This window comes from Oscillibacter sp. (assembly GCF_032018205.1).
In the GTDB taxonomy this organism is placed as follows: domain Bacteria; phylum Bacillota; class Clostridia; order Oscillospirales; family Oscillospiraceae; genus Oscillibacter.
This window is the reverse complement of record NZ_DALZOY010000005.1, coordinates 83,206-140,876: the sequence shown is the minus strand read 5'-3', so window position 1 is coordinate 140,876 and position 57,671 is coordinate 83,206. Positions and strand designations below refer to the sequence as shown.

Genomic DNA, 57,671 nt, shown 5'->3' with positions numbered 1-57,671 from the left:
ATTTACAACTTGAAGCGCACGGTCTTTCTTATACTTCACATCCACAGAACTGCTTTCATCATCCTCATCCGCGGATACCGTGACAGTAATCGTTTTTTCGGCACTTAACGTAGACGCACCAAGTACACTCTCGCTGATAAGCGTAATCTTCTTGTTGGCAGTATCTACGGTGTAATTGGTATCCTTGGTCAGTGCCCTTGCTCCGTCGTCATCTTCAATGGAAACGGCAAGCGCGTCCATCTCCGTCTGGTCGAAGCTGAAATTTTCCAGTGTAATGACCGGATTCTGAGCGGCATAATACCCCTTGGAGCTGTCCAGGGACAGCGCGGGCGCAGCCATGTAGGTAAGTGTAACGGTTACTGGCGCAACACCCTGGATGTTCATGGTCAGGGCAAGTTTGTCACTGCCGTACTGGGCTGCGATTTTTTCCGCAACCTTAGCGTAAGGAACGGTCAAAGTATATACATTTTCCGCCGCTGTTGCCGTGAGCGCTACGCCCTGCGCCGCCGTTTTGTCGCTGAATGTAATTGTGGCCGCTTCAATTTCCGCTTGCGGCACATTGGTAAAGGCTGCGGTTGTTGTAAAGTCCTTTTTTCGGGAAACTTCGGTATAGCTGGCGTTTCCAGCGCTGGACATACCGTTAAATTTCACGGAGCGGTCAGTGGTATAGGTGATATACACGCTGAAGGACTTTGTTCCAAAGTATAGATATCCTGAGATCGGCGTTTTAAAGCCGTTTGCCATTATCTTGGCGGAATCAATTGTGACGGTTTTATCACTGGCGTTGTATGTAAGTCCATCGCCATCTGTAAGGTTTAGATAATCCGGCCAACTTGTGGTCAGCTTTATATCGCTGCCGTCGCCTGTATAATTGGCAACCGTCACAATGGGATTTTCGTTAAAGACATATTTTTTGTCCGTCTTATTCCATGTAATCGTGATGTCCGGTGTCGGTACGGCCTCCTTGAGTTTGAGCTGCATGGTCACCGTGATGGCTTCCAAGGAATCTTTATCAATTGTTTGATCGTATTTCGCAGCGCTGGGAAGGTCGTCCAAGGTGGCTTTTAGCGTCACGGTTTTCCCTGCCGCCATCACCTCATCAGACTGCCAAGTGATAATTGCAACCTCAACAGTTCTTCCGTCGGAGAGCGTCAGCGTGACCTTCTTCGGAAGCCCATAGCCATTGAGATTATTGTTCGTGTAGGCCGCCTCGACCGGGTTGATTGGTGCATGTCCGGTAAACGTAGCGGGAGCTTCCGGCTCCTTATCCTTCCAAACTGCGATGACAGCTGTATCGGCAGTAATAGTCACCTGTTCTCCGGGAGCTTTGGAAACTGGCTGGCTGTCGCCGACCTGAACACGCCATTCCTGAAATTCCTTGCCCTCGGGGGCGGTGAAGGCGTCTGCCGCCGGCAAAGTCAGAGACTGACCGTCTGCTACCGTTGCAGCCTCTTTCGCGCCGCTGCCGCCGTTGGCATCATAAGTGACGGCATAAGAGACGGTGGGGATGTCTTCCCAGATAGCGTAGACAGTGGCGTTATCCGTAAAGGTATAGGCACTGTTTGCGCCAGCCTGCGTGCCCGAAACACTCCCGATTGCCCAAGCCTTAAACTGCTGTCCGGCGGGCGGGGTGAAGCCATTTTCAGGCAAGGTAAACGCCGTGCCTGCGGACGCCGTGCCTGCGGACATTGCGCCGCTGCCGCCGTTGGCATCATAAGTGACGGCATAGGAGACGGTGGGGATATCTTCCCAGATAGCATAGACAGTGGCGTTATCCGTAAAGGTATAGGCACTGTTTGCGCCAGCCTGCGTGCCCGAAACACTCCCGATTGCCCAAGCCTTAAACTGCTGTCCGGCGGGCGGGGTGAAGCCATTTTCAGGCAAGGTAAACGCCGTGCCTGCGGATGCCGTTCCGGCGGACATTGCGCCGCTGCCGCCGTTGGCGTTAAAGGTTACGGTATAATAGGTCTTTTGAGGACCACCACCATCGCCACCGCCGCCGCTGCTGCCGCCGCTGCTGCCGCTGCTGCCGCCGCCGCTAACGGCGGGCACCCCTACGACCGTGCTTTCTTTGGGCAGAACGTCTTTATTTCCGGCTTTTACCCCAGTCACACCATCAGCAGCCGTGACCTTTGCGCCGACTACGCCGATAATGGCGTTGCCTGCATTGGCAGCGATGTCCTTAACAGAGCCTTTGCCTTCAACCGTCACATTCTTAGCATTGATCGCGACATCAGTAACCTTTGCACCAGAATTGACCTGCACATCAGTGCCTGCGGCGTCCGGCAGGATGGTCATTTGTCCGATGGTACCTCCGACAATGGTCACCTTGGTATCGGCTGCGGTAACAATAAGCTCGGATGCATTGCCGTTGAGTACAAGATCACTGCTAACAGTGAGTTTGCCCAGCCCCGTGTTCTCCGCAGTAAGCTTGACGGCCTCATTCACATCGTTAATTACAGTCCCATTTGAAATGGTGCTGTTCTTGAGCGCTACGCTTTGAGACCCACCGCGAATAATCAAGCGGCCCTCGATGATCACACCGGACAACGCAATGCTGGCGGCGTCCATACCGTCAGCCAAAATCAGATCGCCCTTAATTGTCAATCCATTTAAAGACAGTCCGGGTTCACGCACAATGGCGTTGCCGTTAATCACGCCGTTGTCTGCGTTTTCCTTCGTAACATACATCCCCGCCATATTGCGGACGGTCTGCGCAAATTCCTGACGGAGAATTGGCGCTTTCGCATTCAGCTCGCCGCTGCCCTGGATATAGCCGGCCTTTACCATGGCGGCTACATATGGCTTTGCCCAGTTTGAAACAGGGACTATGCCAGAGATCGCATTCAACTCCGCTCCAATTACAGGTTCCAGACAATAGGCGCGAGCCATGACGACAAAAGCCGCCTCCCTCGAAATCGGGGACTGAGGGTTTAGCATCCCCGCGCTATCTCCTTGAAATATGCCCATCTGTACGCATTTTGCCATACTGGCATAGTACCATGCATCCGTGCTTACATCTGAAAACGCAGAGAGCGAGGTTGTTTTCTCAGCGCCATACATGCGACTGATGATTGCCGCCATCTGCGCTCTCGACAGCATGGCATTGGGGTTCATATTCCCATTCTTATCTCCCTGCAATAGGTCGTTTTCCACCATCCAGGATACGGCGGAGGCCGACGGACTGCTGTCTGGCAAATTGCCCGAAGAATTCGTTGTTGCCGCCATCGTGTGGGTCTGCATAAGCATAGCGCACACTAGCGCGACAGCCAAAATTTTTTTCACCCTTGTAACACACTCCTTTGTTATATTGCGCAAGTTAGTATAAGCTAACCATTTGTCATAAAAAATGCACGCTCCCACGTTATCACTGTCGGCGTACCCAAATGCGGCTTTGTGCTAAATGCAACAGTTAGCTCAGACTATCCTCCGTAATATATTATATTTTATTGGTAATGTCAAGAGTTACTCGTAAATTAGTTTGTAGTTTCTGAGGGAATGAAGTTACCCGGTAATGGAGGCATCGTTGATGCTTGTCTCCAGATGCTTCGTGTTTAGCCTTCGGCATACCACTGCCGGATTCCAGCCTTCATACCTGCCTTTCCTCCGACAGTGTACTGTTGGCTGCGGTGGGTGGTCCCAAGTGGGACGCCGTCCCGTCGGAGAAGCGGCCGGAGCGCGGTCTTTTGAAGCCGCGAAGCGCCATGGAGCTCTATACCAATATCCGGCCCGCCCGCATGTTTGCCGATCTCTCCGCCGCCTGTCCGCTTCGCGCGGATATTGCGGCGGCGGGCATAGACTTTGTGGTGGTGCGGGAACTGATTGGCGGAGTTTATTTTGGAAAGCACACCACCGAGGAACGAAACGGTGAGCAGGTAGCGACGGACATCATGGCTTACAGCGAGCATGAGATCCGGCGCATCGCCCATGTGGCGTTTCAGATGGCGCAAAAACGCCGGAAGCGAGTGACCTCTGTTGACAAAGCCAACGTACTGGATACCTCCCGGCTCTGGCGCAAGACGGTCTGCGCAGTGGCGGAGGAGTATCCAAACGTAGAGCCGCGGCATATGTACGTGGATAACGCCGCCATGCAGATTGTCCGCGATCCCAGCCAGTTTGATGTCATTGTTACCGAAAACCTCTTTGGTGATATTCTCTCCGATGAAGCCGGCCAGATTAACGGTTCCATCGGAATGATCCCATCCTCCAGTATGGGAGACGGCAGCCGTGGTTTGTATGAGCCTATTCATGGCTCGGCCCCGGATATTGCCGGTCAGGACAAAGCAAATCCCATCGGTACGATCTTGTCCGCCGCCATGATGCTGCGGTACAACTTTGGCATGGCGGAAGAGGCAGACGCCGTGGAGGCGGCGGTAGAGACGGTACTGCACACTGGTTATCGCTGCGGCGACATTATGGATCAGGGTGGAACTTTAGTGGGTTGCCGGGAAATGGGCCAACGGATTCGTGAGCTTATTTAGGACTTACTAGATGATCTTAATTTTAAGACCACGTGGAAAAATGTTGACAACTGTAACGCTTATTGCTCAGCTTGCCGACTCCTTCTTTTTCGTCCTCTACCTGTTTTGCATCTGCATATTGACAATTATAAATGCGCCCCCTATAATTAGACTGACGTTCAGTCAAATTATAGGGGGCCATAGTATGCGAACCATTAAAAACGCAGATGTACGTAGAAATGAAATCTTAGATGCCGCCGAAGAACTTTTCAATCTCAATGGCTTTGACGCAACAACAATAAGCGCCATTATAGAAAAAGCCGGAATCGCACGGGGAACGGTATATTACCATTTTAAATCAAAAGAGGATGTTTTAGACGCTCTGATAGAGCGGCACTGCGAAAGGCTGTTAAAAGAGGCCGAACAGATAGCCGCAGACACCAGTCTTCCGGTTATGGAGCGGCTGTTACAAACCCTCATGGCAATGAATGGCGATAGGGGGGGCGCGCCCAGTGTAATTACCCAGCAAATGCACCGGCCGCAAAACGCCTTGATGCACCAGAAAACGCATCAGACAATGCTGGAGGCCATCCCGCCTATCCTGATGAGAATTATTGAGGACGGCATAAAAGAAGGCTTATTTCATACACCATATCCCTATGAGAGCCTGGAAATGATCGTCGCTCATGTTAACACAGTTTTTGATGATTACTCCGAAAAGCTCACAGGAAAAGAACTGTTAAACAGAATCAAAGCATTCATTTTTAATCTGGAACGACTCTTTGGTGCAGCACCGGGAAGCTTTGACAGCGTGGCCGTGTTGTTTCATACAGACGGTGGTGCTGATGAATAAAACCGGAAACAGCGCTTTTCTAAAGTTCGTTCTGCTGTGTTCCGGTAGTTTTGTGGCTGCAATTGGAAGCGGTATTACTTCTTTCGGGCTTGGGGTATATGTGTTTGAAAAAACCGGGCTTGCGTCCTCCGGCACACTGATTACCCTGCTGGCTTTTCTGCCAGGGCTTCTGCTTGCTCCCTTTGCCGGAGTGCTTGCGGATCAATATGACCGCAGACTTTTGATGATTCTTGGAGACGGTCTTTCCGCCTTAGGGCTTGTGTATATTCTAATTTGCATGTCGGCTGAAGAAGCACAGCTTTGGCAGATTGGTATAGGCGTAACGATTAGTTCGGTTTTTTCTTCCCTTGTCGAGCCCTCGTTCAGAGCCACGGTAACAGACCTTTTGACCGAGGAAGAATATTCAAAGGCCAGTGGATTAGTGCAGCTTAGCGGCTCCGCAAAATTTTTGGTTTCACCGCTTATAGCCGGCTTCCTTCTTCGGGTTTCCGATATAAAGCTTTTGCTCATGATTGATATTTGTACAATCTTCACAACTGTGGCGGTTACCTTTGCGGTACGCAAAGGACTTGTTTCCAAGGCGTCAAAGACGGGAAGTTCCTTTCTCGAGGAATTTCGAACAGGAATATCGGCGCTTACAAAAAACAGAGGCGTACTTGCGCTGGTGCTATCCGGAATCGGAATTTCTTTCTTTCTGGGGTGCATTCAATCTCTCTATACCCCTATGATACTTGGGTTCACCGACAGTTCGGCACTTGGCGTTGCCACAACAGTCTCAGCCTCCGGGATGCTGGTAAGCAGCCTGCTTTTGGGCATGATATCAATAAAAAAGGGCTTTACCAAGGTTCTCTCCGCTTCACTTTTTGGGGCAGGGATCTTCATGGCGGGCTTTGGTCTTAGAGAAAACATTATTTTAATCTGCAGCTTTGGCTTTCTCTTTTTCTCTATGCTGCCCTTTGCCAACATGAGCCTGGATTATCTGATACGCACCAACATTCCCAACGATGTACAGGGCCGGGTTTGGGGGTTGATCGGAATTATTTCACAGCTTGGTTATGTGCTTGCTTACAGCACCTTGGGGCCGCTTGCGGACTTTGTGTTTATTCCCATGCTAACTCCAACAGGCTTGCTGTCTGGAAGCGTGGGAAAGATAATCGGCACGGGAAGCAGCAGAGGGATTGGACTGCTCATGATTCTTGCAGGCTTCTTGCTCTGTGTAGCCGCCATCCTTTTGTATCATATAAAGTCTATCAGAGAATTAGAGAACGGGGGTGACGTATGTATCGAAAGTTGATCACAAATGATATCAAAAAAAGCAGGCTTATTTCAATAACGATTACCGTATTTATTCTGTTAGCGTCACTGCTCACTTCCCTTGCGGCAATGCTTTCTGTAAGCCTATTCACTGCAGTTGACGGCATGATGGAACATGCGAAAACACCCCACTTTTTACAGATGCATTCCGGTAAGATAGATACACAGCAGCTTTCAAATTTTGCGAAGACACAAGGAAATGTGGAGGATTTGCAAATTACACCCTTTCTTAATATAGAGGGGGCGGAAATTGTTATCGAAAAAACTCCGCTTGCCGATTCGATACAGGATAACGGACTTTCGGTGCAAAGTGAGCGCTTCGACTTTCTGCTTGGCCTAAATGGAAATATTATTTATCCGGCAGAAGGAGAGATTTATGTTCCCCTTTATTATATGAAAAGTGGTCAGGCAAATCTTGATGACAGCGTGGTAATCCACGGCGTATCCTTTACGGTAGCCGGATTTCTGCGGGATTCCCAGATGAACGCTTCGATGATTTCCTCCAAGCGTTTTCTTGTGAATGCGACTGATTTTGAGCGACTTAGAGAATTTGGAAAGCTTGAATCTCTCATAGAGTTTCGCCTAACTGACCCCTCCTCTGTTTCCTCATTTGAAGCGGCGTATCTTTCGGCAGGCCTTCCGGCTAATGGACCGCCTGCCATCACCTATTCGCTGTTCAAAATGGCAAACGCCATCGATGACGGGATTATGATTGCGGTGCTGATACTGATCAGCGTGCTTGTTATTGTCGTGAATTTTCTGTGCATCCGGTTCACATTGCTTGCCAAAATTGAAGAGGATTACCGGGAAATTGGTATGCTAAAGGCCATCGGCCTGACGCCCCGCCGTATCAAGCAGCTCTATCTGGCGAAATACAGTGCGCTTGCAGGAGTTGCCTGTGCTGCCGGATTTGTATGTTCCATACCTGCAAAAGAACCCTTCTTAACAAATATCCGTTTATATATGGGCGAACCCGGTGACGCTCATCTGGGGATAGTATTGGGGATGCTGGGCGCAATGCTTATCTTTTTTGTGGTGATCTTATATGTGGAAAGCATTCTGCGCCGTTTTAAAAGAATATCGGCAGCGGAGGCGATCCGTTTTGGTGCACCGCAGGAAAAATCAAAAGCGGCAAGAGCTTTCGGCTTGTCTGTCAGCCGGACGCGTTCTCCTAATATTTTTCTTGGCTACAAAGATGTTATGTTACGCAAAAGGCTTTATATCACCATGCTTTTGGTGTTGGTCATTTCCTCTTTTATGATGATTGTGCCGCAAAATATCTACAATACCATTTCTCAGCGCAGCTTTATGACCTATATGGGCGTCGGCGAATGCGATATGCGAATTGATATTCAGCAAACGGACAATATCATCGCAAAAGCAGAGGAGATTGCAAGCTTTATGGCCCAGGATTCAGACATAGAAGAATACACCGTGCTGACCAGCTATCTGTTTGATATGCCCACGGAAGACAGCTCGGTCGGCAAGCTCAAGGTGGAGCTGGGCGATCATTCCGTATTCCCAATTGCGTATTCCGCCGGAATAGCACCACAGAGCAGCGCAGAAATTGCCGTCTCAAAGTTTGTCGCGGAGGACTTGGGAAAAAGTCTGGATGACATCATTGTGTTAATTGTTGACGGGCAGGAAAAACCGTTTACCATATGCGGTATCTATTCAGACATTACAAACGGCGGGAAAACCGCAAAGGCTGTTTTTGATATCGGCGACGGCAGCGTTCTTTGGAGCATCCTGCCGGTGAAGCTTCAAAGCGGAGTCAATGCAGACGAAAAGGCAGCACAGTATAAAGGGCACTTTCCTGATGTTAAGGCGGCGAACATTGACGCGTATATCAACCAGACCTTTGGCGGAATTACCCAAGCAGTTCAAAAGGTTTCCTATGCTGCCATAGCTGCGGCTGCTACGCTCACGATGCTGGTGACACTCCTCTTTATGAAAATGCTGCTGACAAAGGACCGCTATTCTATCGCCGTACTGAAAACGCTAGGGTTCAAGACATCTGAAATTCGCCTCCAGTATTTATCAAGGGCATTTGCTGTTCTGATTGCCGGTATATTGATCGGCACAATTTTAGCAAACACATTGGGAGAACTGGTGGGTGCCGGACTAATCGCAGCCTTTGGCGCCTCCACTTTCCAATTCGTGGTTAACCCAATGTTTGCGTATCTATTTTCACCGATTTTTATGGCGGTTTGCGTGGGTCTTGCAACACGACTAAGCGTCTCCGGTATTTCCACACTGAAAATATCGGAATATATCAAGGAGTAGGCTTATGAAGAAAATAATCAGCGGAAAAAACATTGTAAAAGCCTTCGGAAAGGGGAACGAGAAAACCAATGTCCTCAATAATGTAAGCATAGAAATATCCGGCGGGGAATTTGTTGCAGTGATGGGGCCGTCCGGCTGCGGAAAAACCACATTGCTCTTCGCTTTAAGCGGCACTGACACGATAGACGCAGGAACAATCGAATTTGCCGGACGAGAGTTATCAGAATTAAGCGAAGATGAACTTTCCGATATGCGCAGGAGAAAGATGGGCTTCATATTTCAACAGCCCACGATGCTCAAAAATCTGAATATTCTTGATAACGTTATTCTTTCCAGCCTGCAAGACAACAAAAACCAAAACAAAAGTATCATCGAAAAAGCAAAGAAGCTGATGAAAGACACCGGCATATCCAGTCTTGAGGGTAGAGACATCAGCGAGGTGTCAGGCGGTCAGTTGCAGCGTGCGGGTATCTGCCGCGCCCTTATGAATGAGCCGGAAATTCTGTTTGCCGATGAGCCTACCGGTGCGCTCAACTCTAAAACCGCAGAGGAGATCATGGAGATTTTTACATCTGTTAACCAAAAGGGCACCGCTATCATGCTGGTGACTCATGACGCAAAAGTAGCTATCAGAGCAGAAAGGGTGCTGTTTATGAAAGATGGAAGAATCGAATCGCAGCTTTTTTTAGGGAAATTCGATAGACATACTATAAAGGACAGAATGAATCAGATTGCTTTAAAGATACAGAATTTTGATATTTAGTTCTCTTTTTGAAATTGAATCTCGGCAGAATATCTTGCGTGAAGACCTATGGCCGGAAAGTTGTGGCGGTGCCATCCGATGAAACAGCTATACTGTTGCTGAATCTATCCGAACCGAAGCCATACTTATCGGAGCCTTTCCAACAGCCGCGTGAAGGTCATGCGTTCAAACCGTGTCGCTTTTCCGCCGTCGTCCTCCAAAAGCAGATCTTGCAGATTGGAAACCGCCGCTGTCCAGATTGGGAAAATTCCAAAGCAGGGATATCTAAATAATCTCATTTAGCCTGCCTGTGCCACAGCGCAAAGCTGTGGCACTTTTGTATTTCCCCGTATCGTAATTTAAGAAGTCCGTTTAAACCTTGTTGTACTTGTATTTCTGATTACTTATTTTAATATGGCTCTCGCCAAAAGAGCATCGAACGCAAAGAAGCGTGTGCTTTCCGGGAACAGGCCTTAAAAAGCAACGCTATATGCTCCACTTTGGATCGCACTGAGGGTCTTCTATGTTCCGCCTTCCTTACGGCATACTGCCCACTGAGGCTCATTTATTTATTCATATGCTTAGCTTACTATGTCCGGCCCGGATTCTGTACTGGGTTTTTCTGTAAGGTGTTGGTCTAGATACCTGCTTCGGATATCTTAAAAAATCCAATTGTGAGATCCTCATTGTTTTTTAATAATGGTGATTTGTTTTTGAATTTTTGATCAAAAAATGAATCAAATGGTTTAATCCTTTCAAAACAAAGCACTTGCGGGGAATTTCCCCTTGAATTTGATTTAGATTTAAATTGAATTGAAGTTTTTGCACAAAGCATAAAGAAGGAGTAAAGATATGAGCTGTTGCTTAGAAAAATCCTATAAATATTGCGATTTTATGAAGTTTAATATATTAAAAGCCGTTTTCAAGGCTTGGCATGATTTTTGCTGTATAATTTTGTTATAATGATGAGCAATTGCGCCTAGATGCTCCGAGCGGCTGCATGGACGTTCTATGGCGGAAGTTGCGCATTCTTTATTGCTGTATTCTGCCTGATTCAAGGTAGCCGGGAATCCCCCCAGTGTTTCTGCTGCGTGCATCGAATCTGATAGAATACACTATTATTATCATTCAGGAGGTATTCATGTGAGCTTGAAGGTCAAATATCTTGGCTGGGCAGCATTCTTGTTGACAGGGCCAAGTGGGACCACGGCCGTAACAGACCCCTATCTCTTTGGAAGCGAACAGACCAAGGTTCCCCCCAGTCCTGTAAAGCCGGAGGATGTCAAGGTCGATCTCGTCATTGTCAGCCACTGCGCGGGAGACCACTTCGGACAAGCTCTTGAGATTCTCGCCAACTCTGACAGTACCAAACTTCTGGGCGACCACAGTACACTCTGTCTGGCAGAGCGCGCTGGCTATGGAGGGACCTGGGACCCCCGCATGGAACTGACGACCAGCGGTGCCACCTACGTGCAGGGAGATTTTACGATTCATGCGGTGGATGCACGGCACATTGCGTTTAAGCATTTTCCGGACGGCTCATATATGACAGGAGAACCCCTTTGCTATATTATCCGCGTTAAGGATGGCCCCACCTGCTTCTTTGGCGGGGATACCTCTTTGACATACGACATGAAACTCTGGGGTGAGTTGTTCCATCCGGACATTGCGTTCATCGGTATCGGCGGTGTAGATTTACAGGGACGCAGTCTGGATGAAATGGATCCTCCTGCCGCCGCCATCTGCGCAGAAATGCTGGGGGTGAAAAAGGTAATTCCTATGCACTACCGAACACAGTCGTATCTCGATGACTTCCGGCAGCATCTCTCCGTTCGCTGTCCCGGATGCGAGTGCATTGCCATGAAAGCAGGTGATACCATTTTACTGTAAGAGACGATTCCTCGGCGCCTGTTTCAATCTGCCATTCTGGGAAAACATCTGGTATAAAAGAAATTTTGGAGGAACACCATGAAGAAAAAAATGTTGACAATTTTTGCGCTGACTCTGGCCGTTATGATGCTCTGCACTTCCTGCGGTCTCAGCGGAGCCCCCGCGGAGAGCACTCCCGATTCCAGCAATTCCGAAATCACCGTGGGTCTGGCCCGTGACATTTACGAGATTCCTGACTATACCAACACCGCTGCCGCCGGCACCAAGATTCTGCGTCTCTCCGTTTCCATGGGTGCGTCCGACTACGGCACCTCTGCCTCCGGCATGATGTTCAAAACCTTTGTTGACCGTCTGGAAGAACTGTCTGATGGCAAGATGGTGGCGCAAGTGTTCCCTGCCAACCAGTTGGCCTCTGGTACAGATGATATCGTCAATGGTCTGCTGACCGGTGCATTTGAAATGTCTGAGGTCGGACAAGCCAACTGGGGGGACTATACCACCGCCTTTACCCCTCTGAACGTTCCCTTCCTGTATTCCTCCAACGAGACCGCATATGCCGTGATGGCCAGCAAAGAGGGCGATTCCATGCGCCAGCAGCTTCTGGAGGATACGGGCATCCGCGCCCCCGGCTTTATGTATCTGGGCATGCGGACCATCACAAACAACAAGACGGAAATTCACAGCCCCGCCGACATGAAAAGCATGAAAATCCGGGTGCAGAACGATCCCACCCAGCTCTCCACCTTCGAGGACTTGGGTTGTTCCGTGATGACCACCTCTTTCTCTGAGTTGTTCACTGCTTTGCAGCAGAAGCTCTGTGACGGACAGGACAACCCCATTATTACCATTGTGTCACAGAAATTTTACGAGGTTCAGCATTACATCACCATGCTGAACCATCTGCCCAACATCTCCCTGTTCATCATGAGCGATGCCTATTATCAATCCCTGTCCGCAGAGGAACAGGGCTGGATCGATCAAGCGGCGGCGGAGGCAAGCACAGCCTGCTATGAAACCCTGCTTGCGACAGAGAACACCCTGATTGACCAGCTTACTGAGTACGGCGTTGAAATTACCTACTTGACCGACGATGAGTATCAGGTATTTGCAGACTCTGTGAGCAAAACCTGGGGACTGTGCGAGCAGACGATGGGGACCCAGGCGTGGAACGAACTGCTGACGCAGGTGGATGAGATCGAGGCCTCTCAGAACTGATTGAACGCCGGCATTTATTTCTAAATTTTTTAATGGGAAGGAGCTCCTATTGTGCGAACAGAAAAAAACTGGGCCAAGGAAATACTGATGCACTTTGAAACTTACATCGGTCTGATTGCATTTCTTTACATTACGGTTGTCCTAACGACACAGGTGGTTGGCCGCTATGTGTTTGGCCATTCCTGGGCCTGGATTGAGGAAACCTCCATCATCGGCTATGTGGTTCTGATTTACTGCGGCGTTTCCGGTGCCGTGACGACCCGGCAGAATATGCGAATTGACATGGTCCTGTCCATCGTGCCGTTCAAGCCGAAAAAGACCATGATGATTCTGGATACAGTCATTCATGCGGCGTTCTCTGCGTGGTTATCCTATTTTATGTATCAGATTATTCTGAACATGATGGTTTTGAAGCAGGTCTATTCTGTGACCCGTATGCCCCGCATCTATGTGTATATCTTTATCGCCGTAATGCTGGTCCTCAGTGTGATCCGGGCTGTTCAAGAAGTTATTAAGCTCGCCAAGGAGCAGGAGCATGAATTGGGCAAGGCAAAACCGGCATTTGATTTGGATGCCATCTGGGAAGAAGGCAAGCGGGTCCGCGAGGCGTATCTGGCTGAACATCCCGAGGCGGGAAAGGAGCGCAACAAATGATTGCAGGCATTTTTATTCTGATGTTCGCACTGCTGTTTTTGGGCGTACCCATCGGTTCTGCCATTGGTATCCCCGTGGCAGCGCTGATCGGAGTCACCCAAGTTACCAGCTTTGAGTACATCGCACAGTTCCTCTATACCAAGATGGCCGACTTCACCATGCTGAGCCTGCCGTTCTTCCTGCTGGCCGGGGACATCATGGACGGAGGCGGACTTTCCAAGCGCATGGTTGGCATTGCGGACGCCCTGATCGGCAACGTTACCGGCGCGCTGGGCATGATCACTATTGTGGCTTGTATGTTCTTCGGCGCAGTTTCCGGTTCCGCGCCGGCCACCGTAGCCGCCATAGGCACCATTATGGTTCCCCAGATGGTTCACGAGGGCTATGACAAGGGCTACGCCATCGGCTTGACCTGCGTGGCCGGCGGGCTGGGTATCATTGTCCCGCCTTCCTTCCCCATGGTCTTGTACGGCGTCACCAACGGTGTCTCCATCGGAGATATGTTTTTGGCCGGCTGGGGTCCAGCCTTTGTGGTGGGCGCCGTGCTGATAATCATCAACTATTGGCTCTGCAGAACACGCAACTACAAGAGTCCCATTCCCAAGGAAACCAGCCTGAAAAAGTTCGGTGCGGCGCTGTGGGACGGCAAGTGGGCTCTTTTCATGCCCGTGCTTATTCTGGGCGGCATCTATTCCGGAGCATTCTCTCCCACTGAGGCCGGCGTGGTCTCCTGCGTGTATGGCCTGATTGTAGGTCTGTTCCTGTACAAAGAGCTGGACATCCGCACGATTATTCCCATGTTCAAAAACAAGGTCAATTTTCTGGGCGGCATGATGTTCTGCTTTGCGCCTGCGGGTGCTCTGGGCGCGGTGTTTGCCTATTTGGGCTATACCACTGCGATCAAGAACTTTTTCCTAAATATTTCTACCAATCCCTACATCATCGTCCTGCTGATCTATGCTTTCCTGTTTATTGCGGGGATGTTTGTTCAGACCGCACCCATCATCGTCATCATCTCTCCTCTCCTTCTGCCAGTTGCCACGGCGGTGGGAATCAATCCCATTCACTTTGGCATCATCATCACGCTGGCACTGGCCGTTGCCTTTGTCACGCCGCCTGTTGCCACCAATCTCTTTGTAGGCGCCTCAATGACCGGCATCAGCATCGACAAGATATCCAAAGCTGCCGTACCCTTTATTGCAGGCTTGGTGCTAGCTGAGATCATCGTGGGCTTTCTCCCCGGAATCAGCATGATGATGGTCAACCTGTTCGGCTGAGTATGTTGCAGCCCGGAGAGCTGTCTCGTTAGGGACAGCCCTCCGGGGCCCCAACCTTTCACGGAGAACAATGGCAATCTCTCGTTTTTTGAAACCGCGTGATCCGCACAACTATGCAGACAACAAGGACGGTGGGGCCTCCATGTAACGCATAATGCTGCTGTTCCTGACGGAATTACTTGAAAAAAGAAGGGAAGTTATTATGCGGGGTGCGGATATCCTGGGGCGTACGTCTACATGCAATCCCGCGTTCAACGTGGCCTGCGTGGCTTTCCCGTAAGCCGATCTGAGCTGGCAAAAATTCAATATTGCAATGTGAGGAGCGGAATATGAAAATTATAGAACCTGAAAAAAAATATAATTTCTGGTTGCGAGGCGGACATGTAGTGGACCCTTCCCGGAACATCAATGCAGAAACGGATATTCTCGTCACTAACAGCCGGATCGTGCCGCTGCCCGAAAGCGGCACTGTTGAGCCCTCAGATGTCAAGGAAATTATTGATTGCTCGGGGTGCTATGTGTTTCCCGGTCTCATTGATCACCATGTCCATTTCTCTTGGAACACCTCCGGGATCGCGCCCGATCTGTTCTGCCTTCCCAGCGGCGTCACTGCCGCCTGCGATGCAGGCAGCATTGGCACCAATGCATTTGAAAACTTTGTCCGCAATCGCCTGATGCCCGCCACTACCACCCTGAAAGCATCCATAAACGTAACCACCGGTGGTCTAGCCGGAGCAGGCTATATGGAAAATATCAGCCCAGAACTCTATGATGTGCGGGCAATGGAATACCTGTTTGAACGGTATCGCCCGTATATTTACGGACTCAAGCTGCGCATTGGGAAGGACATCTCGGAGAGGCTGGGCCTAAAACCCTTGGAGGAGAGCGTAAAGCTGGCACGCAGGTTCGATACGCGGCTCTCCCTCCACGCCACCTATCCGCTGGAGCCCGTCCAGGAGATCGTTTCTCTTATGGGGACTGGCGATGTGCTCTGCCACACCTTTCAGGCGATGGGACCATACAGCATTTTGGATCAGAATGGCCGGATCTATCCAGAGGTCTGGAGTGCCAGAGCGCGCGGAGTTCTATTTGACAGCGCCCAGGGACGTGTCCACTGCTCCTTCTCTGTGGCGAAAGCCGCTATTGAACAAGGGTTCCCGCCCGATGTCATCAGCACGGATCTGATTACGTTCAGCGCTTATCAGGAACGACTGTTTTCTCTGCCAGTCACCATGTCCAGATTCTTGGCGCTGGGAATGCCTCTGTACGACGTGGTTCGTTGTTGTACACAGACGCCTGCCGCCCTCATGGGAATGGCTGGTGAGATCGGCACCCTAAAGCCTGGCGCACTGGCGGATGTTGCTGTTATGAAGATGGTCCGGCACAACTTTGCATTTCAGGATTTCTACGGAAATAGTTTACCTGCATCAAGGATGCTTTTGCCCCAGATGACGTTGAAGGCTGGACGCACCTGCTACCGCAGCATTGAGTTCACCAGCATGTTGCGCTGAGGAAGTTACCCGCCAGTCCACACTGCTCGCCCTTTCGGGCAATGGTAGGCGGGGGAGGTTTTCAGCGTCCGCGCAACCTCGTAGGATGTGCCATCATTGGGATGTGACATCATCAGTTTTTAAAAGGAGTTATTGCTATGAAAATTACCAGTATTGACATTTTCCTCGTTACAATCGGTCAGCCTTCCGTCCCCGGTAGTCCTTGGAATCCTGTTGTTGTCCGTATCAACACGGATGAGGGAATCAGCGGCTACGGAGAAGTAGGCTTGTGCTACGGTGACACCAAGGAGGCCCCGTTCGGTATGTGCCGCGACTTTGCCAAACTGATCATCGGCATGGACGCCAGTAACACTGAAGCCATCTGGGCGCGGCTGCACAACACATTTTGGGGATTGGGCGGCGGTCCGGTAATCTATGGTGCCATGAGCGCAATTGACATTGCCCTTTGGGACATCAAGGGCAAAGCACTAAACACGCCTGTCTACAACCTGCTGGGCGGTAAAACCAACACCAAACTGCGCGCGTATGCAAGCCAGATCCAGTTTGACTGGGGTCCTAAGGCCAAGGTCCTGACACGGCCCGAGGAATATGGCGAAGCCTGCCTGAAAGCAAAGGAAGACGGCTATGACTGCGTCAAGGTCGATCCGCTGTGCTTCAACAAGGAAGGGAAGTATAAGGGCTGGCCCTGCAATGGCATCCTGCAGCAAGAGCAGTTGAGAATTGCCCATGACCGCGTAGAGGCCGTGAGAAAGGCGGGCGGGGATGATATGGACATCATCATTGAGGTCCACTCCCTAACGGACGCGAACTCTGCTGTTCAACTGGGACATATGCTGGAAGAATTTAATATCTTCTATTATGAAGAACCCACTATGCCAATGAACGTAGAAAATATGGCTGAGATCGCCCGCCGGGTCAAGATTCCTCTGGCCAGTGGCGAACGAATCTATACTCGCTGGGGCTACCGCCCGTTCCTTGAGAAACATGCACTCCATGTGATCCAACCGGATCTTGGAAACTGTGGCGGCCTCACCGAGGGGAAAAAGATTTGCGACATGGCTAGAACCTATGATATCAGCGTACAAACCCACATTTGCGGCGGTCCACAGGCAACTGCCGCGGCGCTCCAGTTGGAGACTGTCATTCCTAACTTTCTGATTCACGAGCATCACCAGGCTGCTCTGCTTCCTGAAAATATTGAAACCGGGATCTATGATTACCAGCCGGTTAACGGCTATTTCACGGTTTCTGATCGACCCGGCATCGGGCAGGAGTTGAGCCAGAAGGCCATGGATACCGCGATCAAGGTCACCGTGAAATAATTGCCCGCTTAGTAAGCTTTAAAAACAACGAAGATCCGAGCAAATTCCAATGGAATTTGCTCGGATCTTTTAAGATTAACCGTAGAAGTAGAAATCTCTGTGGGAAGCAATCCTGTATTTTAGCGCTTACCGCCCTTTTCCCGGATATAGTCCAGTATGACTGGCGTCGTGGAGTCGGTGTAAGCCCGCAGAGCCAGACACACGGCCTCAGCGGCGGAGCTGCGTACCGCCTGTGCAAGCGGCGCAAAATCTCCCTCACTTTTTTGTCCTTTCCGGCAGGCTGCAAAAATATAGCGCAGCAGCAACTGTTGCCCTTGAAGAGAAATCATGCTTTTATCCAGACGGCGATTCCCACTACGGTGATAAAAGACACCCACCAGTTGATTAACTGCCGCGACCTCGCTCTGCACACTTTTGCCTCGAAGATACTCCTTTTGATATTTTTCAACCTCTTCGGCAAGCCCGGCGTGATCACTCCGTTCCATCGCAAGATGGATCGCAGCACAGTGCAGCGTCATGGCCAATTGCTGAATTTCTTCAATATCGTGGGCGTCCAGAGCCAGCACCCTAGCCCCGATATTTGTCTCATTTATAATCAGGCCCTCCAACTGAAGGCGGTTGATGGCCTCCCGGATGGGGGTACAACTGACGCCCAGCGTCCCCTGCAGTTCATTGACATTGAGCCTGCTTCCCAGCGGAAGCTTCAAAGAGATGATATCGCCCCGCAGCGTCTCATAGACCTGATCCACCAGAGAGCTTTTTTTAATTGAAGGCATGTCGACTTCCTTTCCAAATGGGTCTCTATCTTATTTCTTGCAAAATATTTTATTCTATCCCTGAAAACATTACAAGTGCAAAAAATTAGATTTTATCAATTTGTGTAAAAAGCAGCCTTTATTTGTGCAAATTTTAGAATCTCCTCCGGCGTGCTTGACATTCTCAAAGTGTGTGCTATTCTAAAATAAATCTTGCAAGATATATTTTATAACATCTTGCGTGTAGGAGGAATTTCATTGAAGTGTCTTATGACAGGCAATGAAGCCATTGCCCGCGGCGCCTGGGAAGCAGGCGTCCACTATGCGTCCGCTTATCCCGGTACTCCAAGCACCGAAATCCTGGAGAACATTTCGGAATACAAAGAAATCTATTCCGAATGGGCACCTAACGAAAAGGTGGCGCTGGAATCAGCAATTGGCGCCGCTTTTGCCGGTGGCCGTGCCATCGCGTCCATGAAGCATGTGGGCCTGAACGTAGCTGCGGACCCCCTGTTCACCAGCGCCTATACCGGGGTAAATGGCGGCCTAATGGTAATCAGCGCCGATGATCCGGGCCTGCACTCCTCGCAGGACGAGCAGGACAACCGGTATTATGCCCGCGCCGCCAAGATCGGAATGCTGGAACCCTCCGACTCCCAAGAGGCCAAAGACTTCGTCAAGATCGCTCTGGACCTGTCTGAACAGTTTGACATGCCCATCCTGATGCGCCTGACCACCCGCGTCTGTCACTCCAAAAGCGTGGTACAGCTGGGTGAGGGCCGCACCGAGGTTCCCATTGTCCCTTATACGAAAAAAGATAAGTTCAACCCTATCCCCGCGATTTCCAAGCAGCTGCACTCCAAGGTCGAGAAGAATCTTCGAAAGCTGGAGGAATACGCCAACACCACACCCCTCAACACCGTAATCTGGGGCAGCAAAAAGGTGGGTATCGTTTCCGCCGGCGCGGCTTATCAGTACGCCAGAGAGGTTTATGGTGAAGAAGCCTCCTATCTGAAGCTGGGGCTGACTTTCCCGTTACCCATGAAAAAAATCCGAGAATTTGCGGCTCAGGTGGAACAGCTAATCGTCATTGAGGAGCTGGAGCCCGTCATGGAAACCGAAATCCGCGCTGCTGGAATCGCCTGCGTTGGCAAGGATAAAATCCCCAACGAGGGCGAGCTGAACCCCGACATTCTCCGTAAAGCGCTGTTGGGCGAAGTACATGAGTCCATTGAGTATGATGCCTCCGTCGTGGCAAACCGCCCTCCTGTCATGTGCGCCGGCTGCCCCCACCGCGGCTTTTTCCACGAACTGCAAAAACTGAAAAATGTGGTCACTGTCAGCGATATCGGCTGCTATGGTCTGGCGCCTAAGGATATCGCTATTTGCATGGGCGGCGGCTTTTCCGTGGCCCACGGCGCCCAGAAGGTGTTTAACAGGGAGGGCTCCGGCAAGCGCTGTGTGGGCATCATGGGCGATTCTACCTTCTTCCACTCCGGCATGACCTCCATGCTGGAAGCCGTGTATAACTGCTCCAATGTGCTGCTGGTGGTGCTGGACAACCGTATCACAGGCATGACCGGACACCAGCAAAACCCCGGGTCCGGCTTCACGCTGTCCGAAGATCCCGCCAACATCACGAGCATTGAGGATGTGGCCCGGGCACTGGGTGTGAAACATATCAGGACGATCAATCCCCTAAAACTGGATGAGGTCAAGTCCGCGCTGGCGTGGGGCATGGACTTTGAAGAGCCCGCCGTTCTCATCACCCGCTGGCCTTGCGTGCTGAAAAAGCTGTCTCAGGCCGACCGGGACGAATTTGGCAATTACAAGTCCGTCAACATGGTGGATCCCGACAAGTGCATCGGCTGCAAAGCCTGTGTCAGAACCGGCTGCCCGGCTCTGGAATATCACGCCGACACAAAGAAGGTCACCATCGACCGCAGCCAGTGCGTGGGCTGCGATGTGTGTGCGCAGGTCTGCCCTAAAAGCGCCATTTCCCGGGAGGTAAAGTGAGATGTCTGAAGTAAAAAATATTCTACTCTGCGGCGTGGGCGGTCAGGGAACAATTCTGGCCAGCAAAATTCTCTCCACTGCGCTGGTGACTGCGGGCTATGATGTCAAAATGAGCGAAATCCACGGTATGAGCCAGCGCGGCGGAAGTGTTGTGACACAGGTCCGCTATGGAGCAAAAGTCCACTCCCCCATCATCGGTCAGGGCAGCGCCGACATTGTGGTCTCCTTTGAGTCCATGGAAGCCCTGCGCTATCTGGGCAGTCTGAAAAAGGATGGCAGCGTGGTGGTCAACAATTATCAGATGCCCACAGCGACCACTCTTTCCGGTCAGGAGCAATACCCTGCCGATTCCATCGATGGCCTGCAAAAGCTGGTCAAGACCTATGTGCTGGACGCAGCCCAAATCGCCGCGGAACTGGGCAACTCCAAAAGCATGAACGTGGTGCTGCTGGGTGCGCTGGTAAAGCTGATGGGTTTGGAGACGCTGGACTGGGATGCGGCGTTGTCCGCATGTATGAAGCCCCAGCTTGTGGAGCTGAACAAAAAGGCGCTTGCTGCCGGAATGACCGCCGTCGCCTGAGAAAAACACCTGCAAAAGCGGCAGGGGGAGGGGATGGCCCTGTCTCTGCCGCTTCTTGTTAAAACAGGAGGAATTATGGTATACAGAACCTTTCAGGAGCTGATTCTTGCCGCAAAGAGCAAGCCCCACATTGCCCGCATGGCGGTTGCCGCCGCAGGTGATGAACACACGATACAGGCCGCGCTCAAGGCCCGTGAAGAGGGCATTGCCGTTCCCGTACTGGTGGGTGACAAGGCGGCGATTGATTCGATCCTCTCCGCACTGGGGCAAAGCATCCCGGCAGAAGATATTTATGATGTAGCGGATCCTATTCAGGCCGCCCGCAAGGCGGTGGAGCTGGTGCGCACTGACACGGCACACTTTCTGATGAAGGGGCTGCTGGACACCTCTGTACTGCTCAAAGCGGTGGTAGACAAGGAACACGGTCTGGGAAAAGGCGGCATCATGTCCCACTTCACAATGTTTGAAGTCCCGACTTATCACAAACTGCTGGTCCCTGTGGACGGCGGTATGGTTACCTATCCCACTCTGGAGCAGAAAAAGTCTATCATTGAAAATACCGTCAACACCATGCGGGACATGGGCTATGACTGCCCTAAGGTTGGTGTGGTGGCCTGTGTTGAAAAACTCAACCCCAAAATGCCGGAGACGGTGGAGGCTGACGCGCTTAAACAAATGAACCTGCGCGGCGAGATCACCGGCTGCATTGTGGAAGGCCCCATTTCCTATGACTGCGCCGTATCCGAGGAAATTGCCGAGCAGAAGGGCTATGATAGTCCCTGTGCCGGTGATTGCGATATCCTTCTGGCGCCCAACATCCACGCCGGTAATATTATGGGCAAAATGCTGGCTGTAACCTGCGGTGCAAAGCTGGCCGGTTTTATTGTGGGCGCCAGATGCCCCATTGTCATGACCAGCCGCGGCTCCACTGCGGAGGAAAAATACCTGTCCATCGTCATCAGCGCTCTGGCGGCGCGGCAGTAAGGAGACATTATGGAACGTCTGCTGATTTTGAACCCCGGCTCCACCTCCACCAAGCTGGCGGTTTTTGACGGGGAAACCCCTGTATTTACGGAGAGCATCACCCACTCCCCCGAAGAATTGGCTCCATTTGACTGCGTAGCCGACCAATACGGCTTTCGACGGGACCTGGTGCTGAAGCACCTGAAGCAGCACGAAATCCCATTGAAATCCCTGACGGCCATTGTCTCCCGTGGCGGTTTGCTGCCCCCCATTCAGGCGGGCGCCTATGCCGTCAACGAAGACATGGTCTGGCAGTTAAAGAATCGCCCCCGCAATGAGCATGCCTCAAATGTGGGCGCCATGGTCGCATTTGACATCGCGAATATGCAAAATATCCCCGCCTATATCTACGATGGGGTCACCGTGGATGAGCTGACGCCTATCAATCGAATCACCGGCCTGCCCTCTATGGAACGCAAGGGCATGGGCCACAATTTGAATACCCGTGCCGCAGCCCTGCGCTATGCTCAGGAGACGGGCAGGACGTACAAAGAGATCACTGTGATCGTGGCTCATTTGGGCGGCGGCATCTCCGTCAACCTGCACCGGGAGGGACGTATCGAGGACTTTATCAACGATGAGGAGGGGCCCTTCTCTCCCGAGCGCGCCGGAGGCCTGCCGCTGTTCGACGTCATCCGCGCCTGTTTTCAGGAGGGCGCCACTTATAAGGATATGATGAAAACGGTCAAAAGCCGCGGCGGTCTGATGGCTCATCTGGGAACCACGGACAGCAAATTGGTGGAACAGCGTATTGTCTCCGGAGATGAACACGCAAAGCTGGTCTATGACGCGATGATCCTTAACATCTCCAAAAACATCGGCAAGCTGGCTCCCGGCGTGTGCGGGAAGCTGGATGCAATTTTGCTGACCGGCGGAATTGCGCATTCCAAGTACGTTACAGACGGGATTTCTCGCTATGTTTCCTTTCTTGCCCCTGTAATGGTTTACCCCGGTGAAGATGAGATGAAAGCCTTGGCCCTGGGCGGGCTTCGGGTTTTGCGGGGGCAGGAGACGGCTAGAACATTCCACCGTCCGGAGGAACTCTGACTTTGAAAAATCAGCGTGTATTCTCTATGCTTTCCGGTGTGCTGGTCATGCTTTTTTCCGGCTTTGTTTACGCATGGAGCATTCTCTCCGCTCCAATCGCGGCGGAATTCTCAGGCTGGTCCTCCGCCCAGCTTTCCCTATCCTTCACAATCTGCATGGCCTTTTTCTGTATAGGAGGGCTAACCGGCGGAATACTGCTAAACAAGGTCACTGCGGGCTTCAATATCCGATTGGCGGCCGTGCTTTTCCTGTGCGGCTTTTTTATCACTGCACAGATGCACAGCTTGCCCGCCCTTTACATCGGCTACGGTGTGCTGTGCGGAACCGCGTCCGGCTTTGCCTACAACGCCGTCATGAGTACTGTGCCCAAATGGTTTCCCAACCGGCAGGGACTCATCTCAGGCATACTGCTGATGGGCTTCGGTATCAGCAGTCTGATGATTGGCACTGCCTTTACAGCGCTGACCCCCGCACAAGCCGGAGCATGGCGTGCTTCCCTGCTGTTAATGGGGATTTTGATGGCGGCAATTTTGGGCTCATGCTCTTTCTTTTTCCGTCTTCCGGTATCCCAAGCCACCAGCGCAAAGCAGTACGAAGACTTCGGCATGGCTCCCGCTCAGATGATTCGCCGCCCAAATTTCTGGTGCTTTTTCTTTTGGGCCGCATTGCTCAGCGCCGCCGGCCTCGCTGTGATCGGACAGGCCAGACCGATTGTCCTGACCGTTCACCCCGCACTGTCCCCAGAGACGGTTTCTCTGGTTGTGGGAATGATTTCGATTTGCAACGGACTAGGCCGCATTTTGATAGGCGCGCAGTTTGACCGATTTGGCGCAAGAGTCACCATGTCCACGGTGACCGGTCTTTTTTTGGCCGGTGCGGGCGCAATTGCGCTCTCATCCATTCTGGCCTCCTTTCCGCTGCTCATTGCCGGATATACGGCGCTGGGCCTTGGTTATGGCGGTGATCCCACCACCGTAGCCTCCCTTGCCAGAACTTTTTTCGGATCAAAGCACTACGCCGTCAATTTCTCCATTGCCAATCTGAATTTGATGATCGCCTCTTTGGGCAGCACAGCCGCCGGGGCTTTGTACGACGCCTCCGGCAGTTACTCTAGCACTTTCGTTTTTCTGTTTGTATGTATCCTGCTGGCGGGAATTGCCATGTTCCCGGTTATACATGGCGGGAAAGGAAAGGATCACCATGATTAAACGCATTTTAGTGACGCTCCCGGTAACAGAATCTCATAAAAGACGCTTGGAGAGATATGCGTCGGACTGTGAATTCCGATATATCCCCCTGCCGGATGTAACGGCTGAGATGGTACAAAACACAGAAATAATTGTCGGCAATGTCCCCGCCTCTTACATCAAAGCGTCCGCCTCCCTGAAATTGCTGCAGTTGGGTTCCGCCGGAGCGGATGCCTATATTTCGCCGGGCGTTCTTTCTTCCAAAACGGTACTCACCAACGCGACCGGCGCGTACGGAAAGGCTGTTTCAGAGCATATGTTTGCAATGCTGCTGTGCCTGCAAAAAAAGCTGCACTTATATAGAGACGACAGATTAACGGGAAGCTGGAACGATTACGGAACCGTCACCTCAATTACGAATACAAGGATCGCAATTGTTGGGCTGGGGGATATTGGTATGCACTTCGCCGGGATTGCAAAGGCTCTGGGCGCTTATGTTATCGGGATAAAACGCCGGAAAAGCAACTGCCTAAGGCAGGTGGATGAGATTCATCTGTTTGAGGCGCTTCCCAAAATCGTACCAGAGGCCGATGTCATTGTTTCCTTTCTCCCCAGCACGCCTTTAACCTATCGTTTATACGACGAGGAATTCTTCTCCAATATGAAAAGGAGCGGGATTTTTTTGAACGGTGGCAGAGGTAACGCTGTGGATCAGGAGGCGCTCCTGTCAGCGGTGAAGGAGCGGCGCATTTTTTCAGCGGGATTGGATGTGACGGATCTTGAACCCCTTCCGCCCGAACATCCGCTTTGGGCAGAACCGAACATTCTGATCACGCCCCATATTTCAGGGATGTATCACCTTCCGGAAACCCTGGAGAACATCGTGGAAATTGCAGCGGTAAATATTGAAAATTATCTTGCCGGCAAGCCTTTTGAAAATGTGGTGGATTTTGAAACGGGTTATCGCAAGTGAACGCTCCGCGCCTGTCCGAGCGGTAAAGGAACCGGGCGCCGATCTCGCCAAAACCCGGGGCTGCCGATGGCAGCCCCGGGTTTTGGAATTGAATTATTTGGATGCGTATGCTCTGCTGCGTATTGTTCAGCCGCCGAGCGCGCCTTGCTGTGATGCTGATGAACGGTATAACGGTTTCTTAATAAAGGCCATTATCGTTGATGGGGGGGAACTTCAAAACCTCAATGTTTTGAATGGTATCCCAGTGCTCTACGATTTTCCCTTTTTCAACGCGGAAGATATCAACCAGATTGCGCCCGGGATCGTCGGGCGTTAGTAGCGAGTGCACATGAAAGCCAACCAGATTACCCTGAGCAACGGTAATTTTAATTTCATTTCTGGCATGGGGATAATTCTTTTTCCGAAACTCCACAAACTTCAAAAAGGCTTCCGGGCCGTCCTGAACATGAGGATTATGCTGCGTATAAGTGGAACCCAGAAAACCGGCGCATTTTCCGGCGTCTTTTTCCAAGCCGTAGGTCTCATAAAATGCCGTGACAAGAGCGCGGTTTTCGTCCGTCTTGTCCGGGTCGCACAGGATGCTGTCCCCGCACTGGTTAAAAAGCCCATTGTCGTTAATGGGTGGAAACTTCAGGACCTCCACGTTCTGAATTACATCCCAATGCTCCACCACCTTTCCGTCCTCTACCCGGAAGGTATCCACGAGGTTTCTTCCCGGATCACCGGGGACAAGCACGGAGTGCACATGGAGCATGACCTTATCATCGTCCCCAAGGGTCATCATGACCCGGTTTTCTCCCTGCGGGTAATGCTCTTTGCGGTATTGCACAAACCGCAGAAAATGATCTACGCCGTCCTGAACATGAGGATTATGCTGAATATATCTGTCTCCAAAAAATTCCCTGCACTTCTCCGCGTCTTTTTCAATGCCGTACGCATGGTAAAACTCCGTTACGATCCGCTTGTTTTCTTCTGCTTTCCCTTTGTTCAATTGCAAGACACCCTTTCTTTTTAATTATTCCAGGATTGCGCCTTTGCTGGCGGAAGAGACCAGCCTGGCATAACGGGCCAAATAGCCGGAAAGCCCGGAGGGCGGCGTATAGGACCACGCCTTTCTTCGTTTGGCAATCTCCTCATCCGAAACATGAAGCTCCAGCCGCTTGTTAATTACATCAATGGAGATTTGATCTCCGTCCCGAACCAGCGCAATGGGCCCGCCGTCGGCCGCCTCAGGTGAAATATGTCCAACGAAACAGCCGTTGTTGGTTCCGGAGAAGCGCCCATCCGTGATGAGAGCGGTGCTTTTTGCCAGCCCCTGCCCATTGAGCATTTTCAGAGTCAGGTACATCTCCCGCATACCCGGCCCGCCCTTCGGCCCCTCGTAGCGGACGACTACCACATGACCGGGCTTGATCTTTTGCGCTTTAATTGCCTCAATGCAAGCGTGCTCGCCGTCAAAGCAAATTGCCGTACCGGTAAACTGCCGCACCTCCTCGGCGATAGCGGCGGGCTTGGCCACACCCGTATCTGGGGCCAAGTTTCCCCGCATAATCGCCAACCCCCCAAACTTGCTGAACGGCTTATCCAACGGACGGATAAGCTCGGAATTTTCCGGGAAAGTCGGAGTAAAGCTGTCCAGATTCTCACCTAATGTGCAGGAATCAACTGTCATCGCATCCTCATGCAGGAATCGGCGAATGGATTTCATAACTGCCGGAATACCGCCGGCTTTATACAGATCCTCGCAATCCTGCGTACTTGATGCGGGAGAAACCTTTGCGACAAGAGGGATGACCTCGCTGTAATGGTTAAACGCGCTCATGACCCGTTCAGCGTCTATGCCCATCTCATGGGCAATCGCGCAGCAGTGAATCACCGCGTTTGTGGAGCCACCCACCGCCATGAGCAGCATGATCGCGTTTTCAATAGAATCCCACGTCATAATCTGACGGGCTGTGATCCCATTCCGCACCAGCTTTACAATTTGCTCTCCGCTGTGGAAGGCGCTTCTTCTGCGCTCATGATAAACAGCCGGAATCAGCCCGCCGCCGGACAACGTCATGCCTATCGCCTCGGAAAAACTGCACATCGTATTGGCGGTCCCCATAAATTGGCAGGACCCGCAAGTAAGCGAGCAGGTACCGGTAAGCATCTGAAGCTCCTGCTCTGTGACCTCTCCCTTCGTGTAAAGACCCATCGCCTCGGAAATCGTCGTGGTATTGCTGCGAGGCTTGTCCCGGAAGGGTGGAGAAGACAGCATTGCTCCGCCTGGAACTAGCACGGCGGGAATATCCAGCCGCGCCGCGGCCATCAGCATTCCGGGAACGATCTTGTCGCAACTGCCCAGAAGAATCAAACCGTCAAACCGATGTGCCCGGGCCTGAATTTCGATTGAATCGGCAATATTATCCCTGGACGGCAGGCAATAGTGGGAACCGTAATGGTTGTCGGATACCCCGTCGCAGCAGGCGATGACGCCAAACTCCACGGGTGTGCCGCCCGCACGGTAAACACCATATTTGACCTGCTCGGCTAATTGCCGCAAATTATTATGGCCGGGAACCGATTCATTGAAGGAACAGGCGATTCCGATGATTGGACGGGCCAAATCATCATCGCTGAAACCGTTGGCCTTATAACAGGTTTTGTTGGAGATCAATTCCAAGCTGTTGAAACAGCCTACATGATTTTCTGACAATGTAACAGCCTCCTTAAAGCATCATGTGAATCAATTGAGGGAAGTCTCCGCCTTCTCTTCCGCCGCCATCCCTTTCAGCTTCTTCCGCCCTACGAAAATAGTCGGGATCAGTAATGTCACAATGCAGAAATAGCCCAAATATTTAAATCCTGTTCCCACGATTCTGCTGAGTCCCAGACGGGAGAATGCGCTTACATAGACCAGCATGATAACTGCAATGATAAATTTAACAAGTGTTTGGTTTTTAATTTTAAAGAACTTTCCGTAGCGGCCGGAGAGAGCGTTGGAAAAAGAGATGGTATTTGTCGCGCAGGCAAAAAAGACAACCGCCACATAGCACGCCACCAAAATGGGAGCTCCGACATGAGTAATTACCCAGAAATTGGGCAGCGTCTCTTTCAGCGAGTCGGGATAGCCCAACAGCATGAGTGCCACAAGGATCAGAAAGAGCGCGTTAATTATGACGCCGAAAATGACGGTCTTCTGTATTTCTTTGCGTCCACCAAGACCGTGTACCACGCCAATGCAGGCGCCAAAGACGCCGGTGGATTGAAACGCTGCATAAAGAACACTGCTCCACAAGGCGGCTGCCCCGCTGGCATCCGCCAGGCTTCTGCCCGCAAAGCTCGGCCCGACGCCTCCATTGGAGCCGACACCGGCAACCACCACGGCAATGATGGCTACAAAAATAATGACGGACATGGCGGTGGAAGCATTGCGAACCAGGTCCTCTCCATAAATGGAGAAAACAATGGTGCAAACCACAATTGCGATCACGCCTACCCAGATCGGCGCGTTGAAATAATCATGGAACAGGCTTGAGGCCGTGGCGACACAGGAACCTCCTGACAAGCCGACTGTGCCGATGAAAGAAAACTCAAACAGGTTTGCAAATATTTTTTCATAGGGATGAAATAGCTTGTTTGCGAAATCTTTAAAGTCGGTGGCTCTGGTCCGTCTGGCGAACTCCATTGCGTAATATACGCCGAATCCTAAAAACGTCATTGCCACAATGGGCATGACTAAAGACCACAGACCGTACTTCACATAGTACGCGACTGTCTGGTTTCCTGAAGCGGCGCCGGGGCCGCAGTGCGTTCCAAACCACACACAGGCTGCGCCTACCCACGCGGGAATCAGCGCTTTTTTGGCCTTGCTCTGTTGTTGCATAATAACCCTCCTAATGTTACCGCATTTGCTGCGGCAATAAGTCTGCCGTTCTTTTCCCCCAAGATATCCATTTCAGATGTGAGCTGTTGGGCATGATGGTCTATATCCCCTCCTGAATCCACAGCTTTTTAAAATGTCCGATTGTTATTTGCGGTCAAAGGTGATTCTCTGCGACACCTGAGAGCCTACTTCCTGAATAAATCCGCAATGCAGCGGATGCTTCAGATAAGCGCTCAGGGCAGCCTCAGAGGCCAGATCCATTTTCACCAACAGGTCTGCGTTGGAATTGCGACAAACACAATTCTTGTAGATTTGAACTTTTTCAATTCCAGGCAACGCAGATTCAAGCTCCGTATAAGTATGAACCGCCAGCGAAAATACTTCATCAGAAAAAAAGCCCGGATTGAATTTCAACAGCAGATAATGAACCATGTGATTTCCTCAATTCCAATGCAATATAGTGATGCAACATAAGCGCGCGCTATTTGTCTGTAAGCAAGAATAATGCCAAACGGATACACACATTGTTTTGCCCTGTTATCAATATAAAAAGAGGCCTAACCGGATGGTATGGGCGGAAAATTTATTTCAAAATTGATATTTAAATATCAATTTTGAAATATTTGTTGTAGAATTATCTTGCTGGAGGAATGCTTTTATGAAAAAAGAACATGAAAAACAATTTTTGGCCGTCGCACCCGCCGGCATGGACAATGTATTTTCGTTCCGCGCTCTGCAGCCGTATATCTACAAGATTATTTTATCGCAGCCGTGCCCGGAGCTATTAACACAAATTTCAGCCGAAATGACGAAGACAGACATCAATGGCATCCTTACCAGAGGAAGCTTGGCGCAGTATCTCTATGCCAACCATGTCCCGGTTCCCATTTTCACATTGGAATACCAGACCTATACACTTCTAAATCTTTTGCAGCAGTGTGTGGAGACGGGCCATCATAAAATCTGCATTTTTGAAATCGAATCTGCCGCGTCAGAGCAGGCCTTTCATGCACAGCATGCGGATTTGATCGTTGGCTCCTACGAATTTCATTATAGCAAGCTTAATGACCGGGCTTCAGTGGAAAGCGAAATTAATGACCGGTTGAAGCGCGATGAGTTGGACATTGTGGTTGGAGACGTGGAACCCATCATGATTGCGAAGGAGCTGGGGCTTCCCTATCAGAATTTCATCATTGATGAACGCTCCTATTACAATGCCATACAAGAGGCCACGTATGTCACAGAAACGACTCAGAAGGAAAAAGCCCAGGACCAGTTTATTTCTCTTATAACCAACATCATTTCAGAAGCGGTGATCATCTCGGATAATACCGGGAGGATTCTGCGCTTCAATCTTCCCGCAGAGCGGATACTGGTAAAGGGTGAACACTGTGATAATGTGCAGACCTTATTCGGGATCGATCTTCAGACTCTGCTAAATTTGCCCCCTAAACATCTGGCGGAGATTCGCGAGAAAAAATACGTTATTAACGTTATTCCACGGGTGATTGGAACCGAGCAGATGTATGTGTTTCTTCTCAGCAGCGTAAATTATGTTGAAGACATGGAACTATCCATCCGCCGTCAGAATCAGGAGCGGGGGTTAACAGCCAAAACTACCTTCCGGGATATTATCTGGCGGGATCCCTCCTCGCGGGAGCTTGTAAAAACCGCCAAACGTTATGCCAAGAGCAACGGCTCGGTTCTAATTCATGGAGAGACCGGCACAGGCAAGGAACTCATTGCTTCCAGCATTCATAATGAGAGCCTACGGGCCAACGGCCCCTTTGTCGCCGTTAACTGTGCCACATTTAATGAAAATCTGATGGAAAGCGAGCTGTTCGGATACGAGAAAGGCGCCTTTACGGGTGCTCTCCCCGGAGGCAAACAGGGCCTGTTCGAGTTAGCCCACCGCGGGACATTGTTTCTTGACGAGATTGGAGAGCTTCCTCTGCCGCTGCAGGCGAAATTATTGAGGGTTCTTCAGGAAAAGGAGGTCATGCGAATAGGCGGAAACAGGATCATTCCGGTTGACGTGCGTATTATTGCGGCAACGAATAAAAACCTGCAGGAGATGGTGAAAAAGAGAAGCTTTCGGGAAGATCTCTATTACCGTTTGGCTCTGCTGGAAATAGAGATTCCGCCATTGAAAGAGCGAAAGCAGGATCTCGTTCCTCTTTTCGCCAGCTTTTTAGCTGAAATGGCAGATTCAGAGAAGCGGGTTCTCTATTGGGACAACGACTCCGTATTAGAACCTATCCTGACCTATAACTGGCCCGGTAATATCCGGGAGCTGCGCAATTTTGCCGAGCGAATAGTTCTGCTGTGCGAAAGTTATCAATTGACGCAGCCTTTTGTTGCCGAGATGATCAGCCATAAGCATAATACCGATATGGACGCTCAGTTTTCAGGGCAAATTACCGATAATCTGAAAGAGCTTGAGCGAAATTATCTTTTATTTTTACTCGACCGTTTTAATGGGGATAAAGAGAAAGTTTGCTCTTATCTTCATATCAGCAAGCCCACTCTCTGGCGGAAATTGTCGACTGCATCAAAAGAAGCTCGAAGTTTTGAAACTCCGGACAGTGAATAAAGCCGCGTTTAGCGGCAGTGTACGAACGGACTTTAGATTCATAGATTCTCTAAAAGACCCGTCCTCGGCATACTCCACGAGGTAAGTTCTCCAGCCTGAGATACGAATTCAGGTTAGGAAAGATTTCAGCCACAGCTATCCTGCGGTTGGATTGACTGGCTTCGCAGGCATCTTAACACGGCGTTGATCGCCGCGAATACGGATGAACACAGCAGGCGGCACACGGTGGTTTCGACCGTGTGCCGCCTGCTGTGTTCGGACTCTTATTTTTGTAGAGGATTCCATTTGTCGTAAATGACCTGCGTGACCCCTTTTTCAATGGCCCGCAGACTATCCGTGTCATGAAGGATCTCCAGTTCCTTTCCCATACCGAGAGGGGAGCGCCGCCGCAGAACGCGGAGCACCGTGGACTCCAGTCTGCCGTATTCCGCAAAGCCCCGCCCGCCGATGTACACGACATCAGGATCGAAGAGATTGACCAGAATGGAGCGGGCACAGAGATTGGATTTGTTTTCCACATAGCACGGCGACTTCAGCCGATGCTTCAGCAGCTCTTTCAGTGAGATGGACGGGCGCAAGGGGATTCCCCGAGAATCGCGCATATGTTGAGTCCGGCCGTGGCTTTCCGGGGTGACCTTCCCTTTTATAAGAGCTTGGGCCTTTTTTCTGCCGCGTGAAACGGGGAAGAGACAGGTCGATATGTACGAATGACATCAGCGCCCCTTTCCAAACGGCAGAAAAGCCGAACGGGAAGGGGCGCCTCGCCGATAATCAAGGCGCCGGGGGCGTATTCCTTGAGAATTTCCCGCATTTCATTCAGTTGCTTGAATACCGCCTGAAATGCGCTGGCGTATCTGGAGTTTGAGATTTCGCAGGATTTGAATGATGCGGCCAATGAAAGGCTGGAGATGATTATGATATGGCTTCTGAGAAGGTCCGAAAGCCAAGGCCAAACACCTGATTTGTTTCTGTGACCATGACAAAGGCGTTTTCATCGGTCGCTTCAATGATCTTTTTCAAATCGGAAAATTCTGACTTTCGCACCGTACAAATCACCACGTTTGTATCATCTCCCGAGTAGGCGCCTTTGCCGGAGATAATCGTGGCGCTGCGCTCTATATTCCGGATAATTTGTGTGCAGATTTGCTGTGGATGCTGTGTAACGATCAGCACCTTGCAGCTTGCGCTGCTGAGGTAAAGAATCATGTCGATGACCTTTGTTTCCGCATACAGGCAGATCAGGCCCAAAAGGGCGGCATCAATATCGTGGAACACCAGCACGGAACTGCTTAAAATAATGCCGTCAATCATCATCAGGAAGCGCCCAATCGAAATGTGCGGCCATTTTTTGCGCAGGAGATACCCGGCAATATCGCTGCCGCCCGTGGTAGAGCCCGCGAGGAAAATCAGGGCCATACCTACCCCAATTACAATCCCGCCGTACAGGCTGGAAATCAGACGGTCACCGCCGTACATTGGGAAATAGGGCGCAACAATCAAGTCGATAAATGAGGAACAGATCATACAGGTGATTCCCGTGCGAATCGCAAAGCGGTGGCTTAGGAAACACCACGCCAGAATCAGCAGCGGAATATTCACCATTAACGTCAGCCCGCCCACTGGAAGGTTGGTCAGATAGCTGAACATCAGCGCGATGCCAACGGCGCCGCCCGGAGCGATGTTGGCGGGAGAAATGAGGCACTGTGTGCCGATGCTGTAAATGATTGCCCCTGCGATCAATGTGGCAGTGCTTTTAATACAACCGGACAGGCATTGCTTATCCATAAAAAACTCCTTTTGATACGGACAGCCCGGAAAAAGACAGACAAGCCCATTCAATCCAGCAGCAGGCAGGAATCCAGACCATAATGCTTTACCTTGCGCTGCAAGGTCTGTCTGGGAATGTCCAATCGTTTGGCAGCTTTGGTCAGATTTCCGCCCGACTGGCTGAGCGCACCGGCAATGATCTTGCGTTCGTAGGTTTCCATTGCCGTGCGCAGGGGTACTTCCATTGAATCGGGCAAACTAAGTCCGGCTTCCTGCGGGAGCAGCTTTTCAAATTTTGCTTCAATATCGGAATATTCCAAAATATGTTGGTCTGCCCCCGCAAGGCTCATGCCGTAAACAATCATCTGCTCCAGCTCACGAATGTTTCCGGGCCAGGAATAACGCTGCAGCTTGTCAATCAGCTCACTGGAAACAAATTCAATCTTCTTGCGGAACGTCAAATTATGCTTTTGAATGTACAGTTTCACAAATGCGGGGATATCCTCCAGGCGTTCCCGCAAGGGCGGAATTGCAATGGACATCATGCTAAGCCGGTAATAGATGTCGCTGCGCAGCCGCTTGTTTGCAATGGCCTCTATCGGGTCTTCGTTTAAGGCAGTGATAAAGCGAATATCCACCGAAATTTCAGCACGAGAGCCCAGCCGGCAAAAACGGTTTTCCTGAACGACGCGAAGCAGCTTGGATTGCAGCATAATTGGCATGGAGTTGATTTCATCCAGAAACAGCGTGCCGCCGTCGGCCATTTCGAAAAGGCCGGGGTTGTCAACGGCCCCCGTATAAGCGCCTCTGACAGTGCCGAATAACATGCTTTCAAGCAGCGTTTCTGGAATTGCGGCGCAGTTCTGAGCAAGAAAAGGGCGGTCCTTTCGGCTGCTTGCGTTATGAATTGCCTGTGCAAACACTTCTTTGCCGGTTCCGGTTTCTCCGTATAACATGACGGGCAGGGTGCAGGAGGCCACAACATCAATGTAATCACGCGCCGCCACCATGGCCTTATTCACAGCAATGATGCTGTCCTTTGTAAACCGAAGGCTATCCCTCCACCCTGCGCACTCAAGCGGTGATAGAGCGGTGTCCATGGCAATTTGCAGGGCGCTGGACAAAAGTCCCTCCGGCTGCACCTCGCTGGACAGGTCAATGGCCCCCACAATACGGTTCCCACTTTTGATCGGGATGGACAGGGAGGTAATGCGAATTCCCTTGTGCCCGACTGGTTTAAGATATTGATTTTTGACGTAGGCAGGCACGCCCTCCTGCATGGCTTTATAGGTAGTGCTGTTATTTGAAGACAAGTTCTCGTACACGTCGTAGAAATTTTTTCCCACAGGCGCCTCACCGGAGCCCTGAATAGATAGCTTGTCATTCAGTTTGGCGGAAAATAAAATTTCCCCCTGCAAATTGATAATGGTGATGCCGTCAATATAGCCTTTGCCGCTGAAAAGCTTTTGCAGCGCGTTCAAAACGTCCATGATGCCGCCTCCCCTGTAGTTCACAAAGCTACTATACTATGAAGCTTGGCAAATGGAAAGATTTGAATAGGCGAAATCATCTGAAAAGCGACTAGGCGGCTTGGTCTTCCCCTTCGGCGGGCCGGTCCAGCGGCAGCTTCAGCCACCACCAACGACAGATCAGGTTAAGCACAATGCAGGCAACGGTCACCAGCGTGTACAGCCCCACAAAGGCCCAGTGCTGTCCTCCCAGCAGCATCGCAGGACCCATGCCCCATGCAAACATTTCGATGGGCGTAGTCAGCGGCCCGGCCAGAGCGGTGTCGTTGAGGGTCTTAGAGCGATTTTCCGGATCTACGATCCGCAGCAGGATAAAGCCGATGGCAAAAACCCCCGTGGAATATCCAAAGACAAAGATGGAGCGTTCAAACCAACTGCCGCGATTCATCGCAGGCCCAAAGAACATTAAGGTGGCAAAAACGATGGCCATTCCAAACAGCAGAAGCATTGCCAGCGGGACCGCATACTTCACGATTACTTCAATTTTAATGGAGGCAATTCCAAAAAACACAAGGTAATCTGTTGCAGAGCCGGAGATGCGGCTGATGGTATCCGGATCAATATAATTGTTGACTCCGGTGGCCTTAAAGATCAGGAACATCACAAAGGCGGTAAGAAACGCCAGCAGATAGGTGGGCAAGTCCAATGCATGGTTGCTGGCCTCATAAATATAGCGATAGAGCAGGACGCCGATGCCGGAGCAGACAAGCAGAATGGCCAGATGCCATGCGATCGGGTCAAGGACAATGGAGGAAACGGTTTCTGTTCCGATCGGCTTGCGGTTTTCTTTGGCGACAAGCCCCGTTTTTAAATCGCCCGAAATATAATTAAAGTCCTTGATATACTTGGTCCATCCGCGCTTTGTACCAACCTTGATAAAGGCGAGGCCACCGAAAATACCGGAAAGGATGCCGACGGTGGCGCAGGTCATTCCGATATCCTTTGCGTCGGCAAAGCCCAGATTTGCCATGGCGGAGCCAACAGCCGCGGCGGTGCCGTGACCGCCGGTGAAACCGGAGGCAAGCAGCAGGCCAAATCCATAATTGATATTGGGAAAAAGGTTGGAAATCACGACAATGGAGAAAAGAACAGGCAGGCTGAACTGGATGGCCTGCGCCAGCACTTTATAGGAAAAGTAGGAACCGATGCGTCCAACCTCCGCTTTGATGTTCTTTTTGTCGACGGAAAAGCCGCCGATTCCAACGGCAGAGAAGATCAGAATAATCAAAAGGCCCGGATAAGAGCTGATGGAGTCGGAAAAGAACAATACGTTGAAGCCCTGAGTCCCCAAAATCAACGCGAGAAACCCGGCCAGCATGCTGGCGGGAATAAAAAAATTCTGGACAAACTTTACCTTGGCACGGATGAACTGCCCGACCATAATAAATGCGGAGGCCAAAGCGAAATCAAGCAAAAAATCGGTAGCAGACATAGGGAACCGCCTTTCTCTTAATACTGAATTTTCCGGTTTTTAGACTTCGGTTTACCGTAGGGGAATTGATGTGCCAAACCATACGAAGAGAAGGTGGGGGACGCGGATCAACTTATTGGAACTCCTCATAGTAGTCATTGGAACGGGTGGCGGTCGCGGGAGGGGCGATGTCCAACGGGCGGTCTTTGATTTTCAAAATGGTTTCCGGGCGGACCCATTTGCGCTTTTGAATCCCGCTGGTCTCCTCGTGGGTAAGATACCCCTTGTAAGCAGTCAGGCTGCGGCGAAGAAAGCCGTCCTTCACACAGGCGTTCTCAACGCCCTGGTTCATGATGCTGCGGAAGTGGGGCAGGACGGAGGCGGCGTATGCAATGGAGGTGGATTGGGCAATGGCACCCGGAATGTTGCTCACACAGTAGTGCACCACGCCTTCTTCTATGTAGCGGGGATTTTCATGGGTAGTCTCATGGAAGGTTTCAATTGCGCCGTAATCATTGCTGATGTCCACAATGACCGATCCTTTTTCCATGGAGCGGACCATTTCTCGGTCAATCATGAACTCGGTGGCGTTTTTGGGCCACTTGACGCAATTATAAACCACGTCAACGCTTGGCAGCAGCTTGGCAATATTATACCGGTTCGAAATCTGAGTAAATACGCGCTGCTGGAATTGCACGGCGGTGGAGCGCAGGGTACCGATGTTGATATCCATCACAGTCACTCTGGCGCCCAGACTGCACAGCACCGAAGTAACAGCCTGCCCGACGGTGCCGCCGCCCAGAACCAGGGCATGTACACCGGGAGCGCCGCCCAGACCGTTGACAAACTTTCCTTTTCCTCCGTGAATTGACTGCAGTGATTCCAGTCCCATCAGCGCCCCCTGCTTTCCGGCTGCCTCACAGTTTGGAGAGCCGTACCGGTGGGAGTCCTCTGCGGTAAAAGCAATGCACTTGCTGTCCAGAAGCGCCTGCACTTCCTCCGGATGCGCCGCCGGATGAATACAGGTGAATACAATTTGATTTTCACGCAGCAGTCCGTATTCACAGGATTCAAATTCCTTAACCTTGGCAACAAAATCACATTGGGAATAAATCTCCTGCATGGTGTCAACCAGTGTGGCGCCCTCTGCGGAATATGCCTCATCTGAAAATCCGGCGTTGGCGCCGGCGCCTCTTTGCACGAACGCTTCATGCCCATCGTTTGTCAGCGAGCTGATTTCGGCCGGTGTGGCAATCACGCGGTACTCTCCGTCCTTGATGTCCTTTAAAATACCGAATTTCATAAAATTACTCCTTTGGCAGTTTTATTCAGGCGTTTTGCCTGCGTAAATCAGGGAAAGCAAAGTATATGCCAAAGCAAACGTAAATGATAATTTTTGTACAAACCTTTGTATTCGTTTGTGCAACTTTTGTGTATTTTTCACTAATTTTTTATTCATGAAATTCAAATACATCCGCGTTAAAAAATAAGACTGCCCATAAATAATAAAAAACGACCATTTTCGAGCATGGGCAAAAAATGATGCGCACAGAACCCAAGCAGGGTTTCCGGACAGACTAAGGCGCTCAAGCTATTCAGCTTGAGCGCCTTTTACGCAAAATACAAGCTCCTTGCGGCGCGGTTATCAAACCACACAAGAGACCTGGTTTTTCCTTGGAACGTCAGTCACGCCTTTTTATACACTCATCCCGCGCCGCCGTTTTCGGCGCTGCGGAAAGAACGCTTTGCGCCTCAGTCCTTGCGAACCTTGACTACGCATTTACGAACCGTCTCGGGCGCGCCCACCGCCACGCAGGGGGCATGCGCGTCCTGCGGCCACAGAACCAAAACCCGGCTGCCGCTCAGAGTCAGCTGCTCTGTGGGGCCGCGGTAAAACCAGATATCCCGCGTCTCGTCGCCGGAGAGCTCCTCCTGCATGGCGGAGAGAGGAGCCACGCCCACCAGCTCTTTTCCGCACAGAAGATACTGCACATCAATGTATTTCCGATGGGCCTCCGGCGTGTCGTTGACAAGGCGCGTTTCATAAGTGCTCAGGTCGGCAAACACGTCCGTCCCGTCCAGCTCGATACGGCCGTCGGGGAGGGAAGAAAAATCCGTCTCCGCAAGAAAGCGAAAGGCCCGCTCCAGCCGGGGGGACAGGGAGGAATATTCCAGAAGATGCTCTGTTGTGTCGTAAAGCATAGGAAACCGTCTCCTTTAGCCGCCGTAGGCGGCGTTATATACGGGGCAAAAGCACGCCCTTTTCTCTGAGATTCTACACGAGGAGACGCACTTTGTAAATGATCGGATGGAGCGCATCGCCGGGGGAAAAGACTTTTTATACAAAAAATCAAAAAATTGTTCATCATTCCGAAACGCAGGTTTAAATTTAGTGCGACGTAAACGTATAACTATGAAAAAATCACAGTTTTCTTTAAATCGCTTGCGAAATTTTTTTGGTTTTAATATAATAATATCACAATAAAGAAAGGCGTTCTGTAATGATGAACAATAAAGAAGAGATTGGTATGAACTGGGCACAGGACCCCAAAGTCAAATCTCTGGCAAAGGCGCTGCGGATTTTGGAATGTTTTTCTGTGGATACGCCGGAGCTGGGCGTGACGGAGCTGGCGGAAATGAACCACATCACCAAAAGCAACGCGCACAATATCCTGACAACCTTTCAGCAAGGCGGCTATGTTGTAAAACAGCCCAACGGAAAATATGCGCTGGGGCTTCAGTTGCTGGAATTTTCCTATATTATCAACCAACATCTGGGATATCCCCGGGCGGTGTATGACCTGCTGACCGATTTGGCAAACAAAACCGGCGAAATCGTCTATTTCGGTCTTCCTCACGGAACAGACGTCCTTTATCTCTATGTGGCCCACCCCATAGCGCGGATGCAGGAGCTGCCCTACCGCGATATGCTGGGAGAACACGCACCGCTCTATTGCACGGGAATCGGCAAGGCCATTCTTTCCGCCATGCCGGAGGATGAGTGGGAAGAGCACATTACCCCGGTCCGCACACCCTTTACCGACGCCACGGTGACCGACCATGATCAGATCATCGAAGAGCTTTGGCGCACCAGACGGCGGGGCTATGCCATCGACAACTGCGGGCGGGAAGTCAATGTCCGCTGCGTCGGCGCACCGGTATTCAGCGGGACGGGACGGCTGGTGGCCGGGATCAGCACTTCTGGTCCGGCCAGCGCCATGACCGATGAAAAGCTGCTGCACTGCTCCAAGCTGGTGGTTGACACTGCCCGACGTATGCGCGAGCGCATCTATCACTAAATCTGTGGTCCAACGCCGGAAGGCGTAAAAATTTTCAAACCGCACAAATTTTAATTTAGGAGGATATTTTGATGAAAAATTGGAAAAGAGCTCTTGCGATGATGTCCGTTTCCGTGATGGCGGCAGGTATGCTGGCCGGCTGCGGCGGCGGCTCCACCCCGGCTGCATCCGGTTCTGCGGGTGGTTCCGGCTCCGGTTCCGCCGCCGCAAGCGGCGCGGGGGACCCTGTAAACCTGATTTTCTCTATCGCCGCCGTCCCCACCGACGCTCATGGCGCTGCGCAAAAGGTCTTTAAGGATAAGCTGGAGGAGATCTCCGGCGGCAACATGACTGTGGAGTGCTATGATTCCGGCACGTTGTACGGTCAGGACACGGAGACAGACGCCCTGAAGAACGGAGATGTGGACATGATTTACAGCTCCGCCTCCTGGCTGACCGATGGTTCTCCCTGGGTTTCCATGTTTACCGCGGGTTATGTGTTCCAGAGCTATGACCACATGACCAAGGTTCTCAACGGCGACATCGGCAAAGAGGTTTTCGAGAAGGTCGCAAGTGAGCAGGGCATTCTTCCTTTGGGCGCGTTTTATCTGGGCACCCGCCAGATCAGCCTTTCCGAAGACCGCGCCATCAAGACCCCCGATGATCTCAAGGGCGTGAACCTGCGGATGCCCAACTCTGAAGCGTGGGTCTTTTTGGGCAAGGCCATGGGCGCGAACCCCACCGCCATCGCATTCAACGACTTGTATCTGGCACTGCAGACCGGCACCGTGGACGGTCAGGATAACCCCCTGCCCACCGTGCAGTCCGCCAAGTTCTATGAGGTGCAGAAGTCCATTTCTCTGACCAACCATCTGGTGGATTCCGTGTGGCCCACCATGAACCTGAAGAAGTGGAACTCTCTCACTTCCACCCAGCAGGATTGGGTGATGCAGGCTGTGGAAGCCGCCCGGCAGTCCTGCGACGATCAGAACCTGAAGACGGAGTCCGAGGTTCAGGATTTCCTGAAGGAAAAGGGCTTGAATATCTATGAAGCCGACGTAGCCACCTTTGCCGACCATGTGCTGTCTGTCTATCTGAATGATCCCATCTCCGATAGCTGGGACAAGGATCTGCTGAGCGAGATTCAGGCGATGGCCTGATCTAAACCGTTACATCCCGACCGGGGGGCTGGCAAACCGGCCCCCCGGCTTTTTTAAAATTCTTTGGGGCGCTTACGCCGTGCCCCCTGTTCCTATCAGCAAAGTTCGCTTTCAGAGAGGAGAGATGTTTTTGGACGGTCTGAAAAAAATAGGGCGGTTTATCCGCAACTGCGTGGAATTGTATATTCCCATCGCAGCCTTTGTGGCGCTGTTTTTAATCTTCTGTTTTCAGGTTTTTATGCGCTATGTCGCCAATAACCCCCAGTCCTGGACGCTGGAGGTAGAGCAGATGTGCTTTTTATGGCTGGTGCTTCTGGGCGCCTGCTTTGCGCAGCGGGAAAAGGCCCACGTGTCTTTCACCCTGCTGTATGACATGCTGGGCGTGAAGGGAAAGGCGCTCACCGCCATGCTGGGTAATCTTCTGATTGCCGTGACCTTTGCAGTGGCGTTTATCCCCTCCCTTCGGTATATCTGGGGACTGATGAGCCGGGCGCAGGTCACCAGCATTCTGAAAATCCCCAAGACATTGGTGTTTTTCCCCTATGTGATTTTCCTTGGATTCATTCTGGTGTACTCGCTTTTGGATATTTACGAGGAAATCCGGGTTCTTCAGGGGGATCAGCGGTATATTAACAAGATGCTGAATGAAGGCAAATCCGAAGCGGAACAGGCCGTTGAGGACGCCATCCAGCAGGAAAACGGCGAAGCCAAAAAGGAGGAGCAATAACATGGAATATTTACCTTTGATTGGCTTTCTTGTGGTGTTTGTCTTGATTTTTTTGCTGCGGATGCCTATTCCCACCGGCATGATCGCCGCGTGTATGACCTACTTTATTCTCGGCGCAGTGCAGTCCGGTCAGCCCATTGGCGCGGCGCTGGTGGGTGAGACGGGAAGCTTGCATCTGGTGGCGCAGAAGACCATTGAACAGGTGTTTACCAACGGCACACTGATTGCCGTCCCCCTGTTTATCTTCGCAGCCAACATCATGAACGCGGGCAAAATTACGGAGTATGTATTCGGCGTGTGCAAAGGTATCGTGGGCCGGTTCCACGGCGGATTGGCGCACGTAAATGTGCTGGCCTCGCTGGTGTTTTCCGGGATGACCGGTTCCGCCGTGGCGGACGCCTCCGGACTTGGTAAAATGGAGATCGACGCCATGCGGCAGGAGGGCTATGACGACGGATTTAGCTGCGCCATCACCGCCGCCAGCGCCACCATCGGGCCCATCTTCCCGCCCTCCATCCCCATGGTCATCTACGCCATGCTGACCAACGCCTCCGTGGGCGCTCTGTTCATGGCGGGCATGGTTCCCGGCGTCTTGCTAGCGTTGGCCCTCGGAATATATGTGTTCCTGATTGCCAGAGTGCGCAAATATCCCCGCAGCGAACCGCCCAAGCTGCGCGCTTATTTCCAATACTGCCTAAAGGCCTTCTGGGCCATGCTGACCCCGGTTATTCTGCTGGTGGGCATTTATACCGGCGTGATGACACCCACCGAGGCGGGCGCCATTGCGGGACTGTATGCGCTGATCGTGGCGATTTTCGGCTATCGCGTCCTGAGCTGGGACGGTTTCAAGCAGGTTCTGATCGACACGGTGCGTTCCACCGGCTCCGTTTCCATTATGGTGGGCGCGGCCTCTGCCATCTCCTTCATCTTTGCCAAAGAGCAGATCGGCGTTATGATTGGAAACTGGCTGCTGGGCATTACGGACAACAAATATCTGTTTTTGCTGATTGTTAACATCGTCATCCTGATTTTGGGCATGTTTGTGGACACCTCGGTCATTCAACTGGTGATGATCCCCATTCTGTGGCCTGTGGCCAACGCTTTGGGCGTGGATATCATTCACTTCGGACTGATCATCGTCTTCAACATGATGGTGGGCCTTTCCACCCCGCCCTTCGGCATGTGCCTGTTCATCACCTCCGGGATTTCCGGCACGCCGCTCAAGGACGTGGTGAAAGAAATCAAGTGGCCCATCGTGGTGATGCTGATTGTGTTAGCCATCATCACCTATATTCCCGAGGTCGTGCTGTTCCTGCCCCGGATGTTCCATATGATGTAAATGCAGACCGAGGGAACGCCTATCATTTTTAAGGAGAAGAATCATGGCTTTTTCTATCGCTTCCGGCGTCTGGCCGGTGATGATTACCCCGTATCACGACGATAAGACAATTGATTACAAGGCGATTGAGCGCCTGTGCGACTGGTATGTTGAAAAAGGCTGCGCCGGCGTTTTCGCCGTGTGTCAGTCCAGCGAGATGCTTTATCTCACCCCTCAGGAGAAGCTGGATATCGCCAAGGCCACCGTGGACGCAGTGGGCGGACGCATCCAGATCGTGGTTTCCGGCCACACCGCCGACGACAAGCCCTCCCAGTTCCGGGAGCTGGAGGATATGATGCGGATTCCCGGCATCGGCGCGTATGTTCTGGTAAGCAACCGACTGGACCAGGAGCACGAGGGCGAGGCTGCCTTTGAGGCCAACGCCCGGGAGATTTTTGACCGGTATCCGGAGATAGACTTCGGAATCTACGAATGTCCCGCCCCATGGAAGCGTCTGGTTTCCACGGAGTTTCTCCGCAAGGCCGGCAAGGAGGGACGGATGGTGTTCCTGAAGGACACCTGCTGCGACTATGAGCTGGTTCGGGAACGTCTGAAAGCCGTGGAGGGTACGTCGCTGAAGATTTTCAACGCCAACGCCCAGTCTTGGTACGACAGCGTGCTTCACGGTGCGCAGGGCTACTGCGGCGTGATGGCAAACTTCCACCCCGAGCTTTACAAGTGGGTTTATGACCACAAGGACTCCGACCCCGAACGGGCGCAGTTGGCGGCCCATTTCCTGACCATGGCGGGGATGATCGAGATGCGTATTTACCCCTGCAACTGCAAATACCATCAGAAGCTGGAGGACGTGCCCATGAGTGTCTACTCCCGCAGCGCCGACATGGCCAAGCTGGACAAAAACGCCCGGGGCGAGGTGGAATCGCTGATTGCCATGGAGAAGTACGTTCGCAGGCAGTTGGGTATTTAACAACCGAATGCTGCACCGTTTTCCAACGAGCCGTCCACGGACGGAAATTTACGCGGGTTCTTCCCTGCATTTGGCGGTGACCCGGCCTTTCATGGAAGCGGTCAAAAATCAGCGGCGACCCCGCGCGAAGCAGAAAGAGAGGAGCAATTCTATGCTGAAAAGACCAAAAATCTTGGTGGTCGGCAGCTTTATGATGGATTTGATCGCGTCCGCGCCCAAAGCCCCCGCCTCCGGTGAGACCGTCATCGGCACCGATTTCCGCACCGCGCCCGGCGGCAAGGGCGCAAATCAGGCCGTTCAGTGCGCCCGGCTGGGCGCGGAGGTTGTGATGGCGGGACAGGTGGGCGACGACGCTTTCGGAAAAGAGATGCTGGAGACTGCGGCGCGGGCAGGCGTGGACGTAAGCCATGTTCAAAAGGACCCCGACAAATCCTCCGGCGTGGGGCACATTCTTTTGGAGGTCACGGAGCGGGGAACGCAAAACCGCATCACCGTAGTACCCGGCGCCAACTATTCCACCACCGTGGAGCAGGTGGCGTGGCTGAAAGATGAAATCGGGCGTTTTGACATGGTTATGCTCCAACTGGAGATTCCCATGGAGGTCAACGTGGCCGTGGCGAAGTATGCCAAAGCGGCGGGGGTTCCCGTGATGCTGAACCCCGCTCCGGCGGCGGCGCTGCCGGAGGAATTGCTGCGCTGCGTCACCTATCTCTCTCCCAACGAGCATGAGGCTGCGGCCATCGCGGGCCTTCCCCTGCGGGCGGACGAGAGCGGCGTCAGCAAGGACGACGTGGAGGCCGTGTCGGCGGCCCTGCGGAGCCGAGGCGTGGAAAACGTGATTATTACGCTGGGGGAGAACGGTTCCTCGGCGGCAGGTCCCGGTGGCATTGACTACACCCCCTGCGTGAGAATGCCGCAGGTGAAAGACCCCACCGCTGCGGGGGACTCTTTTGTTGCGTCGTTTTGCACGGCTTATGCCGCGGGACTGCCGCGGGCGCAGGCGCTGGCTTTTGCCGGCCATGCCGCCGCCATCACCGTTTCACGAATGGGGGCCATGCCGTCTCTCCCCACCATGGAGGAAGTGCAGGCTCTGCTGCGGGAGCGGGAGTACCGCGAAGTAGATCTGGCAGAGCTGGACGCTCTGCGATAAGCGATACAAACAAAAGCTTTCGTCAGCAGCCCGGCTGCTGACGAATATGCTTTCCATGTAGAAAGGAAACAGCTATGAAACATGAGAGCAAGCAGGCAGCGGCGGCGTTTTTGTCCTCCGTCCGGGAGGAACTTCCCGCATTTGTGGAGAAGCTGAGCGGCGAGACTTACGAACAGGCGGCGGATCTGATTCTCGCGTCCCGGGCCGAGGGCGGGAGACTGCACGTCACCGGCATCGGGAAGCCGGGACACGTTGCAGCGTATATGGCGTCCCTGTTTTCCTCCACCGGAACCCCGTGTTATTTTCTCCACGGAACCGAAGCGGTCCACGGCTCCTGCGGCCAACTGGCGGCGGGGGATGTGGTAATTGCCATTTCCAATTCCGGCGAAACGGCAGAGCTGAAAAGCACCGTTCTGGCCATTAAAAACAACGGCTGCAAAGTCATCGGCGTATCCGGAAATCCGGAGAGCTGGCTGGCTGGCCAGTCCGATACGTTTCTTTATGCCGGCGTGGGCGCAGAGGGCGGCCCGATGAACCGCGCGCCCCGAAACTCCATTTTGGCGGAGCTGGTGACGCTGCAAGCTTTGAGCGCGGCGCTTCAGGCGGAGCAGAACTGGGGCGTGCAGGAATACGTCCGCTGCCATCCCGGCGGAAAGCTGGGCCAGCTCCGAGACGGCGAGAAGTGAGAGGAGGCGGTCTTATGCTGACCGGGAAGCTGATTCACCCTGAGCTTTTGTATGCCCTGTCCCGCTGCGGACACGGAGATAAGGTGCTGATTGCCGACGGAAACTATCCTCTGGCGTCTAAAACCGGGGATGCGGAGAAGGTCTTTTTGGGTCTTGCTCCCAACCTCCCCACCGTCACGCAGGTGTTGGAGGCCCTGTTGTCCGTATGTAACTTCGAAAAGATGGAAGTGATGCAGCCGGAGGACGGTTCTACACCGGAGATCTTCGGCGAATTTGAACGACTCTTACCAGCCGCCGCCATAGAAAAACTGGACCGCTGGGCATTTTACAGCGCCTGCGGTGAAAAATGCCTGCGTGTGGCAGTTTCCACCGGAGAGGGAAGAACCTTTGCCAATGTGCTTTTGACGGTGGGCTGTGCGTAAAACGCCGGGCGCAGAGCCGATGAGAGGAGATGTGCCGGATGCAAACCCTGAATAGCCCCTTTCCAGATGCGTCGCTGGACGTTTATCTCGCAGAGGGGGCGGAGACCGCAGTGGTGATCTGCCCCGGCGGCGGATATGCGTTTCTCTCAAAGTGGGAGGATTCGTTTGTGGCCCGAGCCTTCAACGAAGCCGGATACCACGCCGTTGTGCTGCATTATGAGGTGGAGCGTCCGCCGCTGAGGTGGCGTCCGCTGCGCCAGTTGGCCTGGACGGTCGCAGCGGTGCGAGGGGGAGAGATTCCCGGACTGCCCGCCATTCAAAAAGTAGCGGTCTGCGGCTTTTCCGCCGGAGGGCATCTTGCCGCCAGTCTTGGCGTGCAGTGGCACAACCCGGCTCTGTTTTCACTGGGAACGGACTTGCTTTCCCACAGGCCGGACGCGCTGATTTTGGGGTATCCGGTGATTTCGGGCGGAGACTATGCCCACCCGGGCAGCTTCACCCAACTGGCGGGCGAGGACCGCTCTGCATGGGCGGAGTTTTCTTTGGAGCAGATGGTGGATGAAAAGAGCGTCCCCGCCTTTTTGTGGCACGCCGTGCCGGATGAAAGCGTATCGGTGCAAAACAGCCTGTTATTTTTTCAGGCGCTTTTGCACAGCCGCGTTCCGGCGGAGCTGCACCTCTATCCTTTTGGCACCCACGGGATGTCGCTGGCAACCTCGGAGGTTGCCCGTCCGGCAGAAAATCGTCTGGCAGACGCTCATGTGGCCACATGGCTACCCTTGGCAGAGCGGTGGCTGGCGGATATCTTTTTCGGTCGGACGGAAGGCTGACGCGGGCCTTTCTATGGAAAGCGGCGGGTTTTCCGAACAATCCGCACATCCTGCCATTCAAAAGACGCTCCCTGCCTTCATTGGCAGGGAGTGTTTTCGGTCTGTTCGTCAAAGGCCGCCGCAAACGGTGGATGGCGTTGCGGATGGCAGCCGCAGCCCGGGCCGGAGAAAAAAAGGAAGCCGGACTGTCAGTCCGGCTTCCTTTTGATAATGTAGTAGGATGCTCTCCGCGTAATCAGACGGTTTTAAATTCCGACACCATGTCGTCCAGCATCTGCATCTGCCCCAGCAGCTCTTCGCTGGTGGCGGCGCTTTCCTCCGCTGTGGCGGAGTTGGCCTGCGTCGCATTGGAAATCAGCCGAACCCCCTCGCTCAGCTCGGACACGCTTTGGGACTGGCTGCCCAAGGATTTGGTGACCTCGTCCACCAGCGCGCCCACGCTGCTGGTCTGCTCCACAATTCTCTGGAACGCCAGCGCCGCGCCCTCGGCGGTCTGCTTGCCGGTTTCCACGGAAGCCAGCGTGCTGTCAATCAGCTCGGCAGAGTTTTTCGCGGCCTCCGCGCTCTTGGACGCCAACTGACGCACCTCGTCCGCAACCACGGAAAAGCCCTTTCCGGATTCCCCCGCGCGGGCGGCCTCCACGGCGGCGTTCAGCGCCAGAATATTTGTCTGGGCGGCAATGTCGTCTATGTAATGGATGATGGCTTGTATCTTCGTGGTAAAATCGTCAATGCTCTGCATGGCATCCAGCATCTTCTGCATCTTTTCGCGGCCCGTCTGTGTTTCCTGCAAGGCGGTCTGGGTCATATTCTGCATGGATTCGGAATGGTGCGCCGTCGCCTGTATTTGCTCGGAGACGAACTCCAGCGAATTTTCAACCCGCTCCGCCGCAGACGCCTGCTCGGAAGAGTTCTCCGCAAGGTTCTGTCCGCTCAGAGCCACCTGCTCCGCGCCGGAGCGAACCTGCGCCGTGGACTGGGAAATCTGCTCCAAGGTGCCGTTTAAGGACTGTACGATTTTCTCAAGCGCGGACTGAATGGATACAAAGTCGCCTGAATACTCCACGCTGCTGGTCACCGTCAAATCCTTTTCCGCAACACTGTGGAGAATGCTGGAAATATCTCCAATGTACGTTTGAAGGCCGTGGATGGTATTTTGTATGGCGGTCATCAGGCGGGCGCCCTCGTCCTTGCCTTTCACCGGCTCCACCTCGGTTTGAAGGTCGCCCTGCTCCAGCAGCTCCAGCCGCCGGGTGGCAAGAACGATGGGGCGGGTAATCATCTGCGAAAAGATACGGGTAAAGATAATGGACAAGAGAAGCAGCACAAGACCTGTGCCCACACAGAAGGCCAAGGTAATTTTCGCGTTTTGCTCCACCTGCGTCAACGGCCTTGTCACGGCAACGGACCAGCCTTCCGGCCCGTCAAGGGGGGTAAAGCCGACCATGCGGCGCACGCCGTTGTAATAGCTGTATCCAATTCCCGTCTCGCCGGAAATCATACGTTTAAACATGGCGGCGGTAGGTGCGTAGCTGGGGTCCTTTTCGGCCAGTTCAAAATAGTTCACCGGATCTGCAATGTTGTTTACGTCGGGGTGCAGCACCGTGAATCCGTCGGCATTGATGCCGAACGCATATCCGTTTTCTCCAATTTTGATCTGGTCCAGCACGTCGCTAAACACCGTATAGGGAAACTCCCCGTACAAAAGCCCCTTGCTGCCGGGAATGGAGGCCGCTACATAAAGCACCAGCTCCTGCGCGCTGTTGAGAGCGGGGCTGGAGATATAGGTCTGACCGGATTTTGCCTGCTGGAAAAACGCTTGATCCGCCAATGCGACCCCGTGGGTGTTGCTTCCCTGTGCGTCGGCGATGGCCAGATAATTAAACCCGTTCTGCTTGGCCTCCTCCGTCAGGTATTGCTGGAGCGCCTGCGCGGAAATCTCAGGATCTGTCAGTTCACTCCGCGCGGCCTCAGCCTGAATGGCGCTGCGGTAAGATTCCATCACAATATTAAGGCCCTGACTATATGCGGACACCAGCGAGGAAGATGTGGCCTCCTCCTGCGCCATGGAGCTTTTGTAGTAAAGCATAGAAGAAATCGCGGTCAAAGAAAGTATAGTGAAAGCCAAGAGCAAAGAGATGTAAAGCAGCAGCTTGTTTTTCAGATATTTCATATGGTAATTCCTTTCAGGCCTGATGATAGGCGGCTGGCGCATGCGCATTCTGCTTGCGCTCCTTGTAAAAATAAAGTGCAACCCTAGTAATTTTCTGGGAAATACAGAAATGACAGATTAAAGCAAAAAAAGTACCAATATCTATCATTTGTCCCACAATAGCTAATACTAACTTATTTCGACAAAAAGTGCAAGCAAAATACATGTAAAGCTCACCAAGAATTGTGATTAAAGGCAACGTGTCAAACGCCTTTTGCTACAATAATATTGGGATTACAAGAGGGCCTGATTTATTATGGCTGCTTGCGCACAATCATGCCCCCTGATGTAGTTCTATTTTCTACATCAGGGGGCTTTTTCTCTATTGTACGTCTTTCCTGTGCCTGATCAAAAACGGCACGCCTTGGCACTTTTTCCTTATCTGTTGTCTGTAATGTACATATTTTGATGGCCGGGTCATTAACACAGACGTCCCCTTACATTCTCTTAATTGCATCCATGGCCAAAGCGGAACGTTCACATTCATCAGCCGACAATGTAATTTGGTAGCAGAGGGGACTGCCCTTCATTTTTTCCGCCGCATAGCTCAGTCCGTTGGTGCGTTCGTCCAGTAGGGGGTGGTCAATTTGATTCGGATCCCCAAGAAGAATCACCTTTGTGCCGATTCCGGCCCGGGTAATGATTCCTTTCGCCTGCTTGGGCGTCAAGTTCTGCGCTTCATCAATAATCAGATATGTCTTGGTGACCGAGCGGCCTCTGATAAAATTGAGTGCCTGCGCGATAATAATACCGCGGTCGAACAGCTCTTCCACCTTCCCGGAAAGACTGCGCTCATCCTTAAATCGCTCTTTTTCATTCTGATCAACCAGCAGCTCCAGATTGTCAATGGCGGGGCGCAGCAAGGGCGCGATTTTTTCGGACTCGTCGCCCGGCAAAAACCCGATATCGTCATCGAACTGGACATTTGGGCGGCAAATAAGGATTCTTCTGTAAGCCGGCTCCTCCAGCTCCATCACGGCGTTCAGGCCAACTGCCAAGGAGTAAAAGGTTTTCGCCGTTCCCGCCGTTCCCTTCACGATGACCAAAGGCGCTTTGTCTGTATCGGTCATCAGGGCCTCCTGCAAAAAATGCTGCCCCACATTTCGCGGCGTAACGCCGTAAGGCTTCTTCTTCCCGTATGCCAGCGGGACGATCTTTTGCCCGTCAAACCGCCCCAGCTGAGTCTTGCGGTCAGACTGATCTGCCTTGAGGATAACAAACTGATTCGGTACGAGATCAACAGCGCGCTTCTGGCCTGCTTCATCCATCATGTACAGCTCGTTGGGAGAAATGTGCTTTTTCTTGAAGGATTCAAACTTCTTTTCGGAGACATACGCTTCGCAGCGCCCGGTGTACTGTTGGTCGCCGATGGGGGCCTGTTCTGTTGTAAAGTCCTCCGCCTCTATCCCCATCATCTGGGCCTTTATCCGTACAAGAATGTCTTTTGTGACCAAAATCACGGGTGCCTGCGTTTCTTTCAGTGCCTGACAGACCTTTAAAATGCGGTTGTCGCTTTTATGCTCTGGAAAGCCTTCCGGAAGCTTTGCATGAACACAATTGACCTCCAGACGCAGCGTTCCACCGTCCGGCAGAGGTACGCCTTCAAGGAGATTGCCGGCGGTCCTAAGCGATTCCAGATAGCGAATTGCCTGCCGCGCGTTGGCTCCTTTTTCTCCATCACTGGTCCTCAGGGCATCCAGCTCCTCCAGGACCGCAATGGGCAAAACAATATGGTTATCCTCAAAGGATTGAAGTGCATATGGGGCCTGAATTAAAACGTTCGTATCTAAAACATAGGTTTTCGGCATCATCGTCATTCCTTTCCTGCATTCATTCAAGAAATATCTGCTGCGGCAGACAAAAACGGCCCCAGTCGGACAGGGCGCGTAACTGCGCACACTGTCCCATTGGAAGCCGCTATTGCATGGGCGTCTCCGATTCCAAGTATCTCTCTTTTATGAGAGGGTCCAACCCGAGCCACGGACAAAGATACATTCACGCACTCACCCCTAATAGAGTATTGCTGCGGAGATTTTTATTGTACTGGATTAAGAATAGCCGTCGTATGCAAAATCTGTTATCACATTTGTGTAAAAGCTGTAAACAGATTCGCATTCATATCTCCTTGACAGGCCGGTAAATTGCCTCATGGCCGCTGTGGCGCTGCCTTTTGGGCTGCGTTTATGCTTTACCTGCGCTTCACACAGGCTTTACTGCTCCGGGATATTCCGCGCCGCGTTTTTCGGGGTATACTAAACCATCATAGGGGGCATTTGCCTCCTATACGGCGTGGGAAGATAGAAAGTAAAAGTAGAGGAAGATCACATGAAACAAGCCATGATTGACATTGGTTCCAATTCCATGCGTTTGACGGTTTATGAAACGGAGGGCAACTCCTTCAAAATCCTGTTCCGGGAAAAAAGCATGGCCGGTCTTGCCGGTTATGTAGAGAACGGAACTCTGTCCGACGAGGGGGTTTTATGTGCCTGCCGGGGTTTGCTGAAATTTAAAAAGATGCTTACGTCTCTGGATATTCGGGACGTGGTCATCTTTGCCACCGCCTCTTTGCGGAATATCAGTAATACCGAAGCGGCCGTCTCGGCGATCCGGGACCGCACCGGCTGGGAGGTGGAGGTGATCAGCGGGGAGGAAGAGGCGTTGTACGGCTATACCGGCGCCATGCGGGAATTTCAGCTCTCCCGCGGCGCAGTCCTTGATATTGGCGGCGCCAGCACGGAGCTTACACTGTTTGACGAAGACCGTCCCCTCCGTTCCCTCAGCCTCCCTATCGGGTCGCTGAACCTGTATCGAAGCTGTGTCAAGAAAATTCTTCCGGGCAGGCATGCCCTGAAGAAAATACGGGAGACAATTCAAGCCGAGCTGGACAGGAGCAGTCTGCCCGATTTTGAGCGGCAGTTGCCGCTGGTCTGCGTGGGCGGCACGGGGCGCGCCGTCTTAAAGCTGGCGGGCGCGGTGTACGCGCAGCCGGAGGGCTGCCGCGCCATTGGCGCGGAGCAGCTGGATGAGCTGTGCGCCATATTGTGCCGAGGAGACAGACAGGCCATAGACCTGATTTTAAAGCTGTCGCCGGATCGGATTCACACGATTGTGCCGGGAATTCTGGTGCTGCACAGCCTGTTTCATCTGCTTGACGCCAAAATTCTTGAAATCGGAAAATACGGAGTGCGGGAGGGATATCTGTGCCGCAAGATTCTGTAATTGACCCGGGACAGTACGCCTATACCCAGAATCGGGAGCTGAGCTGGCTGCGGTTTAACCAGAGGGTGCTGGAGGAGGCGGATGATCGCACCAATCCCCCTTTGGAGCGGCTGAAATTCATTGCCATCTTCTCGGGTAATCTGGACGAGTTTTTTATGGTCCGGGTGGGCAGCCTGTTTGACATCGCCCTCGTCTCCCCCTCCGAAGCGGACAATAAAAGCGGCATGACCGCCTCGGAGCAATTGGGAGGAATCTATCGCTCCATACCGGGCCTGATCGAGCTGAAGGAACAGCTTTACGCGTCGGTGATGGTGGATTTGGCACAGCAGGGCGTGGCGGATCTCGCCTTTTCTCAGCTCACGCACTGGGAGCAAAATACGGTTAACGCCTATTTCAAGTCGAATATTCTACCCATTATTTCGCCCATTATCATTGGAAGCCGTCACCCGGCGCCCCATCTGGTAAACAAAGCCCTGTATGCGGCGGCGCTTTTAACGGATAAGAAGGGGAAGCCCTCCGTGGGACTGGTTCCCATCCCAGAGATTCTGCCTCCCTTTTTCAGGCTGGAAGGTGAGGTCCTGCGGTATATCCGCGCGGAAACAATGATTTTGCAGAGACTTTCATCTCTGTTCGGCGCTTACCAGGTGGAGGAATCCTGCATTGTCAGCGTCACTCGCAACGCGGACATTGGCTTCGACGATGAAAAATTTGAGGACAGCGAGGAAGATTTTCGCATTCGAGTGACAAAGCTTCTGAAGAAAAGAGGCAGCCTGTCGGCAATCCGGCTGGAGATCAGCCAGAAAATATCAGACGGCTTTCTAACTCGGCTGACAAAGCTGGTGAAGGTAGAAAAGCAGCAGGTCTACGTGGATTGCTGTCCGCTGAATATGCGGTATGTATTTGAGCTTGCAAAGGAGCTGCCGGACTCCAAGGCGGGGGCTTTGCTCTATCAGCCGTACCGCTCCCGGTGGCCGGAGGATATCCGCCCGGAGGAAAGCATTATGGAGCAGGTGCAGTGGGGGGACAAGCTCTTATTTTTCCCCTATGACTCTGTAACCCCGTTTCTGCGCCTGCTGAGCGAAGCTGCGGAACATCCTGATGTGCTGTCTATCAAAATCACCATTTACAGGCTGGCGTCCTCCTCCAAAATCGCCCACACCCTGTGCCGCGCCGCCGAAAATGGCAAGGAGATTATTGTCCTGATGGAGCTGCGAGCCCGATTTGACGAGGCCAATAACGTCTCCTGGTCCAAACTGTTAGAGGACGCGGGATGTCAGGTTATCTATGGGATGGACGGCTTCAAATGTCACAGCAAGATTTGTCTCATTACCCTGCGGGGAAAACGGAAGGTGCAATATATTACCCAGATCGGAACCGGAAATTACAACGAAAAGACCAACGCCATGTATACCGATCTGAGCATTATGACCGCTTCCGACGCCATTGGAGAGGATGCCACGGCCTTTTTCCGAAATATGCTGGTAAATAATCTGAACGGAGACTACCGTGAGCTTTTGATCTCCCCCAACGGAATCAAATCGGCCGTTTGCAACCTCATTGACGAGCAGATTGCGCTGGGGTATAATGGATACATCTGCATCAAGGTCAATTCCGTCACGGAACGGGAAGTCATCGACCGGCTCCGCGCCGCCTCCCGGGCGGGAGTGGAGGTGCAGATGATTGTCAGGGGGATCTGCTGCATTCTCCCCGGAGTTCCCGGGGAAACCGAAAATATCCATGTGACCAGTATCGTGGGGCGCTTTCTGGAACACGCCCGCATCTATTGCTTTGGAAAGGGCCCGGAGGCAAAGGTGTACCTCTCCTCCGCAGACTTGATGACCCGCAATCTCAGCCGACGGGTGGAGATTGCCTGCCCCGTTCACGACAGGGACCTGAGGGATCAGCTTTTGTGGATTTTGTCATGTCAGCTCAGGGATACCGCGAAGGCCAGCTTCATGACGCCGGACGGGCTGTATTGCCGGAAACGGGGGCAGCAGCCTATTCCCTATGACAGTCAGGTCCAATTTATGGAGGCTTCGATTCACAGCGCGGCCCCCTGCCTTCCCCCAAAGCCTACTCTGGCGGAGAAAATTACCGGACTGGCCCGCAGGGCGTTGCGCGGCCTTTATTAGGGCTATAAAAGAAAAGTGAGGCGTATGGATTTGAAACAGCTTCTTGAGAAAAAGGGATTTATCTGCGACATGGACGGCGTGATTTACCACGGGAACCGCCTGCTGCCGGGGGTCAAGGAATTTCTCGACTGGCTGAAAAAGGAGGAAAAGAACTTCCTTTTCCTAACCAATTCTGGCCAGAACACGCCCCGGGAGCTGCAGCAAAAGCTGGAGCGGATGGGCCTTGCGGTAGACGCGTCCCATTTTTACACCAGCGCTCTGGCCACGGCGCATTTCCTGAACAATCAGGCTCCCGGATGCAGTGCCTATGTCATGGGGGACCACGGGCTTCAGAATGCGCTGTACGACGCGGGCATTACCTATAACGACGTGGACCCGGATTACGTGGTGGTGGGGGAACCGGCGGGCTATGGCCTTGCCATGATTACAAAAGCCGTTCGGCTGGTGAACGGCGGCGCAAAGCTGATCGCCACCAATTACGACCTGACCGGCCCCACGGAGTCGGGGATTGCCCCGGCCTGCCGGGCGCTGCTGGCGCCCATTGAGTTGGCCACGGGAAAGCAGGCTTACTATGTGGGCAAGCCCAACCCGCTGATGATGCGCACAGGGCTGAAGCTTCTGGGCGTGCATTCGGAAGACGCCGTCATGATCGGGGACCGGATGGACACCGACATCGTGGCGGGCATCGAATCGGGACTTGACACCGTCCTGGTTCTCTCCGGCGTCACCACTCGGGAAGAGTGCCTGAACTTCCCCTACCGGCCCCGGCTGATTCTGGACGGTGTGGGCAACATTCCCGCTGCCGCGGAGACCCTCCTCCTTTGAACATGCGCGTTCACGGAATATAGACGCTCCGCACGTCATAATTTCACCTGATCCTTACACAAATGCGGTGACATACTTCTTAAAACGGAGGTAAACTGGTACTATCCGTGGGAAAGGAGTCTGCCGTGATGCCGTATGCTGTGATTTTCCGGGCGGGCGCGCCCTGCTTCTTTCCTATGCCTGAATGGACTGCCGCGCAATTTGCGGGCAGGCCCGTTCAGGCATTTTTTTATTATTAAGAATAGGAGCGATGAAAAATGCTGCCATGTCAAACCGGTTGTCACGAGTATCAGGAGGGCTGCCACAAGGGCTGTGCCCGCTGGCGCAGCTTTCAAGAGAAACAAAGCGCCCAGCGTCAGGCGAAAAAGCAATATCTGCGGCTCCACGACCCGCGGCGTACCCAGACGATTCACCAATACGCATCCATGATGGCAAGAGCCCCCATGCGGTGAGCCGCAGGGGGCCGATCGTACAAAATTCTCAAAAAGCCGGGCAATGCCGCCTGCCGCGTCTTTCATGCAGGCGGCGTGTTCCTTACAAAATTTCAATATAATTCCCCGGCTGTTTTTTACATTTCTTTTTTAGCTGGGCAATGTCCTGTGAAAAATCTCCGATATTTTTATAGTTTCTGGCCCGGTTTGAAATCCCGGCGACGGAAAGCCCTGCAATGGGAAAGTTTTCCGTCACGCCATTTCTGTTCTTTGAAATGATATAGCCGTTTCTGATATCCTCATCGCGGTACAGCGAGGTCACTTCCCGGGAAAAGCGTTCCACCACCGACTCGCAGTACCCCTCGCCTTCATGGTAATCGCAGATGACAATGAAATCGTCGCCCCCGATGTGCCCGATAAATTCTCCCTGCGCGGCGCAGGTTTTCAAAATTTTTGCAAGAAGCATGAGCATTTTATCCCCGTTTTCAAAGCCGTACGCGTCGTTGTATGCCTTGAAATTGTCAATGTCGTAATAAGTAACACAATAGGGGGCGTCCGCAAAAATGCGGCTCTGGATTTCCTTTTCAATGACCAGATTGCCCGGCAGGCCCGTCAGGGGATTGGAATGCCTTGCAATGTCTACCTCCACCTTGGTGCAGGCATCCAGCAGGTTTTTAATGGTCACAATCCCCAGATACTTCCCGTCCTTTTCCACCACAATGGGATTGTACAACTGCTCGAACGGCCTTTGCATGGCAAGCCGTGATACCGCGTCGACGGTCATTCCGTAGTTTACTCTGGAAAAATCCGGCTTCATTGCCTGCTGAACCGTTTTTTTAGAGTGGAGCCCGTAGCCATATCTGCCGCCAAGCAGCTCATTCAAGTCCGTGCGCGTCATAAACCCCATGGTCATATCATCCCGCACCACAGAAAACTCCGTGACGGAGAGATTCATCTTCAGCATCTCATAGATGCTTCCAAGCTTTTTGTCGGGGGAGACGATATAGCCGGGCCTTGCCAGATGCCCCACGATGGGATAGACGGAGCTTATGAGATTCTCGTTGTACTGCTTTGCGTGGCATCGCTTGATGGTTTCCACCTTTTCCGGCGCAATCGGGGAAAAGGACTCCTGCGGAATCCCAAGAAAATAGCCTTGTCCCAAATCCACGCCCAGCTTGACGAGAACCGACAGTTCCTCTTCCGTCTCGATTCCCTCGGCAATCAATTGAATGCCGGCACTTTTCCCGAAGTCGACCATAGCCTTGCACAGCAGCCGCTTGATCTCGTCCTTGTCGATATCCCGGACAAGGCTCATGTCCAGCTTAATCAGATTGGGCTTTACGCTGGCGATGTTGTTCAGCCCCGAATAGCCCGCCCCCACGTCGTCGATGGCGATTCCATAGCTCTGCTTTTTGTAGTGATCAATGGAACACAAAAACGCGCTGCTATCAAGGGCTGCAACGCGCTCGGTGATTTCAAATATAATGCTGTTGGCATCCAGTCCGTATTCCCGCAGGTGTTCTCTGGTAAAACCGGTTCTGAATTGATGGTCGTAAAGAATGTTGGAATTTACGTTGAGAAACAGCTTTTTGTCGGCGGAAAGCCGCGCGGCGTTTTCCAGCGCCCGCGCTCTGCACAGCTTTTCCAGCTCCCACGCCTTGCCATCTTTGTCGGCAAGTCGGAACATCTGCTCGATGTTCATCTGAAGCTCTTGCTTGGAAATCCTGCTGAGGGCCTCGTACCCGTAAACCTGCCCGTTGGACAAAGATACGATGGGCTGGTATACGGGCTTGATGTATTCTCCCTTCAGAATTTCCTCAAGAATATCAGAATTCGACCGGTCCCCAACCGTTTCAAAATTTTGCATCAGTTCACCTCCATGCGGTCGTTCATGCGCTTTCGAGGATGCACAAACAGGCTACTACAATCGGCGGCGGAGTACAAGTGACGTGCCGTTAAAACTGTGTAACGTCTCTTTAAAAAAGAAATGCAAAATGCAAAAAGGCGCGCCCGAATGGGC

General features: G+C 52.4%; 47 protein-coding genes (1 of these 47 running past the window's edge). 31 read left to right on the top strand and 16 right to left on the bottom strand.

The genetic code is table 11. From position 1 onward, the window contains the following. A protein-coding gene (locus RTU96_RS05815; RefSeq protein ID WP_312635506.1) for an S-layer homology domain-containing protein crosses the window boundary here: on the bottom strand, positions 1 to 3,363 show its 5' portion. The gene continues 672 nt to the left of window position 1, outside the view; only the first 3,363 of its 4,035 coding nucleotides appear in the window; it begins with the start codon at positions 3,361 to 3,363; its stop codon lies off the left edge, out of view. Positions 3,364 to 3,533: 170 nt separating this feature from the next. Here RTU96_RS05815 and leuB point away from each other — a divergent pair, with 170 nt between their 5' ends. The 5 genes from leuB to RTU96_RS05790 all read left to right on the top strand — a co-directional run bounded on the left by leuB (position 3,534) and on the right by RTU96_RS05790 (position 9,676). Next, a complete protein-coding gene (gene leuB / locus RTU96_RS05810; protein ID WP_312635505.1) occupies positions 3,534 to 4,481 on the top strand; it encodes a 3-isopropylmalate dehydrogenase in 948 nt (315 codons plus the stop codon). Between the two features lie 184 nt (positions 4,482 to 4,665). Beyond that, on the top strand, positions 4,666 to 5,313 hold the full coding sequence (locus tag RTU96_RS05805; protein ID WP_312635504.1) for a TetR/AcrR family transcriptional regulator: 648 nt from the start codon (positions 4,666 to 4,668) through the stop codon (positions 5,311 to 5,313). Then, positions 5,306 to 6,607, top strand: coding sequence for an MFS transporter (locus RTU96_RS05800; protein WP_312635503.1), 1,302 nt, complete (start codon positions 5,306 to 5,308; stop codon positions 6,605 to 6,607). The genes RTU96_RS05805 and RTU96_RS05800 overlap by 8 nt, the downstream gene beginning before the upstream one ends. Next, a complete protein-coding gene (locus RTU96_RS05795) occupies positions 6,592 to 8,913 on the top strand; it encodes an FtsX-like permease family protein (RefSeq protein WP_312635502.1) in 2,322 nt (773 codons plus the stop codon). The genes RTU96_RS05800 and RTU96_RS05795 overlap by 16 nt, the downstream gene beginning before the upstream one ends. A gap of 4 nt (positions 8,914 to 8,917) precedes the next feature. After that, entirely contained in the window at positions 8,918 to 9,676 is a 759-nt protein-coding gene (locus tag RTU96_RS05790; protein WP_312635501.1) for an ABC transporter ATP-binding protein, read from the top strand. 125 nt (positions 9,677 to 9,801) lie between these two features. Here the strand turns inward: RTU96_RS05790 and RTU96_RS05785 are convergent, their stop codons facing one another. Next, positions 9,802 to 9,954: a hypothetical protein gene (locus tag RTU96_RS05785; protein ID WP_312635500.1), complete on the bottom strand. Its 153-nt coding sequence runs from the start codon at positions 9,952 to 9,954 to the stop codon at positions 9,802 to 9,804. Positions 9,955 to 10,798: 844 nt separating this feature from the next. Here RTU96_RS05785 and RTU96_RS05780 point away from each other — a divergent pair. The 6 genes from RTU96_RS05780 to RTU96_RS05755 all read left to right on the top strand — a co-directional run bounded on the left by RTU96_RS05780 (position 10,799) and on the right by RTU96_RS05755 (position 17,524). After that, complete coding sequence (locus tag RTU96_RS05780; RefSeq protein WP_312635499.1) at positions 10,799 to 11,545, top strand: MBL fold metallo-hydrolase; 747 nt, start codon at positions 10,799 to 10,801, stop codon at positions 11,543 to 11,545. 78 nt (positions 11,546 to 11,623) lie between these two features. After that, entirely contained in the window at positions 11,624 to 12,760 is a 1,137-nt protein-coding gene (locus RTU96_RS05775) for a TRAP transporter substrate-binding protein (protein WP_312635498.1), read from the top strand. A 51-nt stretch (positions 12,761 to 12,811) separates the two neighbouring features. Further along, a complete protein-coding gene (locus RTU96_RS05770) occupies positions 12,812 to 13,414 on the top strand; it encodes a TRAP transporter small permease (RefSeq protein WP_312635497.1) in 603 nt (200 codons plus the stop codon). Then, on the top strand, positions 13,411 to 14,691 hold the full coding sequence (locus tag RTU96_RS05765) for a TRAP transporter large permease (protein WP_312635496.1): 1,281 nt from the start codon (positions 13,411 to 13,413) through the stop codon (positions 14,689 to 14,691). The genes RTU96_RS05770 and RTU96_RS05765 overlap by 4 nt, the downstream gene beginning before the upstream one ends. Positions 14,692 to 15,020: 329 nt before the next feature. After that, positions 15,021 to 16,202 carry an amidohydrolase family protein gene (locus RTU96_RS05760; protein ID WP_312635495.1) on the top strand — a complete coding sequence of 394 codons (1,182 nt, stop codon included), beginning with the start codon at positions 15,021 to 15,023 and terminating at the stop codon, positions 16,200 to 16,202. Between the two features lie 137 nt (positions 16,203 to 16,339). Continuing rightward, entirely contained in the window at positions 16,340 to 17,524 is a 1,185-nt protein-coding gene (locus tag RTU96_RS05755) for a mandelate racemase/muconate lactonizing enzyme family protein (RefSeq protein ID WP_312635493.1), read from the top strand. Positions 17,525 to 17,643: 119 nt separating this feature from the next. Here RTU96_RS05755 and RTU96_RS05750 read toward each other — a convergent pair whose 3' ends face one another. Then, positions 17,644 to 18,300 carry a GntR family transcriptional regulator gene (locus RTU96_RS05750; protein WP_312635492.1) on the bottom strand — a complete coding sequence of 219 codons (657 nt, stop codon included), beginning with the start codon at positions 18,298 to 18,300 and terminating at the stop codon, positions 17,644 to 17,646. A 237-nt stretch (positions 18,301 to 18,537) separates the two neighbouring features. On the opposite strand from RTU96_RS05750, the gene iorA reads away from it, so the two are divergent. From iorA to RTU96_RS05720, 6 genes are all read left to right on the top strand, one after another. Beyond that, on the top strand, positions 18,538 to 20,295 hold the full coding sequence (gene iorA, locus RTU96_RS05745; RefSeq protein ID WP_312635491.1) for an indolepyruvate ferredoxin oxidoreductase subunit alpha: 1,758 nt from the start codon (positions 18,538 to 18,540) through the stop codon (positions 20,293 to 20,295). A 1-nt stretch (position 20,296) separates the two neighbouring features. Next, a complete protein-coding gene (locus RTU96_RS05740; protein WP_312635490.1) occupies positions 20,297 to 20,875 on the top strand; it encodes an indolepyruvate oxidoreductase subunit beta in 579 nt (192 codons plus the stop codon). A 75-nt stretch (positions 20,876 to 20,950) separates the two neighbouring features. Next, positions 20,951 to 21,859, top strand: coding sequence for a phosphate acyltransferase (locus RTU96_RS05735; RefSeq protein WP_312635488.1), 909 nt, complete (start codon positions 20,951 to 20,953; stop codon positions 21,857 to 21,859). A 9-nt stretch (positions 21,860 to 21,868) separates the two neighbouring features. Beyond that, positions 21,869 to 22,945 carry a butyrate kinase gene (gene buk, locus RTU96_RS05730; protein WP_312635487.1) on the top strand — a complete coding sequence of 359 codons (1,077 nt, stop codon included), beginning with the start codon at positions 21,869 to 21,871 and terminating at the stop codon, positions 22,943 to 22,945. A 2-nt stretch (positions 22,946 to 22,947) separates the two neighbouring features. Then, positions 22,948 to 24,153, top strand: a complete 1,206-nt coding sequence (locus tag RTU96_RS05725) for an MFS transporter (RefSeq protein WP_312635486.1) — start codon at positions 22,948 to 22,950, stop codon at positions 24,151 to 24,153. Further along, positions 24,146 to 25,105 carry a D-2-hydroxyacid dehydrogenase gene (locus RTU96_RS05720; RefSeq protein ID WP_312635485.1) on the top strand — a complete coding sequence of 320 codons (960 nt, stop codon included), beginning with the start codon at positions 24,146 to 24,148 and terminating at the stop codon, positions 25,103 to 25,105. The genes RTU96_RS05725 and RTU96_RS05720 overlap by 8 nt, the downstream gene beginning before the upstream one ends. 178 nt (positions 25,106 to 25,283) lie before the next feature. Here the strand turns inward: RTU96_RS05720 and RTU96_RS05715 are convergent, their stop codons facing one another. The 4 genes from RTU96_RS05715 to RTU96_RS05700 all read right to left on the bottom strand — a co-directional run bounded on the left by RTU96_RS05715 (position 25,284) and on the right by RTU96_RS05700 (position 29,405). Next, on the bottom strand, positions 25,284 to 26,096 hold the full coding sequence (locus RTU96_RS05715; protein WP_312635484.1) for a nuclear transport factor 2 family protein: 813 nt from the start codon (positions 26,094 to 26,096) through the stop codon (positions 25,284 to 25,286). Between the two features lie 24 nt (positions 26,097 to 26,120). Next, positions 26,121 to 27,803, bottom strand: a complete 1,683-nt coding sequence (ilvD, locus tag RTU96_RS05710; protein WP_312635482.1) for a dihydroxy-acid dehydratase — start codon at positions 27,801 to 27,803, stop codon at positions 26,121 to 26,123. A 30-nt stretch (positions 27,804 to 27,833) separates the two neighbouring features. Further along, complete coding sequence (locus RTU96_RS05705; RefSeq protein WP_312635480.1) at positions 27,834 to 28,775, bottom strand: hypothetical protein; 942 nt, start codon at positions 28,773 to 28,775, stop codon at positions 27,834 to 27,836. A gap of 342 nt (positions 28,776 to 29,117) precedes the next feature. Next, positions 29,118 to 29,405, bottom strand: a complete 288-nt coding sequence (locus RTU96_RS05700; RefSeq protein ID WP_312635479.1) for a Dabb family protein — start codon at positions 29,403 to 29,405, stop codon at positions 29,118 to 29,120. Positions 29,406 to 29,631: 226 nt separating this feature from the next. Here RTU96_RS05700 and RTU96_RS05695 point away from each other — a divergent pair, with 226 nt between their 5' ends. After that, positions 29,632 to 31,566, top strand: coding sequence for a sigma 54-interacting transcriptional regulator (locus tag RTU96_RS05695; RefSeq protein WP_312635478.1), 1,935 nt, complete (start codon positions 29,632 to 29,634; stop codon positions 31,564 to 31,566). A gap of 263 nt (positions 31,567 to 31,829) precedes the next feature. On the opposite strand, the gene RTU96_RS05690 is transcribed toward RTU96_RS05695, so the two are convergent. The 6 genes from RTU96_RS05690 to RTU96_RS05665 all read right to left on the bottom strand — a co-directional run bounded on the left by RTU96_RS05690 (position 31,830) and on the right by RTU96_RS05665 (position 38,475). Continuing rightward, positions 31,830 to 32,084, bottom strand: a complete 255-nt coding sequence (locus tag RTU96_RS05690; protein WP_312635477.1) for a hypothetical protein — start codon at positions 32,082 to 32,084, stop codon at positions 31,830 to 31,832. Positions 32,085 to 32,478: 394 nt separating this feature from the next. Next, positions 32,479 to 33,351, bottom strand: coding sequence for a YitT family protein (locus RTU96_RS05685; RefSeq protein ID WP_312635476.1), 873 nt, complete (start codon positions 33,349 to 33,351; stop codon positions 32,479 to 32,481). A 50-nt stretch (positions 33,352 to 33,401) separates the two neighbouring features. Then, complete coding sequence (locus RTU96_RS05680; protein WP_312635475.1) at positions 33,402 to 34,823, bottom strand: sigma 54-interacting transcriptional regulator; 1,422 nt, start codon at positions 34,821 to 34,823, stop codon at positions 33,402 to 33,404. Positions 34,824 to 34,914: 91 nt separating this feature from the next. After that, entirely contained in the window at positions 34,915 to 36,294 is a 1,380-nt protein-coding gene (locus tag RTU96_RS05675) for a sodium/glutamate symporter (RefSeq protein ID WP_312635474.1), read from the bottom strand. A gap of 112 nt (positions 36,295 to 36,406) precedes the next feature. Further along, entirely contained in the window at positions 36,407 to 37,576 is a 1,170-nt protein-coding gene (locus RTU96_RS05670; protein WP_312635472.1) for an alanine dehydrogenase, read from the bottom strand. A 449-nt stretch (positions 37,577 to 38,025) separates the two neighbouring features. Further along, positions 38,026 to 38,475 (bottom strand): YhcH/YjgK/YiaL family protein, encoded by a 450-nt coding sequence (locus RTU96_RS05665; protein WP_312635471.1) that lies wholly within the window; start codon positions 38,473 to 38,475, stop codon positions 38,026 to 38,028. Between the two features lie 299 nt (positions 38,476 to 38,774). Between RTU96_RS05665 and RTU96_RS05660 the strand changes: the two genes are divergently transcribed. From RTU96_RS05660 to RTU96_RS05620, 9 genes are all read left to right on the top strand, one after another. Further along, on the top strand, positions 38,775 to 39,572 hold the full coding sequence (locus tag RTU96_RS05660) for an IclR family transcriptional regulator (protein WP_312635470.1): 798 nt from the start codon (positions 38,775 to 38,777) through the stop codon (positions 39,570 to 39,572). Positions 39,573 to 39,643: 71 nt separating this feature from the next. Continuing rightward, positions 39,644 to 40,711 carry a sialic acid TRAP transporter substrate-binding protein SiaP gene (locus tag RTU96_RS05655; RefSeq protein WP_312635469.1) on the top strand — a complete coding sequence of 356 codons (1,068 nt, stop codon included), beginning with the start codon at positions 39,644 to 39,646 and terminating at the stop codon, positions 40,709 to 40,711. A 130-nt stretch (positions 40,712 to 40,841) separates the two neighbouring features. Further along, the gene (locus RTU96_RS05650; RefSeq protein ID WP_312635468.1) at positions 40,842 to 41,438 is read left to right on the top strand and encodes a TRAP transporter small permease; all 597 of its coding nucleotides are present in this window, start codon (positions 40,842 to 40,844) and stop codon (positions 41,436 to 41,438) included. Between the two features lies 1 nt (position 41,439). Further along, a complete protein-coding gene (locus RTU96_RS05645; protein WP_312635467.1) occupies positions 41,440 to 42,777 on the top strand; it encodes a TRAP transporter large permease in 1,338 nt (445 codons plus the stop codon). Between the two features lie 43 nt (positions 42,778 to 42,820). After that, positions 42,821 to 43,744 carry a dihydrodipicolinate synthase family protein gene (locus RTU96_RS05640; RefSeq protein ID WP_312635466.1) on the top strand — a complete coding sequence of 308 codons (924 nt, stop codon included), beginning with the start codon at positions 42,821 to 42,823 and terminating at the stop codon, positions 43,742 to 43,744. A 151-nt stretch (positions 43,745 to 43,895) separates the two neighbouring features. Next, positions 43,896 to 44,894 carry a ribokinase gene (locus RTU96_RS05635; RefSeq protein ID WP_312635465.1) on the top strand — a complete coding sequence of 333 codons (999 nt, stop codon included), beginning with the start codon at positions 43,896 to 43,898 and terminating at the stop codon, positions 44,892 to 44,894. A gap of 74 nt (positions 44,895 to 44,968) precedes the next feature. Next, positions 44,969 to 45,580 carry an SIS domain-containing protein gene (locus RTU96_RS05630; RefSeq protein WP_312635463.1) on the top strand — a complete coding sequence of 204 codons (612 nt, stop codon included), beginning with the start codon at positions 44,969 to 44,971 and terminating at the stop codon, positions 45,578 to 45,580. A 14-nt stretch (positions 45,581 to 45,594) separates the two neighbouring features. Further along, complete coding sequence (locus RTU96_RS05625) at positions 45,595 to 46,002, top strand: RbsD/FucU family protein (protein ID WP_312635462.1); 408 nt, start codon at positions 45,595 to 45,597, stop codon at positions 46,000 to 46,002. A 38-nt stretch (positions 46,003 to 46,040) separates the two neighbouring features. Beyond that, positions 46,041 to 46,832: an alpha/beta hydrolase gene (locus tag RTU96_RS05620; RefSeq protein WP_312635461.1), complete on the top strand. Its 792-nt coding sequence runs from the start codon at positions 46,041 to 46,043 to the stop codon at positions 46,830 to 46,832. 235 nt (positions 46,833 to 47,067) lie between these two features. Here RTU96_RS05620 and RTU96_RS05615 read toward each other — a convergent pair whose 3' ends face one another. Together RTU96_RS05615 and RTU96_RS05610 are read right to left on the bottom strand one after the other, a co-directional pair. After that, positions 47,068 to 49,005: a methyl-accepting chemotaxis protein gene (locus RTU96_RS05615; protein WP_312635460.1), complete on the bottom strand. Its 1,938-nt coding sequence runs from the start codon at positions 49,003 to 49,005 to the stop codon at positions 47,068 to 47,070. Between the two features lie 476 nt (positions 49,006 to 49,481). After that, positions 49,482 to 50,852, bottom strand: coding sequence for a PhoH family protein (locus tag RTU96_RS05610; RefSeq protein ID WP_312635458.1), 1,371 nt, complete (start codon positions 50,850 to 50,852; stop codon positions 49,482 to 49,484). A gap of 517 nt (positions 50,853 to 51,369) precedes the next feature. On the opposite strand from RTU96_RS05610, the gene RTU96_RS05605 reads away from it, so the two are divergent. The 4 genes from RTU96_RS05605 (at position 51,370) to RTU96_RS05590 (ending at position 55,672) form a co-directional block, all read left to right on the top strand. Continuing rightward, entirely contained in the window at positions 51,370 to 52,263 is an 894-nt protein-coding gene (locus tag RTU96_RS05605) for a hypothetical protein (RefSeq protein WP_312635456.1), read from the top strand. After that, the gene (gene ppk1 / locus RTU96_RS05600; protein WP_312635455.1) at positions 52,245 to 54,395 is read left to right on the top strand and encodes a polyphosphate kinase 1; all 2,151 of its coding nucleotides are present in this window, start codon (positions 52,245 to 52,247) and stop codon (positions 54,393 to 54,395) included. Before RTU96_RS05605 ends, ppk1 begins: the two co-directional genes overlap by 19 nt. Before the next feature lie 24 nt (positions 54,396 to 54,419). Beyond that, entirely contained in the window at positions 54,420 to 55,220 is an 801-nt protein-coding gene (locus RTU96_RS05595; protein ID WP_312635454.1) for an HAD-IIA family hydrolase, read from the top strand. A gap of 257 nt (positions 55,221 to 55,477) precedes the next feature. Further along, positions 55,478 to 55,672, top strand: a complete 195-nt coding sequence (locus RTU96_RS05590; protein ID WP_294855098.1) for a hypothetical protein — start codon at positions 55,478 to 55,480, stop codon at positions 55,670 to 55,672. An 82-nt stretch (positions 55,673 to 55,754) separates the two neighbouring features. Here the strand turns inward: RTU96_RS05590 and RTU96_RS05585 are convergent, their stop codons facing one another. Continuing rightward, entirely contained in the window at positions 55,755 to 57,518 is a 1,764-nt protein-coding gene (locus tag RTU96_RS05585) for a GGDEF domain-containing protein (protein WP_312635453.1), read from the bottom strand. Between the last annotated feature and the right edge of the window lie 153 nt (positions 57,519 to 57,671).

Excerpts from the sequence above, each read along its gene's own strand:
- RTU96_RS05590 (WP_294855098.1), top strand. The coding sequence starts at position 55,478 with ATGCTGCCATGTCAAACCGGTTGTCACGAGTATCAGGAGGGCTGCCAC.
- RTU96_RS05735 (WP_312635488.1), top strand. The coding sequence starts at position 20,951 with ATGGTATACAGAACCTTTCAGGAGCTGATTCTTGCCGCAAAGAGCAAG.
- RTU96_RS05700 (WP_312635479.1), bottom strand. The coding sequence starts at position 29,405 with ATGGTTCATTATCTGCTGTTGAAATTCAATCCGGGCTTTTTTTCTGAT.
- RTU96_RS05800 (WP_312635503.1), top strand. The coding sequence starts at position 5,306 with ATGAATAAAACCGGAAACAGCGCTTTTCTAAAGTTCGTTCTGCTGTGT.
- RTU96_RS05615 (WP_312635460.1), bottom strand. The coding sequence starts at position 49,005 with ATGAAATATCTGAAAAACAAGCTGCTGCTTTACATCTCTTTGCTCTTG.
- RTU96_RS05635 (WP_312635465.1), top strand. The coding sequence starts at position 43,896 with ATGCTGAAAAGACCAAAAATCTTGGTGGTCGGCAGCTTTATGATGGAT.
- RTU96_RS05605 (WP_312635456.1), top strand. The coding sequence starts at position 51,370 with ATGAAACAAGCCATGATTGACATTGGTTCCAATTCCATGCGTTTGACG.
- RTU96_RS05760 (WP_312635495.1), top strand. The coding sequence starts at position 15,021 with ATGAAAATTATAGAACCTGAAAAAAAATATAATTTCTGGTTGCGAGGC.
- RTU96_RS05660 (WP_312635470.1), top strand. The coding sequence starts at position 38,775 with ATGATGAACAATAAAGAAGAGATTGGTATGAACTGGGCACAGGACCCC.
- RTU96_RS05790 (WP_312635501.1), top strand. The coding sequence starts at position 8,918 with ATGAAGAAAATAATCAGCGGAAAAAACATTGTAAAAGCCTTCGGAAAG.
- RTU96_RS05655 (WP_312635469.1), top strand. The coding sequence starts at position 39,644 with ATGAAAAATTGGAAAAGAGCTCTTGCGATGATGTCCGTTTCCGTGATG.
- RTU96_RS05610 (WP_312635458.1), bottom strand. The coding sequence starts at position 50,852 with ATGCCGAAAACCTATGTTTTAGATACGAACGTTTTAATTCAGGCCCCA.
- RTU96_RS05665 (WP_312635471.1), bottom strand. The coding sequence starts at position 38,475 with ATGCTTTACGACACAACAGAGCATCTTCTGGAATATTCCTCCCTGTCC.
- RTU96_RS05620 (WP_312635461.1), top strand. The coding sequence starts at position 46,041 with ATGCAAACCCTGAATAGCCCCTTTCCAGATGCGTCGCTGGACGTTTAT.
- RTU96_RS05645 (WP_312635467.1), top strand. The coding sequence starts at position 41,440 with ATGGAATATTTACCTTTGATTGGCTTTCTTGTGGTGTTTGTCTTGATT.
- RTU96_RS05720 (WP_312635485.1), top strand. The coding sequence starts at position 24,146 with ATGATTAAACGCATTTTAGTGACGCTCCCGGTAACAGAATCTCATAAA.
- RTU96_RS05625 (WP_312635462.1), top strand. The coding sequence starts at position 45,595 with ATGCTGACCGGGAAGCTGATTCACCCTGAGCTTTTGTATGCCCTGTCC.
- RTU96_RS05755 (WP_312635493.1), top strand. The coding sequence starts at position 16,340 with ATGAAAATTACCAGTATTGACATTTTCCTCGTTACAATCGGTCAGCCT.
- RTU96_RS05785 (WP_312635500.1), bottom strand. The coding sequence starts at position 9,954 with ATGAGATTATTTAGATATCCCTGCTTTGGAATTTTCCCAATCTGGACA.
- RTU96_RS05775 (WP_312635498.1), top strand. The coding sequence starts at position 11,624 with ATGAAGAAAAAAATGTTGACAATTTTTGCGCTGACTCTGGCCGTTATG.
- RTU96_RS05685 (WP_312635476.1), bottom strand. The coding sequence starts at position 33,351 with ATGGATAAGCAATGCCTGTCCGGTTGTATTAAAAGCACTGCCACATTG.
- RTU96_RS05670 (WP_312635472.1), bottom strand. The coding sequence starts at position 37,576 with ATGAAATTCGGTATTTTAAAGGACATCAAGGACGGAGAGTACCGCGTG.
- RTU96_RS05765 (WP_312635496.1), top strand. The coding sequence starts at position 13,411 with ATGATTGCAGGCATTTTTATTCTGATGTTCGCACTGCTGTTTTTGGGC.
- RTU96_RS05795 (WP_312635502.1), top strand. The coding sequence starts at position 6,592 with ATGTATCGAAAGTTGATCACAAATGATATCAAAAAAAGCAGGCTTATT.
- RTU96_RS05705 (WP_312635480.1), bottom strand. The coding sequence starts at position 28,775 with ATGGAGTTCGCCAGACGGACCAGAGCCACCGACTTTAAAGATTTCGCA.
- RTU96_RS05805 (WP_312635504.1), top strand. The coding sequence starts at position 4,666 with ATGCGAACCATTAAAAACGCAGATGTACGTAGAAATGAAATCTTAGAT.
- RTU96_RS05680 (WP_312635475.1), bottom strand. The coding sequence starts at position 34,823 with ATGGACGTTTTGAACGCGCTGCAAAAGCTTTTCAGCGGCAAAGGCTAT.
- RTU96_RS05695 (WP_312635478.1), top strand. The coding sequence starts at position 29,632 with ATGAAAAAAGAACATGAAAAACAATTTTTGGCCGTCGCACCCGCCGGC.
- RTU96_RS05740 (WP_312635490.1), top strand. The coding sequence starts at position 20,297 with ATGTCTGAAGTAAAAAATATTCTACTCTGCGGCGTGGGCGGTCAGGGA.
- RTU96_RS05595 (WP_312635454.1), top strand. The coding sequence starts at position 54,420 with ATGGATTTGAAACAGCTTCTTGAGAAAAAGGGATTTATCTGCGACATG.
- RTU96_RS05750 (WP_312635492.1), bottom strand. The coding sequence starts at position 18,300 with ATGCCTTCAATTAAAAAAAGCTCTCTGGTGGATCAGGTCTATGAGACG.
- RTU96_RS05675 (WP_312635474.1), bottom strand. The coding sequence starts at position 36,294 with ATGTCTGCTACCGATTTTTTGCTTGATTTCGCTTTGGCCTCCGCATTT.
- buk (WP_312635487.1), top strand. The coding sequence starts at position 21,869 with ATGGAACGTCTGCTGATTTTGAACCCCGGCTCCACCTCCACCAAGCTG.
- RTU96_RS05640 (WP_312635466.1), top strand. The coding sequence starts at position 42,821 with ATGGCTTTTTCTATCGCTTCCGGCGTCTGGCCGGTGATGATTACCCCG.
- RTU96_RS05585 (WP_312635453.1), bottom strand. The coding sequence starts at position 57,518 with ATGCAAAATTTTGAAACGGTTGGGGACCGGTCGAATTCTGATATTCTT.
- RTU96_RS05630 (WP_312635463.1), top strand. The coding sequence starts at position 44,969 with ATGAAACATGAGAGCAAGCAGGCAGCGGCGGCGTTTTTGTCCTCCGTC.